At 57.1% G+C, this 56861-nt stretch carries 46 protein-coding genes and 6 pseudogenes (1 of these 52 running past the window's edge); 25 read left to right on the top strand and 27 right to left on the bottom strand.

The features are described 5' to 3' along the window. Nucleotides 1–180: 180 nt before the first annotated feature. Nucleotides 181–417: pseudogene (locus ACN0SD_RS14985) on the bottom strand (IS6 family transposase); the annotation flags it as partial. Here ACN0SD_RS14985 and ACN0SD_RS14990 point away from each other — a divergent pair. The 3 genes and pseudogenes from ACN0SD_RS14990 to ACN0SD_RS15000 all read left to right on the top strand — a co-directional run bounded on the left by ACN0SD_RS14990 (nt 367) and on the right by ACN0SD_RS15000 (nt 2057). After that, on the top strand, nt 367–702 hold the full coding sequence (locus ACN0SD_RS14990; RefSeq protein ID WP_417809040.1) for a DDE-type integrase/transposase/recombinase: 336 nt from the start codon (nt 367–369) through the stop codon (nt 700–702). The pseudogene ACN0SD_RS14985 and the gene ACN0SD_RS14990 overlap by 51 nt on opposite strands. Before the next feature lie 55 nt (nt 703–757). After that, nucleotides 758–1078: pseudogene (locus ACN0SD_RS14995) on the top strand (TrbI/VirB10 family protein); the annotation flags it as partial. Beyond that, nucleotides 1078–2057, top strand: a pseudogene (locus tag ACN0SD_RS15000) (ATPase, T2SS/T4P/T4SS family). The pseudogenes ACN0SD_RS14995 and ACN0SD_RS15000, both read left to right, overlap by 1 nt. 163 nt (nt 2058–2220) lie before the next feature. Here the strand turns inward: ACN0SD_RS15000 and ACN0SD_RS15005 are convergent. From ACN0SD_RS15005 to ACN0SD_RS15025, 5 genes are all read right to left on the bottom strand, one after another. Further along, nucleotides 2221–2742: a hypothetical protein gene (locus ACN0SD_RS15005; protein ID WP_417809041.1), complete on the bottom strand. Its 522-nt coding sequence runs from the start codon at nt 2740–2742 to the stop codon at nt 2221–2223. A gap of 179 nt (nt 2743–2921) precedes the next feature. Next, nucleotides 2922–3863: a toll/interleukin-1 receptor domain-containing protein gene (locus ACN0SD_RS15010; RefSeq protein WP_417809042.1), complete on the bottom strand. Its 942-nt coding sequence runs from the start codon at nt 3861–3863 to the stop codon at nt 2922–2924. Between the two features lie 129 nt (nt 3864–3992). Further along, the gene (locus ACN0SD_RS15015) at nt 3993–4241 is read right to left on the bottom strand and encodes a hypothetical protein (protein ID WP_417809043.1); all 249 of its coding nucleotides are present in this window, start codon (nt 4239–4241) and stop codon (nt 3993–3995) included. A 394-nt stretch (nt 4242–4635) separates the two neighbouring features. Next, on the bottom strand, nt 4636–7716 hold the full coding sequence (locus ACN0SD_RS15020) for an AAA family ATPase (protein ID WP_417809044.1): 3081 nt from the start codon (nt 7714–7716) through the stop codon (nt 4636–4638). Beyond that, nucleotides 7713–8804, bottom strand: a complete 1092-nt coding sequence (locus tag ACN0SD_RS15025) for an exonuclease SbcCD subunit D (RefSeq protein ID WP_417809045.1) — start codon at nt 8802–8804, stop codon at nt 7713–7715. The genes ACN0SD_RS15020 and ACN0SD_RS15025 overlap by 4 nt, the downstream gene beginning before the upstream one ends. Here ACN0SD_RS15025 and ACN0SD_RS15030 point away from each other — a divergent pair. Then, nucleotides 8778–9695 carry a WYL domain-containing protein gene (locus tag ACN0SD_RS15030; protein WP_417809046.1) on the top strand — a complete coding sequence of 306 codons (918 nt, stop codon included), beginning with the start codon at nt 8778–8780 and terminating at the stop codon, nt 9693–9695. The genes ACN0SD_RS15025 and ACN0SD_RS15030 overlap by 27 nt on opposite strands. Nucleotides 9696–9986: 291 nt before the next feature. Next, nucleotides 9987–10988 (top strand): hypothetical protein, encoded by a 1002-nt coding sequence (locus ACN0SD_RS15035; protein ID WP_417809047.1) that lies wholly within the window; start codon nt 9987–9989, stop codon nt 10986–10988. Nucleotides 10989–11031: 43 nt separating this feature from the next. Here ACN0SD_RS15035 and ACN0SD_RS15040 read toward each other — a convergent pair. The 6 genes and pseudogenes from ACN0SD_RS15040 to ACN0SD_RS15065 form a co-directional block, all read right to left on the bottom strand. Beyond that, a pseudogene (locus ACN0SD_RS15040) lies at nt 11032–11508 on the bottom strand (helix-turn-helix domain-containing protein); the annotation flags it as partial. A 98-nt stretch (nt 11509–11606) separates the two neighbouring features. Then, nucleotides 11607–11867 carry a hypothetical protein gene (locus ACN0SD_RS15045; RefSeq protein WP_417809048.1) on the bottom strand — a complete coding sequence of 87 codons (261 nt, stop codon included), beginning with the start codon at nt 11865–11867 and terminating at the stop codon, nt 11607–11609. A gap of 84 nt (nt 11868–11951) precedes the next feature. Continuing rightward, on the bottom strand, nt 11952–13250 hold the full coding sequence (locus tag ACN0SD_RS15050) for a DUF5623 domain-containing protein (RefSeq protein ID WP_417809049.1): 1299 nt from the start codon (nt 13248–13250) through the stop codon (nt 11952–11954). A 262-nt stretch (nt 13251–13512) separates the two neighbouring features. Further along, on the bottom strand, nt 13513–14802 hold the full coding sequence (locus ACN0SD_RS15055) for an ATP-binding protein (protein ID WP_417809050.1): 1290 nt from the start codon (nt 14800–14802) through the stop codon (nt 13513–13515). Nucleotides 14803–14900: 98 nt separating this feature from the next. Beyond that, the gene (gene scpB / locus ACN0SD_RS15060) at nt 14901–15488 is read right to left on the bottom strand and encodes an SMC-Scp complex subunit ScpB (protein ID WP_417809051.1); all 588 of its coding nucleotides are present in this window, start codon (nt 15486–15488) and stop codon (nt 14901–14903) included. Nucleotides 15489–15490: 2 nt separating this feature from the next. After that, complete coding sequence (locus tag ACN0SD_RS15065; protein ID WP_417809052.1) at nt 15491–16375, bottom strand: DUF1403 family protein; 885 nt, start codon at nt 16373–16375, stop codon at nt 15491–15493. Nucleotides 16376–16529: 154 nt separating this feature from the next. Between ACN0SD_RS15065 and ACN0SD_RS15070 the strand changes: the two genes are divergently transcribed. Both ACN0SD_RS15070 and ACN0SD_RS15075 read left to right on the top strand, forming a co-directional pair. Beyond that, nucleotides 16530–16889, top strand: coding sequence for a hypothetical protein (locus ACN0SD_RS15070; RefSeq protein ID WP_417809053.1), 360 nt, complete (start codon nt 16530–16532; stop codon nt 16887–16889). Continuing rightward, the gene (locus tag ACN0SD_RS15075) at nt 16886–17266 is read left to right on the top strand and encodes a hypothetical protein (RefSeq protein ID WP_417809054.1); all 381 of its coding nucleotides are present in this window, start codon (nt 16886–16888) and stop codon (nt 17264–17266) included. Before ACN0SD_RS15070 ends, ACN0SD_RS15075 begins: the two co-directional genes overlap by 4 nt. Nucleotides 17267–17485: 219 nt before the next feature. Here ACN0SD_RS15075 and ACN0SD_RS15080 read toward each other — a convergent pair whose 3' ends face one another. From ACN0SD_RS15080 to repA, 3 genes are all read right to left on the bottom strand, one after another. After that, complete coding sequence (locus tag ACN0SD_RS15080) at nt 17486–18661, bottom strand: helix-turn-helix domain-containing protein (protein WP_417809055.1); 1176 nt, start codon at nt 18659–18661, stop codon at nt 17486–17488. Between the two features lie 239 nt (nt 18662–18900). Then, nucleotides 18901–19854 (bottom strand): plasmid partitioning protein RepB, encoded by a 954-nt coding sequence (gene repB / locus ACN0SD_RS15085; protein ID WP_417809056.1) that lies wholly within the window; start codon nt 19852–19854, stop codon nt 18901–18903. Then, a complete protein-coding gene (gene repA, locus ACN0SD_RS15090; protein ID WP_417809057.1) occupies nt 19844–21049 on the bottom strand; it encodes a plasmid partitioning protein RepA in 1206 nt (401 codons plus the stop codon). Before repA ends, repB begins: the two co-directional genes overlap by 11 nt. 1189 nt (nt 21050–22238) lie before the next feature. Here repA and ACN0SD_RS15095 point away from each other — a divergent pair. Then, complete coding sequence (locus tag ACN0SD_RS15095; protein WP_417809058.1) at nt 22239–22655, top strand: hypothetical protein; 417 nt, start codon at nt 22239–22241, stop codon at nt 22653–22655. Between the two features lie 307 nt (nt 22656–22962). On the opposite strand, the gene ACN0SD_RS15100 is transcribed toward ACN0SD_RS15095, so the two are convergent. Beyond that, complete coding sequence (locus tag ACN0SD_RS15100) at nt 22963–23988, bottom strand: tyrosine-type recombinase/integrase (protein WP_417809059.1); 1026 nt, start codon at nt 23986–23988, stop codon at nt 22963–22965. A gap of 378 nt (nt 23989–24366) precedes the next feature. Between ACN0SD_RS15100 and ACN0SD_RS15105 the strand changes: the two genes are divergently transcribed. The 9 genes from ACN0SD_RS15105 (at nt 24367) to ACN0SD_RS15145 (ending at nt 40556) form a co-directional block, all read left to right on the top strand. Beyond that, entirely contained in the window at nt 24367–25251 is an 885-nt protein-coding gene (locus tag ACN0SD_RS15105; RefSeq protein WP_417809060.1) for a DUF1403 family protein, read from the top strand. A 2-nt stretch (nt 25252–25253) separates the two neighbouring features. Further along, nucleotides 25254–25862, top strand: coding sequence for an SMC-Scp complex subunit ScpB (gene scpB / locus ACN0SD_RS15110; protein WP_417809061.1), 609 nt, complete (start codon nt 25254–25256; stop codon nt 25860–25862). Between the two features lie 327 nt (nt 25863–26189). Next, nucleotides 26190–27476, top strand: a complete 1287-nt coding sequence (locus ACN0SD_RS15115; protein ID WP_417809062.1) for a Fic family protein — start codon at nt 26190–26192, stop codon at nt 27474–27476. A gap of 116 nt (nt 27477–27592) precedes the next feature. Next, on the top strand, nt 27593–30097 hold the full coding sequence (locus ACN0SD_RS15120) for a TerB N-terminal domain-containing protein (protein ID WP_417809063.1): 2505 nt from the start codon (nt 27593–27595) through the stop codon (nt 30095–30097). A 15-nt stretch (nt 30098–30112) separates the two neighbouring features. Then, a complete protein-coding gene (locus tag ACN0SD_RS15125) occupies nt 30113–31420 on the top strand; it encodes an ATP-binding protein (protein WP_417809064.1) in 1308 nt (435 codons plus the stop codon). Nucleotides 31421–31425: 5 nt separating this feature from the next. Further along, nucleotides 31426–33594, top strand: coding sequence for a DEAD/DEAH box helicase (locus ACN0SD_RS15130; protein ID WP_417809065.1), 2169 nt, complete (start codon nt 31426–31428; stop codon nt 33592–33594). A gap of 114 nt (nt 33595–33708) precedes the next feature. Beyond that, entirely contained in the window at nt 33709–35886 is a 2178-nt protein-coding gene (locus tag ACN0SD_RS15135; protein WP_417809067.1) for a hypothetical protein, read from the top strand. An 84-nt stretch (nt 35887–35970) separates the two neighbouring features. Further along, a complete protein-coding gene (locus tag ACN0SD_RS15140; RefSeq protein ID WP_417809068.1) occupies nt 35971–37152 on the top strand; it encodes a metallophosphoesterase family protein in 1182 nt (393 codons plus the stop codon). After that, entirely contained in the window at nt 37149–40556 is a 3408-nt protein-coding gene (locus tag ACN0SD_RS15145; RefSeq protein WP_417809069.1) for an AAA family ATPase, read from the top strand. Before ACN0SD_RS15140 ends, ACN0SD_RS15145 begins: the two co-directional genes overlap by 4 nt. A gap of 602 nt (nt 40557–41158) precedes the next feature. Here the strand turns inward: ACN0SD_RS15145 and ACN0SD_RS15150 are convergent. Beyond that, nucleotides 41159–41386 carry a hypothetical protein gene (locus ACN0SD_RS15150; RefSeq protein ID WP_417809070.1) on the bottom strand — a complete coding sequence of 76 codons (228 nt, stop codon included), beginning with the start codon at nt 41384–41386 and terminating at the stop codon, nt 41159–41161. A gap of 514 nt (nt 41387–41900) precedes the next feature. On the opposite strand from ACN0SD_RS15150, the gene ACN0SD_RS15155 reads away from it, so the two are divergent. The 3 genes from ACN0SD_RS15155 to ACN0SD_RS15165 all read left to right on the top strand — a co-directional run bounded on the left by ACN0SD_RS15155 (nt 41901) and on the right by ACN0SD_RS15165 (nt 43871). Further along, nucleotides 41901–42098 carry a hypothetical protein gene (locus tag ACN0SD_RS15155; protein ID WP_417809071.1) on the top strand — a complete coding sequence of 66 codons (198 nt, stop codon included), beginning with the start codon at nt 41901–41903 and terminating at the stop codon, nt 42096–42098. Nucleotides 42099–42355: 257 nt separating this feature from the next. Then, on the top strand, nt 42356–42658 hold the full coding sequence (locus ACN0SD_RS15160; protein ID WP_171186123.1) for a helix-turn-helix transcriptional regulator: 303 nt from the start codon (nt 42356–42358) through the stop codon (nt 42656–42658). Then, nucleotides 42651–43871: a type II toxin-antitoxin system HipA family toxin gene (locus tag ACN0SD_RS15165; RefSeq protein ID WP_417809072.1), complete on the top strand. Its 1221-nt coding sequence runs from the start codon at nt 42651–42653 to the stop codon at nt 43869–43871. Before ACN0SD_RS15160 ends, ACN0SD_RS15165 begins: the two co-directional genes overlap by 8 nt. 105 nt (nt 43872–43976) lie before the next feature. Here the strand turns inward: ACN0SD_RS15165 and ACN0SD_RS15170 are convergent, their stop codons facing one another. The 4 genes from ACN0SD_RS15170 to ACN0SD_RS15185 all read right to left on the bottom strand — a co-directional run bounded on the left by ACN0SD_RS15170 (nt 43977) and on the right by ACN0SD_RS15185 (nt 48434). Beyond that, entirely contained in the window at nt 43977–45485 is a 1509-nt protein-coding gene (locus ACN0SD_RS15170; RefSeq protein WP_417809073.1) for a Fic family protein, read from the bottom strand. A gap of 194 nt (nt 45486–45679) precedes the next feature. Continuing rightward, nucleotides 45680–45778 (bottom strand): MobA/MobL family protein, encoded by a 99-nt coding sequence (locus ACN0SD_RS15175; RefSeq protein ID WP_417809089.1) that lies wholly within the window; start codon nt 45776–45778, stop codon nt 45680–45682. Between the two features lie 95 nt (nt 45779–45873). Continuing rightward, nucleotides 45874–47025 (bottom strand): AAA family ATPase, encoded by a 1152-nt coding sequence (locus ACN0SD_RS15180; RefSeq protein WP_417809074.1) that lies wholly within the window; start codon nt 47023–47025, stop codon nt 45874–45876. 392 nt (nt 47026–47417) lie between these two features. Continuing rightward, nucleotides 47418–48434: a GSU2403 family nucleotidyltransferase fold protein gene (locus ACN0SD_RS15185; protein WP_417809075.1), complete on the bottom strand. Its 1017-nt coding sequence runs from the start codon at nt 48432–48434 to the stop codon at nt 47418–47420. Nucleotides 48435–48612: 178 nt separating this feature from the next. On the opposite strand from ACN0SD_RS15185, the pseudogene ACN0SD_RS15190 reads away from it, so the two are divergent. Further along, a pseudogene (locus ACN0SD_RS15190) lies at nt 48613–49132 on the top strand (integrase core domain-containing protein); the annotation flags it as partial. On the opposite strand, the pseudogene ACN0SD_RS15195 reads toward ACN0SD_RS15190, so the two are convergent. The 3 genes and pseudogenes from ACN0SD_RS15195 to ACN0SD_RS15205 form a co-directional block, all read right to left on the bottom strand. Further along, a pseudogene (locus ACN0SD_RS15195) lies at nt 49133–49850 on the bottom strand (IS6 family transposase). An 88-nt stretch (nt 49851–49938) separates the two neighbouring features. Continuing rightward, nucleotides 49939–50331: a type II toxin-antitoxin system death-on-curing family toxin gene (locus ACN0SD_RS15200; RefSeq protein ID WP_417809076.1), complete on the bottom strand. Its 393-nt coding sequence runs from the start codon at nt 50329–50331 to the stop codon at nt 49939–49941. Further along, nucleotides 50328–50576 carry a type II toxin-antitoxin system prevent-host-death family antitoxin gene (locus ACN0SD_RS15205; RefSeq protein ID WP_417809077.1) on the bottom strand — a complete coding sequence of 83 codons (249 nt, stop codon included), beginning with the start codon at nt 50574–50576 and terminating at the stop codon, nt 50328–50330. Before ACN0SD_RS15205 ends, ACN0SD_RS15200 begins: the two co-directional genes overlap by 4 nt. A gap of 381 nt (nt 50577–50957) precedes the next feature. Here ACN0SD_RS15205 and ACN0SD_RS15210 point away from each other — a divergent pair, with 381 nt between their 5' ends. Beyond that, nucleotides 50958–51605: a hypothetical protein gene (locus tag ACN0SD_RS15210; RefSeq protein WP_417809078.1), complete on the top strand. Its 648-nt coding sequence runs from the start codon at nt 50958–50960 to the stop codon at nt 51603–51605. 113 nt (nt 51606–51718) lie between these two features. Further along, nucleotides 51719–52168, top strand: a complete 450-nt coding sequence (locus ACN0SD_RS15215; protein ID WP_417809079.1) for a hypothetical protein — start codon at nt 51719–51721, stop codon at nt 52166–52168. 474 nt (nt 52169–52642) lie between these two features. Here the strand turns inward: ACN0SD_RS15215 and ACN0SD_RS15220 are convergent, their stop codons facing one another. The 3 genes from ACN0SD_RS15220 to ACN0SD_RS15230 all read right to left on the bottom strand — a co-directional run bounded on the left by ACN0SD_RS15220 (nt 52643) and on the right by ACN0SD_RS15230 (nt 54613). Further along, on the bottom strand, nt 52643–53479 hold the full coding sequence (locus ACN0SD_RS15220; RefSeq protein WP_417809080.1) for a DUF4147 domain-containing protein: 837 nt from the start codon (nt 53477–53479) through the stop codon (nt 52643–52645). Between the two features lie 138 nt (nt 53480–53617). Then, entirely contained in the window at nt 53618–54457 is an 840-nt protein-coding gene (locus tag ACN0SD_RS15225; RefSeq protein ID WP_417809081.1) for an EamA family transporter, read from the bottom strand. A 3-nt stretch (nt 54458–54460) separates the two neighbouring features. Continuing rightward, entirely contained in the window at nt 54461–54613 is a 153-nt protein-coding gene (locus tag ACN0SD_RS15230; protein WP_417809082.1) for a DUF1127 domain-containing protein, read from the bottom strand. A gap of 107 nt (nt 54614–54720) precedes the next feature. Here ACN0SD_RS15230 and ACN0SD_RS15235 point away from each other — a divergent pair, with 107 nt between their 5' ends. Both ACN0SD_RS15235 and ACN0SD_RS15240 read left to right on the top strand, forming a co-directional pair. Continuing rightward, nucleotides 54721–55611, top strand: a complete 891-nt coding sequence (locus tag ACN0SD_RS15235) for a LysR substrate-binding domain-containing protein (protein ID WP_417809083.1) — start codon at nt 54721–54723, stop codon at nt 55609–55611. A gap of 108 nt (nt 55612–55719) precedes the next feature. Then, nucleotides 55720–56861 carry the 5' portion of a LeuA family protein gene (locus ACN0SD_RS15240; RefSeq protein WP_417809084.1) on the top strand. It continues 4 nt past the right edge of the window, so only the first 1142 of its 1146 coding nucleotides appear in the window; the start codon lies at nt 55720–55722; its stop codon lies off the right edge, out of view.

The raw sequence follows: 56861 nt of genomic DNA on the forward strand, positions 1-56861 counted from the left end.
CATCGGGATCTGTAACTGCCCGAGCAGTGGACAACACGTCACCCGATAGATTTCGAACACAAATCGACGTTTCGTCTTTTGAGACGTCCAAACCCACGCAGCACTTTTCCATTTTGCTCTCCTGTCATTGCATCGGTGCCATTATGCACCGACCTAGAGAGCAGTCGCTCAATTACTCTGAGTCTCGTCTACACGCCAAGTTCCGACCAACTTGCGCTTTTGGCGCTGCGCATTGGTGGCGATCTCGGGGGAGTATTTTACAACCCAGCGGTTGAGGGTCGTATGATCAACGGCAACACCGCGCTCAGCCAAAATTTCTTCGAGATCACGATAAGACACCGCGTAGCGGACGTAAAAGAAAACGGCATGCAAGATCACGGATTTCGGATAGTGCGCGCCTTTGAAATTTACCGTCACCGAAACATCCTGCTGCTTGTTTGTCGTAACCGTCTGTCGCAAATTAGAGCCCAAAGCGAAAGCCCGCAAAAATTTGCAACAGTACCGGTCAAATACCTGAACAACATCGTCGAGCAGGATCATCGCTTCATCAAGCGGATCACAAGACCGATGATGGGCTTCAAGGCTTTTCATTCGGCCCAAGCCACCATCGCTGGTATCGAGGTCGCGCACATGATCCAGAAGGGGCAGATCCCGGCGAATGGTGCCGGTGCCTTTCAGACCTTCGCGGACTTGGCAGCATAATTATGTCCAGCGACCAGCCTCTCAAATCCTACCGAGAAGTTTGCGACAGAACCCGCCGGACGGCACCTCGATGGAAATCGCCGCAGTGGGCGGGGACCAGCTCGGCCGCTCGGGCCTCACCGGTCTTGTCGACACCAAGTTTGCCGAACGCTTCGGCGTCGCGGCACTGATTTCCGTGATTGGGGCGGCACCGGCCGTGGCGACGGAAAGCGCCAACAATGAGACGACCAGCATCGTTCTGGGCGATGTCGGCAGCGATCTTCAGGATGCGGTCGGTTCGGTCATCGCCGATCAGGTGTCGATCGCGCCGACGATCTATGTCGATCAGGGGGCCTCGGTGACCGTGCTCGTGGACCGGGATGTGGTGATTTACTGATGGATCAGGCATCACCAGCCTCATACCTCGAGCGATATCTCGATCCGTTTCGCGACCTCGTGCGGCGTGACGACGTGGTCGAGATCGCGATCAACCCGGACGGCAAGGTCTGGCTCGAGGCCGCGGGCGACGCCAGCATGCGCCAAGAAGGCCAGACCGTGGATCGCACCACAGCCCTCAACATGGCCCAGACCATCGTCGGCGACGCCAAGGCCCGCGTCTCTGAAAAGAACCCTCTCGTCTCTGGTAATGTGGAATATGCGGGCCGCCCGCTCCGGGTCCAGGTCGCCGTGCCGCCCGCCATCGATCGCGGCGCCTCCATCACCATCCGGCTCTTCGCCTCGGGCAGTGTTAGGGACTATGCCCCGACCTATCTCTTCGGCAAGGCCGTCTCGCTCGATGCGCTCCGCGCCGAGAAGATGAAAAACATTGCCAGTCTCGCCGAAGAGAACCTCGAGGTCGCGCTGCAAACCCTGGTCGAGGCGCGGCTCAACGTCCTGATCAGCGGCGGCACCTCGACCGGCAAGACCACTTTCGCCGCCATCTTCTGACGCATGCGAGCGAGCACGAACGGCTCATCACCATCGAAGACGCTTTCGAGCTCTTCCCCGGCCAGCCGAACACTGTCGCCCTCCTGGCCGACCGACGTGCCGGGTCGCAACGCAGCGCCAACGCCCTCCTTCAGGCCTCCCTCCGCATGCGACCCGACCGGATCATCGTCGGCGAGCTGCGCGGCGCCGAGGCCCTGACCTATCTCGAGGCGATCAATACCGGCCACGGCGGGTCGGTCTCCACGATCCATGCCGAGACTGCCGAACTGGCAATCGACCGGCTGGCGATCATGGTACTGCAGGCAGGCACACCGCTGACCTTCGCCGAGGTGCGCGAATACATCCGGAAGTCGATCGATGTGATTGTGCAGCTTGGGCGCGCGGACGGGAAGCGGGGGATTACGGAGTTCTATCTGCCGGGTGAATGACGCCGTTACGCGGTAACGGATTGAAAGCGAATTGCCGACGTCTCGAGTGCAGCGATACCGGTGAAACGGTCATTCACGGTTGGTGCGGCGATCCCCCTGTGACACAGCAAGTATAAGCTCCTAGCTTCACAGGTACACTGGCTGTTGAATAGCCCCGCGTTTCCTAGACGCCGTGCTGAAAGATCGGGGGGCGCCCATTATTCCAATCCTCTCGGTTCAAGAAGATTCGGTACCCGTTGAGGTGGAAGGCGGCATTTCCGAGATCCTTCACCGGATCCAAGGTGTCAACATGGATGAAGTGGCGATAGGTGGCTCGAAATCCTTCACCAGGTGCCGCGCGGAAATGAATGCCTTGTGGTCCGATCGTCAAACATGCCTCTTGCTGCGGATCGTTCATCTCAGACAGCGAAGATGCCGCGAAATCAGGCTGTATTATCCAGTCCGTCCCGAAAGAAACACACCACTCGTCCGCTTCCCACTGGAATATCCGATTCCAATCGACTTCGCCTTCACGCCCGAAATCAGGGTTCAAAAACAGAATTGTCGGCTTGTCGTTAGGCTGATCCAATGGTTCGGAAAGTTTGATGCCAAAGATCGGCTGATGACCGTATCTCTTTAGGAGAAACAGCGTACCTTTCGGCTCCTCGGCGAGAACCGCTGATTTGGCGTTCAAAGTGCTTCGCATACGTGGTCTCCCTTACAAGCAGTTAATCCCAGCCCCGCCGGATATCGGTTCGGTGGCATTCGGGACAATGCACCGCGGTGGTCGGACGTTTTTCACGGCGAGCCTCGCGACGCTCGTACTCATCAAGCACTTCGACTTCGAAGCGGTGCCCACAATTGTTGCAACGGAAATGAACACGCTCAGTCATAGCTGATACCTGCGTTGCCTATGAACTGGTTCCAGAGTACCTCTGCCGCTTGGTCTGGCGACAGCCGCTCGTCAGCTTTGCCGAAGATGTTCATGGTTTGGATCAGGAACTGCTCGTAATCATCGGCTGAAATGTTGAAGCCGCCGTTTGCCGTATTGTCGCCAGCATTTTCGCTAAACGAGTAGTAAATGTCGCCCAGAGCGACTTGCGAGCTACGACAGTGTACCGAGATGTGGGCCGTACCATTTCGGTGTCCGCCGTTGACAATTATTGCCCCAAAGGAGGTCGCGCTTCTTTCAACGAAACGACCGCGCAATCCTTCGATTGAATCGATTTCGATGATCGCTCGTTGGAAGTAGTCCTTTATGGTGGCAAAGGCAGCATCGCGGAAGTCATCCCTGTCGATGTGGTCGAACTGTCGTTTTGCGCGGTAGCGTGCCATTGCGGGGCGTAAGGCAGACGGCTCATGAGCGGCCTTCACCGCAGCCGCAGGTACACCTTCAGCTTCGATGATGCGTCGAAGCTCCTGCACTACGTTTAGGTAGGCGGTGTTCGGGTTGGCCCATGCGCTGATCGCCTTGCCGTCCGTCGGCACGGCCTTGAGTTGCCGCAACTCACTCATCGCTTTCCAATCGCATTCCTCCACGATGATCGGCACCACACGGGCGGTCCCGGCGGCGTGGCGTTCAAGCGCTCGCCTCATTTCACGCTCGACACAGTAGTCGGATGCGATGAAGTCGGGGCTCACTAGGAGCAGGAACAGGTCGGACGCCTCCAGTTCCCGTTCAATCTCGGCGTCCAGTTCACTGCCGGCCAAGATATTACGATCATACCAGGTCTCAATACGCCCTTCCCTCGTAAGGTTCTTAAGGTGGACGTGCAGCCGGTCAAGTGCAGCCTTGTCGTTGTGAGAATAAGAAATGAATGCCCGCATCTGCTCAACTCAAAATGATTTATGTTTGTTCATGATATGCCCTAAGCGCTATTTTCCAGAGACACGGCTTAGCTTGGAGAAACTGGACAGTGGCGCTTGAGCTCGAAACCGTTGCTTTACCGTTTGCAATCAGCGCTTCTTGTTTGACTGGGACAACACCGAACCGGCAAGTGCCTTTGTCCTTTCAGAGTAGCGATCGCTGCGAAGTACCTTTGAAGCGAGGTCTTCCATTTTCGCACCTGTTTGTCGATTGGTATTGGACTGAGACAACGCCGAACCAGCAAGCTTGCGGGCGATCTGTGAAGAGCCATGTTTGAAGAGGGTGTCTGCTGCAAGCGAGGCAACCTTGGTTGAAGTTCCTTTACGATTCACCGCCATAATAACCTCCATGTGGTGTTTGGTTTGCTTAGAGAGTCTAGATGTGGGTTTGGAGCCAACTGTCCGCAAGCTACAAAAGAGAATATTCGGTATTACAGCCTCGCCTCAAAAAGGTCCGGTGTGTCCTCGTCGCGCCGCCTGCTCATACCTTCGCCAAGGTGCAGACACGGGTGTTTAATGCGTGTCAGGCCTTTGCCGCACTCAAAGTGGACCCACCCCCCTCTGGGCATGCCCACGCTTACGATCAGCGCACCGCAAACGGGACAATTCCGCCTGAAGCATGCGCCCTTCCTACCTCCGCGATCGCCCCGAAGTGCCCAAACGCCGCAGACCGAGACTGTTCGCCCCCTCGACAGTCGGCGGATGTGCTCCCTGCGGTAATACCAGCGGTCCGTCATCCCAGTCCCTTTCTTTCCTCGACCCGACTGCCGCTTGGGGTCGAACGCACGTAGAAGCCTTGTGGTATAGCCTCCTGCACCAGTCCGACGTGCGAGATCAGGCCCACAGCCCGGCTGCCCTCTGTCAGCGCAGCAAGAACCTGAATCACTTGATCCAGCGTGCCCGCCCCGTTCTCGGTGTCGAGACTGCCGAAGCCCTCGTCGATGAAGATCGTATCCATCCGTATTTTACCCGACAGGCTCTCGACCACATCGGCTAGCCCAAGCGCGAGGGCCAGTGCCGCGATGAAGGTCTCGCCGCCGGACAGGGTGGCCGTTGGACGCGCCTTGCCGGTGTTGATGTCAAAGACCTCGATTTCGAGCCCGCGCTTGCCGCGCCCACCCGATACCTCAAGCCCGCGCGTCAGCCGGTAACGCCCGCGAGTCATGGGATCGAGCCGCATGTTCGCCGCCTCTAGAACCTGATCGAACATGGCGCCGATCGCGAAGGTCTCGAGCGTCATCTTGAAATCGTTCTTGCCATTGGCCAGATCGGCTAGTCCCCGGAGCGCTCCAGTTTCGGTCTCAAGCCGCTCGGTTTTAGCCAAGGCCTCGGCCAGCGATTCCTTGAACTTGGTAAGGGACGAAACATCCGTTCTGGCTGCGGAGAGCGCATCGTTGGCGGTTCTCAATTTCTGGGTAGCGTTTATGAGTGCCAGCTGAAGCGGGGCGAGGTCCGGGCGCTCGCGATCCGCACAGGTGGCCCTAGCGTTCTGCCATGTCGTACGGGCCCCGATTAGGCCCTCACGATGATCGGATACCATCTTACGGTCGGCGTCGAGAGTCGGGAAATGCGACTTGCAAGCCTCATACCCTGCTTTGTCCAGCCCAACCTCGGCCAGCCGAACGTCAAAATCACCTTGCGCCTTTTCCTCGCGCAACGTCTGCGCATCACGCGCGCGTTTCGCTGCTTCGAGTTGCTCTTGTGCACGTGTCAGCGCCTCGGTGGCCACTCGGTCATTCTCAATTGCCAGTTCCAGCGCCTTGGAGAGTTGGCCCTGCTCGCCTTGCAAAGCCTCCTGCCGTGCGACAACAGCCTCAGGCGTGCGCAGCCCTTCCGGCAAAGCCTCATATACTGTATCGTGTTTGGCGCGCGCCTCGGCCTGATTGGTCTCGGCCTGTCCTGCCGCAGTGCGCGCCTTTGACTCGGCGGTCTCGGCCTCAGTTACTTTCCGCTTCAAATCCGCTAGTTGCTCCGCCATCGCGTCAAGATCGACGGCTTCTCCAAGCGCGGCGAGGGTGCCGTCTAGCCGAGCGATTTCAGCTTCGAGCTCTGCCAACGTGCGCTCAGGTCGTTCCTGTTCGTCCAGAGCTCGTTTCTTTTCGTCGAGCCGCGTTCGGCAATTGCCGAGTTCGCTTTCCGCCCGAACCCTGGCTTCGGCTGCGGTCCTCGCCTGAACCTGCGCGGTGCGAAACGCTTCGGTCAAACCAGATTGTTCGGACGTGCCATGGGCCGGCGCGGGATGATCGTGGGAGCCACAGACGGGGCAGGGCGCGCCCTCCGTCAACTTTTCGGCTAGAATGATCGCCTGGGTGCGCGAAAGCCGCGCCTCGGCCTCGGTCAGGGCCGCCTCGGCAGATTCCGCCGCTCTGGTCTTCGTAGTAAGCTCCTTCTCCGCCGCTTCGACCTTTTCTTTGGCCTCCGAAACCGCCCCATGCGCCTTGGCGTGCTCCCCGGCTTTGACCAGTTCCCGGTTCACTGCGGCCGTTTCACCGTTTAGCTTGACTCGCCCTGCCTCGGCCTTGCGCGCCTGTTCGAGCGCCAGATCGGTTGCGTCGCGCCGGGACTGGAGTCTCGTGCGCGCCTCTTCAGATTCTGCGTGCGCCTTTTTCGCTGTGGCTTCGTCCCTCGCAGCGCCGTCGAAAGCAGCCTGCAATTCCGCAGCCAGCCCGACTTGTTTCTCGATCTCCTCCAACCGCGTCAGATCGGCCTGAATCGCCTGCAGCCGCCTCTCGCTGACCTTTGCCTCTGTCAGTTTTCTCGTCGCTTCCTGCCGCGCCCCGTTCGCGGTGTTGAGATCCACTTCAGTGTCGGTCACGGCTTTCGCCGCGTCCCGGCTGCCGCGCTCGGCATCGCGCCAAGCCGTCTCGAGATCACGCGCCTGGAAGGCATTCACCACTGCATCGACCCGCTTCGCAAGAGCATCGACCTCGCCCGTTTTCGCTTCGAGATTGTCAAGCGCCTGCCGTGCCGTATCGACGGCAGAAAAGGCCTTTTCGATCTGCTCGCCTTCAGCCAGAGCCTTGCGCGCGGCTTCGTTCGCCGCCTCCGCGACCTGCTGAATACCTCTCTTGCCCTCGACTTTGGCTTCGGCCGCAGCAATCCCCAATTCCAACGACTCGGCACTCTCGAAGTCACGTTCTTCGAGCCGGGCCACGTAGAGCGCGCGCTGGTCGCGCAACGCTCGTTCTGCCTCTGAGGCTTCTTCCTTCAGCCGAGCTGCGAGATCGCGATAGATCTTCACGTCGAATAGATCTCGTAATATCTCGACCCGCGCGTCTGTCTTTGCGGCCAGGAACGTTTCGAACTTGCCTTGCGGCAAGAGCACGATCTGTCGAAACTGATCTGCCCCGTAGCCCAGCAGCGCCTCGACCTGTTGCCCCACGACCGAGACCTTCTTTTCAGCAATGACGCGGCCAGACCGACTCGGACCAAGCGTGTCCACCGGGATCCCGGTAGCGTCGAAAAGCGAGGCTTCCGATGCGTCCTCTGTCGTCCCTTCGCCGCGCGCCTTCGGACGCTCCTGCACCGGACGACGACGGATCAGGTAGGTCTTGGCACCCAGTTCGAAGACAAATTCGACTTCAGTGGGTAGATCCGGTGCCGCGTGATCTGAACGCAGCGAACGTGGTTCCTGATCGGTCTTGGTTGGCAATCCGAAAAGCGCGAACGACATCGCCGAGAACAGCGTCGACTTTCCCGCCCCCGTCTGACCGTAGATTCCGAACAACCCCGTTTCGAGCGCGGAGCGGAAATCCACCACCTCGGTTGTCGCAAACGGCCCGAAAGCTTGAAGCGATAGGCGAATGGGTCTCATGTCTGCTCCTCCCCGGAGGCTGCTGCGTGGAGCTTGTCCGCTACGATCACGACTTCGGCGGCATTCGGCTCCCGGCCACGCACAACCTTCATGAAGTCGCCGACCATCTCGATCGGCGTGATTGCGGCGCGCCCGCTACCAAGCATCTTGGTCTCCGGCGCCTGCGCCTGCCGGGCGTAGGCCAAATGGCAGGCATTAGAGTAGGTCGCGCGCAAACGCTTCATCGGATCGATCAGAGAGTTCTCATCCGTCAGGATGGCCTGGATAAAGTCTTCAGACGGAGTTCCGGCCAGAAGATCCGAAAATGCCCCAGTGAGCGAGCGCACTTGCCGGATCGGGCGGAACGGCACTGTACGGATATCGACTCCTTCAGCCGTTAGATCGACGACAGTCATGGATTTTTCGTTTCCTGCCTCGTCGAAACCGAAAGCGAGCGGTGCGCCGGAATATCGAATATGGCGCGCACTCACTTCCTGCGGTTTGTGCAAATGCCCCAGTGCAACATAATCCGCCCCGTCGAAGACACCAGAGGGAACGGTTTCGATGCCGCCGACCCGCGTCAGGGCGCGCTCCGTCTCGCCGACCGCACCGCCCGAAACGAAGGCATGGGCGACGACAACCCAGCGCGCGCCTTTAGGCACCTGCGCCCTCGCCGCGGAGATCTGGGCCGCGATGACATCTTCTGGCTTGCTGATGCCCTCATCCCCGAACACCTCCCGCGCGACGTATTCGTAGGAAAAGGGCAGCGCGGAAAAGGCGACCTCGCCATCGGCGTCACGCAGCAAAAGCGGAGTTTCAACCGCGTCGGCGATTCCTCGTACCAGCACCCGCGACGCAGTGGAGAAGACTGACATTGCCTCGATCCGGTCGCCGGAATCGTGGTTTCCCGAGATCATCACCACGGCGGCTTCAGTCTCTTCTGCCACGCGCCTGAGAAAGCGGTTGAACTGCCGGATTGCCGAATTGGGCGGCGAGGCACGGTCAAAAACGTCTCCTGCTATCACAAGAACGTCGGCCCGCTCAACCACGAGCGTCTCAAGTATCTGGCCCAGGATGACCTCGTGATCCTCCTCGAGGCCCAACCCCATGAACTGCCGCCCCAGATGCAGATCTGCCGTATGAAGTATTCGCATGAGATCAATCCACTTTCTATACGTATAGTAAATGTATGGACTTTGGGGGCCGAGTCAAGTATTGCTCTACGCATGAGCTTGGAAGCCCTCAAACACGCGCAACGTGAGCGAATTTTGTTCCTCGACCAATGCCTGACCTGGAGAGGTCAGGCGAACCGCCGTGACTTGATGGAACGGTTCGACATCTCGATGGCACAGGCTGCCTTAGACTTTCGAACCTATCTATCGCTGACGGATACGCCGCCTGTCTACGACGCCGTAGAGAAGGCCTATTTCTCGAGCGACGACCACAGTCCTTTGACTGATCCTGGTCCGGAACAGGTTTTCGAATTGCTCGATAGCAAGACGACATCGCTTGGCGCGAGCATCCCGCTTCCCACTCGCGTGATGGATTCCACCGTCGTCGCACAGCTCTACCGCGCCATGAAGGGCGAACGAGACATCCAGATTACCTACACCTCGATGACAAGCGGCCTGTCCGACCCGCAGTGGATCAGTCCGGTGCGGTTTCATTTCGACGGAGAGGCAATTTATCTCCGCGCATGGAGCTATAAGCACAAGGCGTACCGCGATTATCTCCCTATACGAATAACGAAACAAACCGAGATGGAAACGCGGGTGAGGCCTGCTCCCCTACTTTTTGACACGGACTGGAACAGCTTGGTGTGCTTGTGGATACGTCCGCGTTCAGATCTATCCGATGCACAAGCGCGAGCTGTCCGGCTGGAGTACGGCTTTGACGACAAGTTGCATATACTGATCGAAACGCGCAAGGCGCTCGTGTTTTATGTCGTTAGACGATGGCGACTGAATCAAGAAAATTCACGGCTCGAGTTGGATATCTGAACCCGTTTTTCAAAACCAGTTTAGAAAGCTCCACAGGAACCGCCCGTAAGCTGTTCACGCAGAGCCAGGTTTTGTAGACCTTTCTTGCCCGCGATGTCCTCGCAGCGGTGGGGCAGTGCGATACTTGATCGGGACCCGTATTGCATATGCGCGGGAGCGGTGTCGCGCGTCGAAGGCCGGACAATCGCGACGTTCGACTTGCCGCGCCCTCAAAGCACATTATAGGCTGCCTTCGGAAAACCAGCTGCGTGGTTCACGCAGGCCGGGCCTTGAAGGGACGCGCCGAGACGCATGAGTATCGAGATGGACGACCAGATCGAAGATAGCGACATCGAGGTCTCCTACCTCGCCTGCATCGATGGCCATGGCCAGGAAGCGGAAATACTCCGGACCTTGCAGGCGGTCACCGCGGAGCTCGACAGACTTGTTGACGGCGACCTGGTCCTTCTAACGAGACTCTTCGGCGCCATGACAGCTGGTCTCTACTCGCAGGCGCAAAAGGCCGGCATCGAGCCGGAAGAAGCGCCTGAAATCAGCGCCGCAATGCTCGTTGACGCGATGACCTCGTTCTCGGATTCTTCCGACCCTGAGCCGGACGCTGAGGCAGACGTCCCCGAGGCAGCTCCCACGCCCTGGAACTTGTCGAATGCGATCAGGTACAGCAAGGAAGGTCGCCACCTGCACTTACTGCAGTATGGTGACGATGTCGATGGGTCCGGGGCAATCACCTGTGAGCGTCTGCCCGCAGATCTGGAAAAGACGTCCAAGACCCTGCATTGGATCGAGGCGGGCTATCTCCAGGCGGCGCGCGAGGCTTGCCTCGAGATCCGGTCCCTATCGCCTGCTCGAGAGGTCGGGCAGGAGACGAACAACATGGACGAAAACGTCTTCTACGCCGACCGGCATCTCTACGACGGCTATCTCTGGCGTGGACATGTGCGCGGCTTTCTGGGCGATTGCATCCGCCGTTTCGACCTCTCGTCGATCGAGCGCCTGGAGGAGGTCCGCCAAAGACTACCAATCCACCTCGCCAACCTCTTTGCCGATGAAATGTGGGGCGTGGCCGAGGATGTCCAGTCATTGGTCACAGCCACGTACAACGCAGTCGCCGAGGGCATGCCGGTCCAGGACTTCCGCGATATGGTCGCGGAACGGGATTTCTCCCGATTTCCCTTGGTCAAGGTGAACCCTTGGCTCGGCGATCTCTGTCGCGACGGCCATCTCGCGAAGGGGAAGAAAGGCAGCCGCGTAGCCTATTGGCCGGGTCCGGCCGGCTGGCCCTTCCCGTCCTGAGCTCCGCAGCCACTACTTAATGCGGGATTTCTCCGTCAGCTTAGGCCCGGATGTAACAGGCATCGCTGTGCGGCAGGTCGAAGGCGAAGAAATGCGCCTTCTGCTCGACGCCATCAATGATGACCATCGCCTCGCCGAAGTCGGCCTGGGCATGCCCCGGCGCATGGGCCGACGGCACGAACATCTCGCGACCACGCCGGTCATGCTCGCGAATGTAATCCTTCACGATCGTGTAGCCGCCGGTGAAGCCGTGTTCCTCCCGCAGCCGTTCGAACACACGCTTGGCGGTGTGCCGCTGCTTGCGTGGGACACCGCGATCCTCTTCGAGCCAAGCGTAGATGATCTCGGTAAAACCATCCAGCTTCGGGCGCTTGATCGGCGCCTTGCGGCGGTAGCCTGGCGGAACTGAATACGCCAACATCTTCTGCACGCTGTCGCGTGAAATCCCGAAGTGACGCGCCGCCTCTCGCTGGCTCATCCCCTCGGCGCAGGCAAGTCGAACCTTGCGATACAAGTCCACGGTGAAAATCCTCGCACCCTCCCTGTCGCCAGAAAGGGCAAAAGTGGACGACTTTTACGCCGCCCGCAGCAGGAGCATCCCGCCGCTACCGTGGCCGACTATTGCTCCGCCGTTCTCAGAGCAGAATAGCGTGAAAACACTCCCTGCTCTGCCGAAGCAATTGCCGAAAGCCGAGACTGCCCATCGGCGATCGAGTTCGGGTCATCAGGGTTCAGCTGGCGAAAGATCGCAAGGACTGGCATGGCGACCTCAACGGTCGTAGCAAGTGTCCCGCTTTCACTGAACTCGTTGTTGAAAGCTCCGTTTCCGATATCGTCGACCAAAGCAAAGGCTTCTCTACAAATTGCCGGATAGTTCATGATCAGACGATTCCTTTGTTTTGATTTTGACCGCCCAGAACAGCGCTGTTGCGAACCAAATTGAGCTTCGGTGCGCAACGCAAACTACCGAGCTTTTTCTATTATTGATGCAGACATTTCAATGCGTCGAAGCTGTTGACGAAGTGAGGCGCAATCCGGATAGGCGGTCTTCAACGTCCCTGCTAGCCCACGAAGGGCTTCAACAATTTCTCCTGACGAAGTCAATGTCCGCTGAAGCGCCTGATCCTCTTCAGTTCTGGTGTAGTAGACTTCGAAGAACTCAGCGCCTTCGAGTTGCCCCCGACCAATCTCAAGGCTCAGCCAATCCTCGAGATCTGATCGAAGCGAGCTCAAACGTGTATAAACCCCGTCAGTCGCATACTGCGATGAGATCAGGGCCTTGATCACTCGTCCAACCTGCACATGACCGTCGATTCCCAGTTCGCCAACTGGGCGGCGGCGAGAACACCCAGGGTTGTAGTTATAGGGCACGGTTGCCTTGCTTGGAGAGGGATAGATCATCCCTTTACACCTTGCGCGCCGTTCGTCCTGTTTCGTCTTTGCCATTGGGCTGAGAAACGTTTCCCACGAAGGTGCAGACTCGCCTGTCCAGTTTTCGCTGACGACTGGCTCTGGCATGGAATTGATCTTCGCCATGAGAGCATCAAGGTCGTATCCCGAGCGTATATCGATACCGACATAGAGATCACAATCGTAGGGGCGATACATCCCAGGCCAAGACGCCTTTTCGAGCCGCCAGCCATTGCGATCCGCCCAAGCGGCGCGTCTTGAATCGTCAGGTACATTGCCGTAGGGCTCGTCCATCAGGACGAATTGACCGCTGGCCGGATCTACCCAGTCTGTTGAATGGTCGATGTTGGGTAGTTTGTCTTTGTCGAGAACTCCGGGGTATTTCCTGCGGTCTCGATTTGGACGCAGTCCGGTGTGCTCCATGAACCGAAGAGAACGCTCGGCGGTGCAAAGCCTATCTCGCGCATATTCTTGCGTATGCGCGATGTCATCACAAACGAAATGGTCTTCGGCAACCATTCGAAGGTTTCCGAAGCCGCGGACATATTTGAGCGCACTTTTTGGGCAAAGCTCGAGGATTGGCATAGAAAGCTCAATCCGCAGTGTTTTCCGCCCGCAACGGTAGCCCTGCTTCTCGTCGCTCCAGTAAATCGTCAAAAGCACATAGGGCTTAGAGCGCGCGAAACCATTGGTGGGCAAAGTGCGCTGCGCGTGACGGAAATTGGCACAATCGGCAGACTTGGCAGCGAGATCAAGTGCATCAGAATGCTTGATCCCATTTGTCTTCTTGAGCTGCCTGGCAAGGCGTTTCACCCCAACGAGGGTGGTAGGTCGAGGACCATCGATCAACATAGCTATCTCCGGGCTTGACACCGAACGTCACTCGCCTACCGCCCTACAAGCCTGAGTGCTAGCTGATGGGGATCGTTAGAAATCTTCGGGCAGTGCTGCCTGCAGCTTCGGAACGGCGAGTGCCATGCTCATGCCAAGAGCACGCACAGAATAGGATGGATCGCGGCCTTTTGCAACGCGCGTCTGGCAATGCCGCAATACGTTGAAACAAGAACCCGCTTCTTGGCGAAATCTGTGGGCTTTTTTGCAAGCATGGGCCGGTTTAGTGCACGTCCATCGCCGCCCAAAGCGTACTGAGTGGTAGAGCGAAATTTCCCTCCCCCATGGTCAGCTTCTCTTGTCCGAGGTAGAATACTATTCCTACCGTGATGCGTCCTTGTCCCGGCCCATCCTTGGCGAACCATTTCAGGTGCTTGAAATCGTCGGCCGCAACTGTGGTCGCTGATTTGACCTCAATTGCGACCAGCCGGTGCCCGCCATCGATCAGAATATCGATTTCTCGGCGGTCGGCGCTGCGCCAATGATAGAGTCGATAGTCTTCGTCCTGCATCGGCAGAGCACGCTGCAGCTCGCCGACAACGAAGCTCTCCATAAGACCACCCAGTGCTTCGGGACTATTACCGATGTCAAACGATCTGTCGTTCAGTCGGCGAAGCGCACTCGCAATTCCGGTATCCACGAAGTGGAACTTTGGTTGCTTGATGTCGCGTTTGCTCTCCCCGGGCATCCACGCGCTCAGCTTTGTCACCATCGAAAGCCGCATGAGAATATCGAGATATTGATCAACCGTCTCGCGCTTGAGCTTTGCCAGTTTTGCCAATTCGGATGTGTTGATCTCTTGCGCGGTCCGAGCTGCCATTTGGTCAATCAAAAATCGAAGGGCATCGGGCTTGCGAATCGGCATGACGTCAGCCACGTCTCGATCTACCACCGCATCGATGTAGTCGCGATACTGCCGCTGCCGTGACCTCAATGGAAGCGTGCGGAGTTCGGGGTATCCACCCATGAGAATGAGGTCGATATAGTCTTTGCGCCCCAGAGGCGCAGGATGCGAGATCTGTGGCAGCGATGGGGCGGCCTGCATCGCCCAATCGATCAACCGGTTTACTGGCGACCGATTGACTTCGGAGGTGGTCAAAGGCCAAAGCTTGAGCGTCTGCATCCTGCCAGCCAGCGAGTCTGCGACCTCTGCAGTCGTGAAGACGTTGGATGACCCCGTCAGGACAAACTGTCCTTTTCGGCGGTTGCGATCGACGATTTGCTTGATGGCGAGCGCGAGCTTTGGAGACCTTTGGGCCTCGTCGATAATGACCGGTGCATCCCGCAGTTCTTCCGCAAGGCTTGTCAGCTGACCTTCGGGGTCCGCCTCCATTGCTGCCAGGATTGCCGCATCGTCTAACGTGATGAAACGACCTTGTTCAAACAGATCACGGACAAGGGTCGTTTTGCCGACCTGCCTTGGTCCGACAAGATTGACGACTCGTGCCGTCGCCAAAGCATCCTGCAGTTCAGGTGTCAGGTGTCGCGGAAGGTATTCATCAATTTCACTCATCACACGAAATGCCTATCAGGACTCTCACGAAATGTCCATTATAATTTTCACAATTTGACCGATACAGACTTCCCCAAACAACCATCACACTCATTATTCTACGTGACACCAACCCCCGCATCCTCCAGCTGCTCGCGATCCGGCAGGTCGCGCAGGGTTTCCATCCCGAACGCCCCCAAAAACTGCTCGGTCGTTACGAAGGTATAGGGTGCGCCGCGCCGGGGCGACCTCGGCCCAGTCCCGATGAGGTCGCGCGCATGCAGCCGACCGACCAGGTCGCGGCTGATCTCCTTGCCGAAGATGTCCTTCAGCCCGTCACGGGTGATCGGCTGGTGATAGGCGATGGCGGCCAGCACGGCGATGTCGAATTCGGACAGCGTCAGCAGTTGATTGCCAACATCCGCCGCCGCGCGGATCGCATCTGCATAGGCGGGCCGTGTGCGCAGCATCCAGCCATCGCCGGTTTTCGCCACCTCGAACGACCGGCCTTCCAGATCCGCCATCAAATCCGCGATCAGCAGATCGACCGAGGCCCCCTGCCCCACCACGCGGGCCAGATCCTCGCGTGCAACCGGCGCGGCAGAAGCAAACAGCACCGCCTCGATCCGGCGCATCCATTCCCGCCAGCGCAATTCGGGCGGCAGGTCGGCCAAGTCGCGATCGAACTCGGGTGTATCCTTGGCCATGCTCACACCCCGTAAAGCCGGAAGGTGTCGCGCCCGCTGAGTTCGCGCACCGCGCCAAGATCAACCAGCCGCTCGCACAGCCGCCGCGCGGCCCGATCCGGCAAGGGCAGCGCGGCGGGCGCCACCGCGTCGCGCGTCAAAAAGATCGCCACCGCCTCCCCTGCCCCTTTCGCGCGCAGCTTTGGTGCAACGGATTTGAGATGTGCAGCGCGGCGCGCCAGATCGGCGGCAAGCCGCGTGGCTTCAAGCCCCGAGGCAGTCACGGCGCGATGGCAGGCCAGCCGCAAATCGTCACCCCGCTTGCGCAGATCCGCGCGTTTCAGCCCGCCCGCCAACACGGGCAGCAAATGGTCCCAGCCAAGCGCCTGCGCCAAGGCGGCATCCGCGAGGATCAAACCCGATACCTCCGCACGCGGCGCCTGCGTCAGAACCGCCTCCAACGCCATCGCGGCGCGGGCCACCGGCGCGCCCTGCCCCGCATCCAGCGCCATCGCGATTTGCTCTGGCGCGGTTTCAGGCAAGGCCCGGTGCAGCGCCTTGATCGACACCGGCCGCTCTGCCGCGCGCCGCCAAGACAGATAGACCTCGCCCGCCGGTCCCGGCAGATCGTCCGGGCGCAACAGATGCCACGCATCGCGCAACTCCCCTGCACGTTCGGGCCGACCCGAGAAGGTCACGCACGCCTCTGCTGCACGCAACGCGAGACGATCTCGCAACAAGGCGTGGGGGACATCATTGCGACTGAGCACAATATGCAGCTGGGCAAGCGCGGCCCCTGACAAAAACGCCACATCTTCAAGGGTTTCGGCACGGCGCGAGGTGACCCAGCCCGGGAGTCGGGGTAGCCTATCAGGATCGCCAATAAGAGTATCGCGAGCAAATGTCATGGCACGACACTATCTGATCGCGGCGCTTTCATCCAGTAAATTGCGCAAAAACCGCCCCAACTTGCCACTTTCAATTATGTCCAATAAGTTTGCCTTATCCGAGGTTTCTTCCTAAGCTTGCTGCCGAACCAACGAGATCCCAGGAAGTTCTGAAATGCCCGACGATCCCGCCCGCGAAGATGCATTTGCCAAAAATACGCGCGCGACCTATGCGGAGGACTGGGTTCATTTCACGCGCTGGTGCCGGTTGAAGGGGACCGACCCTTTGGCACCGTCCTCCGAACTGATCGGCCGCTGCCTCACAGAGCTGGCATCGTCGGAAACCTCCCGTGGATTGTCGAGCAATACGATTGAACGGCGCCTCTCGGGGCTTGCATGGAATTATGCGCAGCGCGGTGTTTCCTTTGATCGCAAGAACCGCGATTTGGTAGAGCTGCTCTCGGGGATCAAACGCAGGAATACGCCCTGCCCGTGCGGAAAGAAGCGCTTCGGACCGCGGACATTATCGCGATGATCGCCACCCTGCCCTTCGATTTGCGTGAGCTGCGCGACCGGGCGATATTGCTTCTTGGATATGCGGGCGGATTGCGGTGCTCGGAAATCTTGGGCTTGGACAGGCACGAGTGCGATACTCCTGACGGGCGTGGCTGGGTCGAGATCACGGAGCCAGGCGTGCGACAGGTTCTCAACTTCAAGACGGGTCTCCACGAGGTCGAGATTGGGCGCAGAGGGTCTGAAGGCACCTGCCCCGCGCATATGCTGGAACAATGGCTGATTTTTTCCAAGATACGGTTTGGGCCAATCTTTGTTGCAACCTCGCGCGACGAGAAGACGGCGCTCGCGACGCGGCTGATCAAGCGCACGATTCTGGACGCAGAGATTCTGCCCTGAACTGACTGATAGCGAATGTGCAGCTTTGTTTTCAGGTGATTCCTTGCGCGCAGGTTTGGCAGAGACATCGCCTCTGGATGCGGGGTCGTAGTCATCGACGCGCATATGTCTCTGGCGAGGATACGTCTTATGATCGTCTTCGCATAAACCTGACAAAAGCTGCCGGTTTGTAGGTTTTGGGAACGATGGGCTGGACTGGTTCATGATGAAAATCTACGACTACTCAGGCTGAAGTTGGCCATGGCCAACACGGCGTTGGGATTGGCATTGAATGGCTTTGAGAAAATAGCTGTCAGGGTCTCGTACAGCGTCGGCTTTTAGCGCGAGCTGTTCCTGTACAAAGAGTGTTACTCGATATCCTAATACCGAAATCGCTTTGGAAATTGTGCATTGTGATATTCTTAGCATTGTTCCGAATTCATAGGTAATCCGAGTGAGATCCTGCTGAGTGGTTGGAGGGTCTGGATAGAATGCGCTGAGGGTCTTCATATCCTCCCACTGATCCGCTCGCGATTTTTTTATAGTTTTTTTTGTATATGAATTTGGAGGTTCTTTGTGCCGGACGTTTTGTCCGTCTGTGCCGGTCTTTTCGTATGGTTCAGAGGGCTGGTGGGAGACCTCAGGTTGGGCGACGACAACAGTATTGGTCGCGGTCTCGACATGTTTTTTTTGCGCTTCGCTGGTATCGGGCGTGCCGGTCAAAAGGGACTTTAGCCGCTGCAGGATGGCGCGAGCTTGCGTGAGGGTCGTGCCTGCGCGCCGCAGGACGTTACGGGTCGCTTCGACAAATTCCATCGCTTCGTCGCTGAGTGCTTGGTTGAGGCATTCCGCACGCAGGCGCTGGATGCACGATTTGAGACCACGCAGTTCGTCTGCCTCTTCGCGCCGTTTCTGCGCGAGGCTCATCAGCTCGTCGGCCCGCAAGAGCAAGGGGGTAAGATCAATGCCGAAGGCCGCCACGACTTTTCCACCGCGATAGATCGGAAAGCGTTTCCCGTTTGCGCTGTCGCGGCGTTGGACCAGACCAACCTCTTCGAGCCGGGCGAGGTGGCGCCTCAACTGACGATCGGTGATGCCCTTTGCGCGGAAACACAAAGTTTCATTCGCGGCGAAGACGGTCAGCAGGGTGAGGGGTGTGATCGGGGCGTCTTTCCCGGAAGTGCTGTCTTTGCATGGCAGGCAGCTTAGTAGAGCGTCAATCACGACGACGCTGGCGGGCCGTAACCCGAGATCGCGGGAGACAGTGTTGACTGCGGCCATAAGCTCACGGCGCGCGACACCCCGGAAATAGGGCTGCTGCGCGACACTTCCCATACCCTGAAAGGCTGAGGGGATCGTTTGGGCACAGTCATCCTGTGCCCCGGCCGAGAGGGCCTTGACTTGTTGCTGTTTCATCAAATTTCAGACGACAAAAAGGGTTCGTCACCGAAATCGGTGTTGCAGTGTTTTGATTTTGGGGGTACCAATAAAGTGCTAGTAAATCGGGACCCTCTGGAGTGCTTCACCGCCTTCGGGGGGTTTCTTTTTTGTCCTTGGTCCGCCTCCTTGCTGCTCGGTTATCTGTTTTCCCATCAGTTGGCCATGGCCAACATAAATGAAATCAATGGCTTACGAAGTTCTCGAGGGATGGATCTCTACACATTCTTCTCTTTCCACTCCGCATATAGTGCACTTAGGTTTTCCTCGACGAAGCCGATGAAGCCTTCCTCAGTCTTGTCCGACACCTCGATCATCAGGCGCTTGCCCTTGGCCCGGAACGACACCGGCGTCTCACGGAGCCGTGCCAGTGGGGCAGGGGGTTTAGCTGGCGCATTGGGGCTCGGCGCAGGCTGGCTCTCAAGGGCGGCGAGGGCCTCGACGAGGTTCGAGAGCTTCTGGGCCGGCGTGCCGTCTTGCGGGACCAGCGAGATGATCACGTCCTCTGCGGGGGCGGTCTCGTTCTTTACAAGCCGACGCAGCTCAATCCACGGGCGGCGTCCGGCATCATGCGCCGCGCCGATCGCGTAGATCACGGCGTCGGGCACATCGCGCGCAACACCGATCAGCTTGCTCAGCGTTCCCTTGTCGACGGCCAGAACCTCACCGATCTCGGCGCGGCTGAACCCCTGCTCTTCGAGCTTCGTGGCAAAGATGGCCTGCTCGATGAAGCTGCGCTCAAGACGAGCGGAGTTTTCCAGCGCCTGCGAGACAAGTGCCTCGCGCTGATCCATCTCTTTGATATAGGCTTTGACCTTGATCCCGAGCACGCGACAGGCCGCGATCCGCCGCCGCCCGTAGACGACCTCATAGCGCGGTCCCGCACCACGGCGATATCTTAGAAGGGCAGGGAGCTGCTGACCCGAGCTGCGGATCGACTCGATCAGATCGCTCAGACCATCGCCTACGTCAAAGCGGTCGGCGATCTCGGAATCCGCGATCTCAGAGACATCGATCTCTTGCGCTGATTGCGAAGAGACCTGCGACAAGACGTCGGACATGCTTTTGAGCGACCGGGGCTTGCCGTCATCCGTCTTAGGAGCGGTCTGGGGCTCGTCGGGCTGTTTGGAGCCCATCTGTGCAAGGCTTTTGGCCAGAAGATCACGTTTCATCGACACCTCCTCTGCCCCAGGCGCTCTGGATCATAACTTCGATATCGTTCGAGAAGTTGATCACGGATTCCAAAGCGCGGTCATAGGTCTTGCGGTTTTTCGTGCTCGCAAGATCGACCTCGAAAATGGTCTTTTGCGACAGGCCTGCCTCACTCACCGCAGAGGATTTTACAAACGGTGTCTTGATCACACTGTTGCCCAGCAACTGCCGGATCCACTCCGCCAGATCCTGCTGTGTGCTGATTGCGGTGTCGAATCGGGTCAGCAGATAGGCGAAGTTGTCATAAGAGCCAATCCCACCATTGGAATAGAGCACCTCCAGCACGCCCGATGCCATCGTGAGAAACTGGCTCGCCGAGGCAAGGTCGACGCGCTCGGGAATGATTGTCATTAACAGCGAGGTCGAGGCACAGACCGCCGACATCGTCAGATAGCCAAGCTGCGGCGGGCAGTCGATCAGAACGATATCGTAATCGTCCTCGACCTGACGCAGCGAATCGCGAATCCGGTTGAAAAACACGGGCTGCTCGCCGCGGCTGAGCGCCGTGGGCGTTTCGGTCTCGAATTCCGACAGCATGATGCCGCCCGGTACGAGGTCTAGATTGGGGAAATAGGTCTTGCGCAGCACATCCGTGATCGGAGCGCGCGAGACCTCTCCGTCATTATAGCGGATAGCATCGTAAAGCGTGCCACCGTCGCGGAAATCGATCTCGGGCTGATAGCCAAAGAAGGTTGTCAGCGAGGCTTGCGGGTCGGCATCGACAAGGCACACGCGGTAGCCGCGCAGGGCCAGGCGCATGCCCAATGTTACTGTCGTGGTCGTTTTGCTCGAACCACCTTTGAAATTGACCGTCGACCAGATTTGCAACTTGTCGCCCGCGCGCCGCCCGGGAAGAAACTGAAAGGGATCTTTGGCGTTCTGCGCGAGAATTTGGCGGATCTCGAGGATGTTCTCTGCGGTGTAGAGACGCTTGTTGCCAGGCCCTTGCTCGACCTCGGGGATACGTCCGTCGAAATGGGCCTTGCGCAGGTAGCTGTCGCTCACCCGAAGGAATTCCCCGACTTCCGCCGTTGTGAATCTCCGAAGACTTTTCTCTTCCTTCGGCGCCAGAAACAATTTCGACATGTGGTCGAGGGCTTCGGAAAGCCGCTCTGCATCAGCTTTTAGCTTGGTATGCAACACAGGATGCATCATCGTCCGCCCGTCTCGATCCGTCCTTTTCGCGTTACTAGGCTAGCCCTAAGCTGTCGGAGCCAGTAGAAACGCGGTGGACGTAATATTTATAGTTTTCACGTTACAGCTATGCCGCTTGAGGGGTGTGAACTCAAGAGAAAATTTTACCCCAGCTCTAGTGGGTTTTGGCTTCACATCCACTATATAACACGCATTGTTGACGTTTTCGCAACTGTAGTTATATATAAGGCATTGAATGTAAGAGATTTTTTATCCACAGGTTATCCATAGGCTGCGGTGTCAGGGAAATCTGCATATCTGCCAATATCGCCGGTACAAATCGGTTGTAACGCCCAAGCCTATGTCTGCGCGGCTCGGCATGCGTAACCCACAGCTTTGCGATTCTCTTGTCCGAGGCGGGTTTCGGATGGCTTGAGAGGGGATTGCGCCTCACCCCCGTTACATGCGTCGCCGGGACACGTTGCAGAAAACGGGCCACGCTTTTATACGGCCCAACAGATAGAATTGTTTTATACGCTATAGGGTATAACGAGAATTTATACGCCATGGTGTATATTGCGCGTATGAGTGATCTTGCACGCACACCAAGACAGATCAGATCCCTCATCCAGTGCGCCCGCAAGACGCGCGACTGGACACAGACCCAGCTTGCTGAGTGGGCAGGGCTGCGATAGGTGACGATCTCGATTGTCGAGAGCGGGGAAAACCGGCCAAACTCGATTCTATTCTGGCGGTTCTTGCCGCGCTTGATCTGGAATTCAGGATCGGCGCGCGCTCGAATGGTCATGAACGCGATATCGAGGAGCTGTTCTGATGGGGCGGCGCCCGGCCCACCTCTCCCCTGCGCGTCTATCTCAACAGCCGCCGCGTCGGCACGTTAAGCCGTGAGGCCAGCGGCGCTATCGGCTTTTCGTATCATGAGGGCTGGCTAGGCTGGGGCTCTGCGCTGCTGGTCTCTTTGTCCCTACACAGCACGTATTTACGCGACGTCGGCGGTGCCACCCTAGCCGACATCTTGGGGCTTGCGCAGTTCGACGCGCTACACTCATATGCCAAAACTGGCGCTGAACTTCTGAACTCTTGGGCCCGAGGAGAGGGGCAGGGGGACTTGGGGCCGGTCGAGATGTTGCTCTTTCTGACGACATGGCACCGCCGGGCGTCGCCACCGAATGTTTCAGAGCACCCACAGATGTCCCTGGGGGCACGGCGCGACTACCACGCATTTCTGACCACGCCGATCATCCGGCAGGCGCTGACGGTCGTTATGCAGGAATACGATCAGATGGCACCAGTTCTGGCCAGGCCCGTGCGTTCCGGCCTCCACGCTCTGGCGCAGGGCTCGTTGTTGCAGGTCTTCGCGCTGACAGTTGGCATCGGGCGGATCGCCGAGAACCCCGTGGATCGGGTGATCGCGGTATTGCTTGCAAGCGATGCAGACGGGCAGGGACGAATGCAGGACGTACTCAGATCATGGCCTCTCTCGCTGCGACGACGCATACTCTGGCCGGTTCTGGCGGGCTCAGCGCGACGAGAGAGAGCGCGAGATCACCGAGAAGGCCACGCGGCGATGCCAGTCTCACAAACACCGGTCCGTCCAGTCTCATAAATACCGGCACAGAATCTCATGAACCCCGGTCGGTTTTTCAGGGAAGTGCTTGAATCTAATAAATTCCGGTCATCCGACAGATTCAGTCCTCAGCACTTGAATTGGCGGAGGCACCGTTTCAAGGGACGCTCCGCCCTGATATTCTGGACGAATTGCGCTACGTCCGGCACAACAAGGCCGTGTTTTGGTTCATAGCAAACGAAGATCGAAAGGCGGTGCAGGTGTTGGCTGTTTTCTTCGGCGGGCAGGATCACATTCGCCATATGTTGGCGCGTTTGCTCGCTGGCGGCCCCGAGTAGGGCAGGGGTTACAACCCCGCCGCCTTGGTGAGGTTCACCCGGAACCGGTCGCGTCTGCGCTGATACCGGCGGGTCATTTCCGCCGAGGCATGGCCGAGCTGCTTTTGAACGTAGCGCTCATCGACCTCGGCGGAACTGGCAAGGCCGGCGCGCAGGGAATGGCCCGAGAACAGCGCAAGACGGTCTTTCTCGGACAAGTCCGCGCGAATGCCTGCGTCCAGAACACTCTGCTTGATCAGCCGTGCGACGTGCTTGTCGCTCAGGCGCGCTTCAAGCGCCGTCTTGCCATCGCGGGATGTCCGCACAAACAGCGGGCCGAAGTCGATCTTGGCGAAGTGCAGCCAGTGCTCCAGCGCATGCACCGGGCAGGTCTGGTCGCTGCTGCCGCGCCCGACCTCGACCTCACGCCAGCCGGTCTTGGCGTTGAGCGTGAGCAGGGCGCCCGCATCCATAATCTCGATCCAGCCGCCAGAGTCGGGCGTGTCGTCCTTATGTAGATCCAGACTGACAATCTCGGAGCGCCGCAACCCGCCCGCATAGCCCAACAGCAAGATCGCGCGATCGCGCAGCCCTCGCAGGTTGTAGGGCAGGGTGGCCACCATCGCCAGAATGTCGTCGCGCAAGATCGCTTCTTTCTGCACTGGCGGGCGCGCATGCTTGCGCTTGATCCCGGCCAATACGGTGGCGATGTGGCGGTTCTTGCGATCAAGGGCAAAGCCGCGCTGCGCGTAGTTCCAGCCAAGGCCGGACAGGCGGCGCTCGATGGTCGAGACCGACAGGGCAGGGGCCTTGCCCGCCGGAGACGCCAGATCGGCAAGATACAGGCCGATCAGTTCCGGCGATGGGGGCAGGGGCTCCGCGCCCTTCATCCGACACCAGCGCGCGAAATGCGCCCAGTCCTTGCCATAAGCTTTCAGCGTATTCTCGGACGCGGCGGCGCGGGCATAATCACGAGCCGTGTCCACCAACCGATCCAATGCGCCGGACCCCGCAACATGCGCGGGCAGTGCGATCGGGCTCTCATCGTCGTTCATAGCTGGGCCTCTCTCGTGAAGTTGGCACCCTCTTGACCTGCGTGGGCATGATCGGATCGACGAGAACGCGGGCCGGAGGAGCGACGCTGTCGACTATTGCTTCAAGTCTCATGAATGCAGACTCGCCCAGTCTCATAAATACCGTTCGGAAATCTCATGAACTCCTGTCTCTTTCGCGGCGCAAGTGCCTGAATATCCAAGATTCCAGTCATGAAGCGTGAATCCAGTGTTGAATTGTGAACTTTAGCCGCGTTATTGGCACCCTATTTTGTATTGTCCGATAAGGCAAACTTATTGGACATGACTGAAAGTGGCAAGCTGGGGCGGTTTTTGCGCAATTTACTGGATGAAAGCGCCGTGATGAAATAGTGTCGTGCCATGACATTTGCCCGCGACACTCTTATTGGCGATCCCGATAGGCTACCCCGAATGCCCGTCTGGGTCACCTCCGCGCGTGCCGAAACCCTTGAAGATGTGGCGTTTTTGTCAGGGGCTGCACTCAATCATCTGCATCTTGTGTTGAGCCGAGTTGACCTCCCCCACGCCTTGTTGCGGGACCGGCTCGCGCTGCGTGCCGCGGAGGCTTGTGTCGCGTTTTCCGGTCGTCCGGAGCGGGCGGCGGAGCTGCGCGATACCGTGCACCTTCTGCGCCCCGGCGATCTACCTGGACCGGCCGGCGAAATATATCTGTCCTGGCGGCGCGCGGCGGAGCGATCAGTGTCGATCAAGGCGCTGCATCGGGCCTTGCCCCAATATCCTCCCGAAACGCTCGCGATCTGGCTGGATGCGGGGCAGGGGGCGCCGGTGGCGTGCGCCGCGATGGCGTTGGAGGCGGTTCTGACGCAGGCACCGCGTGCCGACGTGCCGGCGCTGATCCTCGCGGATGCCGCTTTGGCGCAGGCGCTTGGCTGGGACTATCTGCTGCCCGTGTTGGCGGGCGGGCTGAAACGCGCGGATCTGCGCAAGCGGGGTGACGATTTGCGACTGGCGTGTCATCGCGCCGTGACTGCCTCGGCGCTTGAGGCCACGCGACTTGCCGCCAATCTGGCGCGCCGCGCTGCGCATCTGAAAACCGTTGCGCCGAAGCTGCGCGCGAAAGGGGCAGGGGAGGCGGTGGCGATCTTTTTGACGCGCGACGCGGTCGCCCCCTCGGCACTGCCCTTGCCGGACCGCGCCGCGCGGCGGCTCTGCGACCGGCTGGTTGATCTTGGGGCGGTGCGCGAACTCACCGGGCGCGACACCTTCCGGCTTTACGGGGTGTGAGCATGGCCAAGGAGAGACTCGATCTGGACCGCGACTTGCCCGACCTGCCGCCCGAGCTGCGCTGGCGCGAATGGATGCGCCGGATCGAGGCGGTGCTGTTTGCATCTGCGTCCCCGGTGCCGCGCGCGGATCTGGCGCGCGTGGTGGGGCAGGGGGCGTCGGTCGATCTGCTGATCGCGGACTTGATGGCGGATCTGGAGGGCCGGTCGTTCGAGGTCGCGAAAACCGGGGATGGCTGGATGTTGCGCACGCGTCCCGCCTATGCAGATGCGATCCGCGCGGCTGCGGATGTCGGCGATCAACGGCTTGAACTGTCCGAGTTCGACATCGCCGTGCTCGCCGCCATCGCCTATCACCAGCCGATCACCCGCGACGGGCTGAGGGACATTTTCGGCAAAGACATCAGCCGCGACCTGATCGGGCGGCTGCATGCGCGCGCCCTGATCGGAACTGGGCCGCGGTCGCCTCGACGCGGGGCGCCCTATACCTTCGTGACGACCGAGCAGTTCCTTGTCGCGTTCGGTTTGGAAAGCCTGCGCGATCTTCCCGATCGGGAGCAGCTGGAAGATGCGGGGGTTGCGGGCGAAGCACCACAGGTCGATTTCGGGTAACGAGTTGCCGATGTTGTTGGACGCTAAGGATTTGTGAGAGCACTGTTTTTCCTCCCCATGGTTTCGAATCTTGCCGGTCTCCGTTGCCGATACATGATGTAAACTCTGCTGTTCTGTTTATCGTTTCATCTGCACTGCAACGATTCATGAGGTGCCCCAGAAATATTCACAATCTCAATGTGATAATCGTTTCGTCCTTTTGACGAAGTCGGCTTTTGCTTCCTGACGCCTGAATTGTTGCAAAACCCGTGAAACGAAAGCTTGCGCCGAGGAAAAGTTTAGGTGTATCAATGGCCTAATCGTTTCACACTTGCGGGAAATCGTTTCATGGCCTTGTCGGATCAAGACATTCTCGACTTTGTCGGCGAGAATCCGGGCGCCGGACGCGATGCCATCCGGAAGGGCGTTGCAAGGGATGTGAGCGAAACCACCGTATGGCGTCTCTTAAAGCGCATGGTGGATGAGGGTCGCCTCGAAGTATCCGGCAAGGGCAGGGCGACGGGATACAAGATCGCCGGGGGTGCGGTCATCCGGGCACATTTGTCGACGCCGTACAACAGGCGGGCGCCGGTGTCTTATCATCCGGAGTTTCTCGACGCATACATCCCGGGAAAGACCTGGTATCTGTCTGCCCCAGACCGCGAAATACTGTTGGAGGCAGGCCGTCCGCAGGGCGGCGCAATTCCAGCCGGAACATACGCGCGCCGGATCCTTGAACAGCTTCTGGTCGATCTGAGTTGGGCATCGTCTAGGATGGAGGGGAATACCTACGATATTCTGCAGACCGAGCGACTGATCAGGTTTGGCGAAGAAGCTGCGGGAAAGGATCGAAAAGAAGCCCTGATGATCCTCAACCATAAGGAAGCCATCCAGTATGTCGTAGACAATCTTGATGAGATTGGGCTTCGGCGTCCGGATCTGTTCGCGATCCATGCGCTGCTCTCAGACGGTCTTTTGGCGGACCCGGCGATGTCGGGCCGGTTGCGTGCGATGCCGGTCGGAATCTCGCACTCGAGCTATCGACCGCTCGACGATGCGGTCACGATCGCAGAGGAGTTCGACATCCTGCTGCACAAGGCTGCGCAGATCGCCGATCCGTTCGAGCAGTCCTTTTTCCTCCTGGTGCACATCCCGTACCTCCAGGCCTTTGCCGACGTCAACAAGCGGACGTCGCGCGTGGCCTCGAACATCCCACTTCTGAAGTCGGACCTTGCGCCGATGTCGTTCACGACGATGGACGACAGCGACTATATCGACGGGCTCATCGGGGTGTATGAGCTGAACAACGTCGCGTTGCTGCGCGAGGTCTACATGGACGCGTATTTGGCTTCCGCCGAAAAGTACCGAATTCTCCGCGCTGAGGTTGAAAGCCCGGAAAAAGCAGCCCTTGCCTATCGAGAGTTTGTTCGCGCCGCGGTCCGGCGTTGTGTTCTCGAGTTCAAGGAGTTCCGAACCGATGCGGTTGATGAGATGGCTTTGGCTGCTGGCGTACCCGATGCTGATCGAGCAGACGTTGTCGCTTACGTCCGTGAGCAGATCGCGGGGCTCCACGAAGGCAACGTAATCCGCTATCGGTTGAAACCAGATGATCTGGAAGGAGTGAACCTGCGCTAGATCGCCGATCGGATCGGACCGAAGAACGTCGACGCATCAAAAGCGCATTCAATTATTGCGATAGTCGTTGCAATGATGGGCATCCAAAATAGTGTGGTTCGGAGAGGGTTCCGATAATGTCTTCAATACTCAAGTTTTTCCGAATTACATTCTTTCTCGCCCTGTATTTCTTCTTGTGCATGGTCGTGGTGACCACAATGCTTCAGGGTTGGCCAGTTGGCGGCCAGATGCTGTTTGCATTCGGTGTTCCTGTCATTCTGGTCTGGTGGCAGGAAAAACGGAGATCGCGGAAAGTCGCTGCAAAAGCGCAAGCCGAGGGAAGTTCCGAAACCCGAACCTCCCGATCTGAGCCTGTAGCCCGACCAAGTGCCTACGACAAACGTATCGAGCGTGAACGCGAACGAACACGCGAAGCCAATGCGCCCAAAGCACCGGCTGCCGTTCAAGCCTACTCCCCACCAAAGCAGGACTACGCCGAAATCGTTCTGGCTGGAAAGTCTGCGGCGCCGGCACTTGCAGCGGCCGCTGAACGAAACCAGCCCACGCGAGTGGCATCGAGTGCATCGGCCCGATCATCGAAAAGCGGGTGGGTCCCGTCTAGCGAAACAGCTAGCGTGGCCGGCCGCAACATCGGCGGGATGGTCTATGTCGGCACGCCTCCCTTGCTGAACACCTACGGGTATCGTGACAAGTGCCGAGCCTATATCGATCCGTCCCTGTCGGTCGCGCGCTCTGGAGCCGACAAAGCTGGTGAAGGTATGCCCTACTGGCCAGGGTACTCGGATATCTCACCTCAGTGCCGGGCGACCTACCTGCATTGGTTGGCCAGCGGGCGAAACGATGCCTCCTACAAGCCCGGCTACATGTTCCTGTATTTTTATGGGTTGGAGCGTCGATTCTTCGTCGATCAGTCGAACGAAGATGCCAAGGATATCGTCCAGGAAGTTCGGCGGCTGCAGTCACTTTACCCTGACAACCACTCGGTCAGACGCTATTTGGGTGAGTTCCTTGACATTGCGATGCTTGCCGAAACCGACCTCGACGCTATCGAGCCGATTTTTGATAAGCAGGGCTGGGAACTTCCGTTCTCACTCAAATACGCAATCGGAGCTCGGATCGACAAAGGCGAGAACCTGACGGCTGACTGGTTGCTGAGTTGGTTCATGTGCCATCCGGAAACAAATTTGAGAACTCCCGCGACTCGGTGCCGTGACGAGTTCATCGCTCTTTTCCGCATGCGGTTTGATCGGCGTTTTCCTGATGGGCTCAAGGTGTCCAAACCCCGGAAGTCACTCACGGCATCCTATCGGGCCGCTTCCAGCGAGTTTCAGGGGTCCGCCAACCCAACCGTGGACGGCAAGCCGGTCCCGGATATTTCCGGCCTGCGCAAGCCGGTCGAGATTGCCCAGGAGTTGGCTGACGAGGTGATGAACGATCTCGACAAGCTCAGTCGCTTCTTGGGCCGAAATCCTGACGGTCGCGGAAGCGTGGAAGCGCATGCCTTGTTGCCCTCTGATCTATGGGATGCCTTCCCATCAGAGGAAATGGACCGCTTGAAATCTTGGGCAAGCACTATCGTCGATCGGGGGGGATTGGTGCCGCTTGAGGAGGTGATCGGACGTCTGGAGGGAGAAACGAACGAGAAGATCGGTAAACGGCAGATGACAGGAGCGGCCGACGCGCTCGCCCGCCTCGGTTTCGGTCTGGCGCCCGACCCTCGGTTTGCGCTCCGGTCGCCCAAGGCGGAGGAGCCTGTTGTGCTGTTTAGCCTGGGCGAACCCATCGAAAGACTGGAGGAAGTTTCCGACAGCTATCGAAGCGCCTTGATTGAATTGGCATTTGGGTCGTTCGTTGCCCATGCGGATGGTCGCATCGCGGAGCCTGAACGCAGGGCGCTGGAAAATCAAGTTTCTGCCGCGGCCCTCAGCGATCAGGAACGCCGCAGGCTGCGTGCAAACCTTGAATGGTTCCTGGCAGTGCCACCGGACATGACGCTTCTGCGGCGCAAACTGAAGGAGGTCGGGCAAGATAGCCAGACTGCCATCCGCGCAGCACTGGTTAGTGCAGCACATGCCGACGGGATTATTCACTCCGACGAAGTCGCGAGCATCGAGAAAGTCTACAAAGCTTTAGGCCTTGACCCTGCGCTTGCCTACTCAGACCTGCATGCTGGCGAAGTCGTTGATGGTCCCCGCACTGTTCGTGCATTGCAACCGGGTCGCCCGGGCGAAGCGATACCCGATCTTGAAAAAGCCAGCGGACCCAAACTCGACGCTTCGCGGATCGCAGCAATCCGTTCAGACACCGAGCGCGTGTCTTCCGTCCTCGGTCAGATTTTCGATGTCGAAGAGGAAGAAAGCGGTGTCTCCGCGCCTGCCAGCCAAAGCCAGCTTGCAGGGCTTGACCCGAAACACGGTGCCCTCGTTCTCGAACTGGTCAATCGGGAGCATTGGTCTGAAACCGAGTTCGAGAAGGTCTGCGCCTCGCATGGTTTGATGGTGTCCGGGGCTTTGGAAGTCGTGAATGAATGGGCCTTTGAGACCTACGATGAAGCGCTTCTCGACGAGTATGATGGATATGACGTGTCTCCGGACATTGTAGAGGCATTAAAAGAAAAATGAATGGGGAGGGCAGGGATGTCGAAGTTGAAACCACGTGAACGCGATGCAATCGTGCAGGCGCTTCGAGCAGGGGTCGTACCCAAGCTCGGCTTGCGTCATATCCAGGTCGGCCGCGTCCGGGAAATTGAAGAGCTCGTCAAAGACATGGACCGGATATCCGATGGCGGTTCGGCCATCCGGTTCATCATTGGCGAATACGGATCGGGCAAGACGTTTTTCATGAACCTGATCCGCCTCGTCGCCCTCGAGAAGGGTCTGGTTGTGATGTTTGCGGATCTGGCACCAGACCGGCGTATTCACGCGACCGGCGGGCAAGCCCGAGGGCTCTATGCCGAGATGGCTCGAAACCTGTCGACGCGGACAAAGCCCGATGGCGGGGCATTGGCCAGCGTGGTGGAGCGGTTTGTCAGCCAGGCTCACCGAGACGCTGAAGAACGGGATTTGCCCACGGGATCTGTCATTCGTGAACGCCTTGGCCACTTTGAAGAACTTACCGGGGGGTTTGAGTTCGCTGAAGTCATCCGTCGATATTGGGAAGGCCATGAGACCGGCGACGACGAGTTGAAATCCGCGGCTCTGAGGTGGTTGCGCGGTGAATTCGCCACACGCACCGACGCGCGCAAGGCGCTTGGAGTGCGCACCATTGTCGACGATGCCAGTGTCTATGACCACCTGAAGCTGATGTCTGCATTCGTGTGCGAGGCGGGTTACAAAGGACTGCTGGTTGGCCTCGACGAGATGGTGAATCTTTACAAGCTCACCTCGTCTCAGGCCCGCAATGCGAACTACGAGCAGATCCTCCGGATCCTTAATGACGTGCTGCAAGGCAGTGCCGAGAACCTCGGCTTCCTCATGGGCGGAACACCGGAGTTCTTGATGAACACCCGTCGAGGGCTCTACAGCTACGAGGCCCTCCAGTCGCGTTTGGCCGAGAACACCTTCGCGCGAGACGGATTAGTCGACCTTTCGGGACCGGTTGTCCGGCTGGCCAGCCTGACCCCTGAAGACCTCTTCGTTCTTTTGGCCAATGTCCGGCGGATCATGCAGGACGACGCCGGTGCTTTGCCGGACAACGCGCTCGAGGCCTTCATGGCGCATTGTTCAGATCGGATCGGCGAAGCCTACTTTCGGACGCCGCGCAATACGGTGACGGCATTCGTGAACTTGCTTTCCGTGCTCGAGCAAAACCCCGGTGTCGAATGGAGCGATCTGATCGATAAGATCGAGGTCTCCGAAGACCTCGGCGAAGACATGACCGAGGTAGACGAGTCGACTGGTGCCCAAGGCCCCGGTGACGATGATCTGATCAGCTTCAAGCTCTGACGCCGATGAGCAATGCGTTCGACAAATTGGCGAGACCTGTCCAGAAATGGATACGTCAGCAAGGATGGCACGAGCTTCGCGACATCCAGGCGCGATCCATCCGGACGATCTGCGAGACCAATGCCGACTTGATCGTTGCGGCAACGACAGCGGGCGGAAAGACCGAAGCGGCGTTTCTGCCGCTGATTTCACAGGCGCTTGACGAACCGTTTGAAGGATCCGGCTTCGACCTGCTCTACATCGGCCCGCTGAAAGCGTTGATCACGGATCAGGCCATGCGGCTGGAGGGCATCTGCCAGGAAACACAGCTTCCGGTTGTTCCCTGGCATGGGGATGTTTCACAGTCGATCAAGACGCGCGCGTTGAAATCTCCAAAAGGGATCCTGCTGATAACCCCAGAGTCCCTAGAGGCGCTGTTCATTCGTCGCGGTTTGGAAATAGCCCGCCTGTTTGGGGCCACTCGGGCGGTCGTGATCGACGAATTGCACACGGTTTTTGATAGTGAACGCGGTGTCCAGCTTCGTTCACTGCTCACAAGGCTTGAACTCGCGATCAAGCGCCCAATCCGACGCATAGGTCTGTCGGCTACGCTGGGCGACATGGACCTCGCCAAGGCCTATCTTCGCGCTGATGCAGCTAGCTCTGTCCAGCTCATCGAAGCAGAAGGCGGCGAGGCCGAATTGAGGCTCCAGCTTCGCGGCTACGTATCGGGCGATGAGGATGAAAGCAGCCCATCCGCAACGGACGCCATCGCAGCCCATCTGTTTAAGCATCTTCGAGGCAGCGACAACCTGGTCTTCGCCGGAGCGCGCCAACGGGTCGAGATTTACGCAGATCGTTTGCGTGAGCTTTGCGAACGGGAACACCTGCCACAGGAATTCTATCCCCACCACGCGAGCCTCTCCCGCGAACATCGTGACTTCGTGGAACGCCGCCTCAAGGACGCAGCAAAACCGACAACGGCGGTTTGCACGTCAACGCTCGAGCTTGGAATCGACATCGGTGACGTGACCTGCGTAGCTCAAATCGGGGCACCATTCAGCGTCGCGGCGTTGCGACAACGGCTCGGCCGCTCAGGCAGGCGCGAGGGACAGCCGGCCATACTCAGGCAGTACGCTGTCGAAGCCAAGTTGACGCCGGAGAGCAGTTTCGTGGATCGCCTTCGCCTCGGCCTGATCAGATCTATCGCGATGATAGACCTGCTGCTGGAAGGCTGGTGCGAACCGCCAAAACCGCAGGCGCTTCATCTCTCGACGCTCGTCCACCAGATACTGTCAGTCATAGCGCAGCGCGGCGGTTCGTCTGCAAGCTCGGTCTACAACGTCCTGTGCCGCGAAGGCCCCTTTCGGAAGGTCACAAACGAAGTCTTCGCAGATGTGTTGCGTGCGATCGGCCATCCAGAAACCGGCTTGATCGAACAGGCCGGAAGCGGGCTGTTACTTTTGGGACCGAGAGGCGAAAAGCTGGTTGAGCATTACAGCTTCTATGCGGTGTTCCAGACACCTGAGGAATTCCGTTTGGTTGCAGAGGGGCGGGATCTTGGAACCCTGCCAATCGACAATGTGCTTGCTCCGGGGATGCTGCTGATTTTTTCCGGGCGGCGTTGGGTAGTTCAGGAAATCCATGATCGTGAAAAGGTCATCGTCGTCAAACCTGCTAAGGCTGGTGTGCCTCCCGTCTTCGGCGGCGATGCAGGGGACATTCATGACAAGGTAATTGACCGAATGTTCGAAGTGCTCGAGGGGAATGCCAGTCCGGCCTATATGGACAATGTTTCCTTGACGATGCTGGAGGAAGCGCGTGCTCAGTATGAACAGCTGGGGTTTAGGGCCAATAACATCCACAGCATCGGCGAGCATACATCAATCATTGCGACGCGGGTCGGGACGGTGAAGACATCAACCCTCGCGCTTGCACTCAGAAGCGAGGGGCTTTCAGTCGAACAGCATGACGGGTTTCTGCTGGTGGAGGACGGGGATGAAACACCTGACCTGCAAACAGTGATTGAGAGAATAGCTGCAGGCGAGCCCGTCGACATCTTCGCCGGTACAGGAAACTTGGTTTCGGAAAAATTTCACCCATACCTGTCGCCTGATTTGCTGGCTCTAGATGCAGCCTCGTCTAGACTCGCTCCCAACTTACTATCAGACTTGGCTTCTGAACTGTTTAAGTAGTTAGAAAGGCCGAGTTGCGGCAGCAAAACTTAAGTCATGTCGTCGTTAACACTTGCGGAATGGAATGGGTCGCGTCGGCCAGATTTAGTCTTTAGGATGAAGGGTGTCAAAAGAATGACAGTAAAGGTATCAGTCAATTTTACTAATTGCTATGGTATTGATGCGTTAGCTCACACGTTTGATTTCTCAAATAAAAACATGCCCGTCCTCGTGTATGCGCCAAATGGCGTAATGAAGACTTCGCTTGCCAAGACTCTGAAGCAATACGCAAATAATAAGGAGCCGGAAGATATATTTTTTCCTGAACGAGAAAGCTCTTTCAGGATTTTCGATGAAACAGGTGCTGCGCTTGATCGCCAATCTATATTCGTAATCGACCCCATTGATGAAAAATATCAATCGGCTAGAATTTCAACATTGCTTGCAAGCGAAGACCTAAAATCTCGATATGATCAAATTTTTGGATCAATAGCAGAAAAGAAAGACGGTCTTTTAAAGAACCTTCGGAAGTCGTCTGGACTTACGAAAGATATTGACGTCTCAATTGCCGATGCGTTCAAAGTAAAGAAAGAAGATGTGTTGGTCGCGCTTGCGAGACTCGAGCGGGAAGTTCGAGAAGGCGCACATTCTGCATTCTCAGTCCTCAAATACAAGGTGCTGTTCAGTGACAAGGTGACCGACCTGCTCCAAAATGCAGATGTCAAGGCGTTAATCGATGATTACACCAAAATTTATGAGCAAATACTAGATCAATCCTCGTATTTTAAGAAAGGCGTCTTCAATCACAGTAATGCCGAAACGATTGCAAAAAATCTGAAGGCAAATGGATGGTTTGACGGTGGCCACTCAGTAAATCTTAATCATGATGGTAAGCGAAGCGAGATAAAGACTGACGGGGACCTGATCTCGGCAATAGAGGGTGAAAAGGATAGAATACTTAAAGATCCGAAACTGGCGGAAATGTTCCAAAAGGTGGACGGCACACTTACGACGGTCGAGTTGAGAAGCTTCCGTGACTATCTGATCGAAAACCCGTTCGTTGTCGCAGAGCTTTCGGATATTGATGCATTCAAGCAAAAGGTCTGGATTTCGTACCTGATTGAGAATGGCTATGAGTATTTCGAATTGATCCAAGAGTATGACTCAAGCAAAGAGAAGATTAGGGAAATCATTGCAGAAGCTGAGAAGGAACAGACACAATGGGAAGCCGTGATCGCGTTGTTCAATGATCGTTTCTCCGTGCCATTCAAGGTTCATGTGGAAAATAAAGGTGATGCAGTGCTCAATGTTTCCGCGCCACAGATTGCATTTTATGTCGATGATCGCGGAGGAGGCGCTGCACGTAAAACGGATAGGGCCATTCTGGATAGAGGTCTAAGCAATGGCGAAAAGCGTGCGCTATACATTCTGAACATTATATTTGAAGTTGAAGCCCGCAGAAAAGCGGGGATCGAGACACTCGTGGTTCTAGATGATATAGCAGACTCGTTCGACTACAAAAACAAATACGCTATTGTCGAATATCTCAGTGACATGCGCGCAGACGAAGCCTTCCACCTTATTATCTTGACTCACAATTACGATTTCTACCGCACGGTTCGTGGTCGTCTTGGCGTCTATGGTGAGAACAAACTTTTGAGTAATCGTCTGAATGGCGCACTTCAACTTGTTCCGGATAACCTAAGCGATAACCCATTTTCGGGGTGGAAGAAAAATCTGGCCGACCCCGTCGTTTTGGTGGCATCAATACCATTCGTCCGAAATCTTGCCGAATACGTGGGCAACGAAGTGGTGTTCGGACAACTCACAGCCTTACTGCACGTCAAAGATCGAACAAAGACTGTGTCGGTTGGTGAGCTGTTCGGCATGTACCAATCTGTGCTTGCGGAAGGAAGTTTCGCCAACTTCAACAATCTGAAAGGAGCGGTGTTTGATCTTTTGATGATCGCTTGTATTGAAATTTGCGAGGTCGAAGATGACAATCTTTCACTAGAGCAGAAGATCGCTCTTTCAATTGGAATCCGGCTGTTGGCCGAAGAGGTGTTGATCAGTAAGATAAATGACCCTGCGTATGTGGCGAACATCGGAAATAACCAAACTGGGAAACTGATTCGGAAGTATGAAAAACTGGGGGAGTGTGACGCGGGGGTGTTGCGCACAATTAAGCGCGTAGCTCTAATGACGCCCGAGAATATTCATCTAAATTCGTTCATGTTTGAACCAATTCTGGATATGTCGGGACATCATTTGAAATCGCTTTTTGCCGAAACAAAGGCCTGTGTTGATGCCTAGCCGTTTTGTCACCGGACTTCTGGATGGCAGTGGTTAAATAGACACATGCTCAAAGCTTTACTTTCTCGCGAAAATGGACGGAATATGATGCGCCTCCTCGTTTCAGCTGACATTCACCTTGGATCACCTATCCGATCCGTGGCGCTACGGAACCCTGATCTTGGCGACCGGCTGAAACAGGCCAGCCGCGACACCTTTGCCGAGATCATCGACCTAGCGATCTCGGAGCAGGTCGATGTGTTGGTGCTGGCGGGCGACATCTTTGACAATGGTTACCCGGATCTGAAAGCCCGGGCCTTCCTGATTTCCCAATTGGCGCGCGCCTCGGAAGCTGGTGTGCCCACGGTGCTGATCAGGGGTAATCACGATGCGCTGTTAGATCACAAGGCGCATGGAGATTTGGGGCCGAACATCCATCTGCTGCACAAGGGCGCACCAACGGTTGAGATCGGCGGCACGGCTTTCCATGGCCTCTCCTTTGATGCAGCCCATGTAGCGAAGAGCTTTTTGCCCGACTATCCGCGGCCGGTGCCGGGCAGGTGCAACGTGGGGCTGATGCATACCTCGCTGGACGGTGCACAGGGTCATGATCCCTATGCACCCTGCGCCGAACGGGATCTAATGGCGTATGGGTACGATCTCTGGTGCCTCGGGCATATACACGCACCCTTTGAGCGTGCCGACGGACCAGTGCTGGCGGTTATGCCCGGTATCCCGCAGCCGCGTCACTTTGGTGAGCGCAACGGTGGCACCGTGACCATTGTTTCGGTGGGCGAGGGCACGTCGGAATTCGAACGCCGCGCCATTGGCCAACTTGGCTTTTCCGAATGCGCGTTGGATTTGAGCGCCTGTGCGGACCAACAGGAGGTCTTGCGCAGCTTGCGCGACACATTGATGTCCGCGCAAGTGCCGGGACGCGATATGGCGGTGCGCCTGCACGTAACCTCGGATCGCCACGGGACAGAACTGGTGACGGAACTGGCGACCGAAGTGCTGGATAGCATCGACGGCGTATTCCTCGACAAGGTCAAATCTGCCCCGCCGCCCCGCAAACCGGGAGCCGAGACTGACGATCTCGTCCGCCTCATGCAGGACGAACTGGCGGAGGAAGGCTTTCGACACGCCGCCCTGCAACAGCTTGAAGAACTCCGTCTCGCCCTGCCATCCGAAATCATGGACGAGCTGGATGAGGGTAGGCTGGATGCGCTTCTGGAAGAAGCTATTCCTGAAGTCTCTCTGACATTGCACGCGGGGGATTTGCGATGAGGCTGAACCGGTTAGACCTGATCCGCTATGGCCGTTTCAAAGACGCCGAGATTGCCTTTCCAAAGCGTGACGAAGGCGTGCCCGACGTGACGGTGATCTTTGGTCCGAACGAGGCGGGCAAGTCCACGGCCTATCACGCCTTTCTGGAATTGCTCTTCGGGTTTAAAGGCGGGGCACATCCTTATGCCTTCAAGTTTGAGCGAAGTGATCTTTTGGTGGGGGCAGAACTTGACCTGCCAGGGCGCGGGGCCATGGCTTTGCGCCGCAACAGCAAGAGGATGCAATCGCTGATGGACTCGCAGGACCGCCCAATAAACGAAGCGATCCTGTCGGGCGCTTTGCACGGCCTAACGCGAGAGACTTATGAGGAACGGTTTTCTCTCAACGAGAAGGGCTTGCGCGAGGGTGGAGAACGGATCGCCGGGGCGCAGGGAGACCTTGGGCAACTTCTGCATGCGGGTCTTTCTGGCCTGACGGGCATGGCGCAAACACTAGACGCCCTGGCGGAGCGAGCCGAAAAATTTCACAAGAAACGAGGCCGGGGCAACATTCTGAAAACCGGTAGTGATCGCCTGAAAGAGATTGGCCGCGAACTGCGGGCTGATCGCCTGACGACAGAGCGAGAGCGCACCCTGCGTCATGATCGTGATCGGGCAGCAGCCGAGTTTGAGGGGGTCGATGCAGAGCTGCGGCAAACCCATCAAAGACAGGCCGCGTCAAAAGCTGCGGAGGTCTGGTATGATCGAACTGAGGAAATAGGGCAGCTTACAGAGGCCTTGGTCGATTTCCCCGACGGCCCCGACCTCCATCCCGGCGCGGCAGAGCGCGTGGCGGGCCTTGTCGAAAAAATCGCCGCGCAGACGATCCGGATCGCGGAGGCGGAAGAAGAGATCGCCAAACAAGATCAGATCGTCGCAGATAACCCAGTCGACAAGCTGACCCAGACGTTGACGGCAGAGTTGGAACGTCTCGATCAACTGACCATCGATGGAGCTTCGCTTTTGGGACGGGCCAATACGGCGCGGGCCGATCTTGCCCGGCGTCGCGAAGATCAGGAAAAACTCAGTCGCCAAATAGACGTCCTTTTGCGGCTCCTCCAGGTGCCAGATGCGCCGGCATCGACTGTTGCCCTGGAGGCAGGCGTTCTTGAGGATCTTGCAGCTGCAGTCCAGGAGTGCTTGACCGCCAGTTTTTCAAACGACGCCGCACGGGAGGCCGCCGAAGTAGCCCGCGCCCAACAGGGCGAAGCGCCCGCTGAACCGCAAGACTTGTCTGCGCTGCGAGCCGCCTTCGATCTTTGGAAGACTGTGGCGGATCTTACCGCGTTCGAGACTGACCAAACCCAAGCTTTGGCGCGTCTGACCAAGGTCACTGCTGGTCTGCCGGGGTCCTGGAAAGAATTGATCGCCGAAGGCCTGCCGGCGCGCGAAACGCTCGACGAAGTCGGTCGGAACTGGGCGGCCCTTACCTCCGACCTTGCGTCAGCGCGCAATGACCTCGACGCCCGCGCAGCAGAATTGGCCGAGGCGCGGGCCGATCTTTGTGAGCAAGAGGCCGCGCCTGACGCCGTTGACATCGTCATGACCGAAGAAACCCGGCGTCGGCGTGACTTGGTATGGCAGCAGCATCGGGATGATCTGACCCCTGAGACCGCCGATCAATTCGAGGCTGCAATGTATGCAGATGATGGCACCCGAGCGCATTACCTGACCGGCGCCGAGGCCCGGCAGCGGCTGCTCGCGGCGCAAGGTCAGGTGCGGACCGCCGACGCAAGGCATGGAACCGCAAAGACGCGCCACGACGACCTGATTGCGCAGCGTGACCTCCTGTCGAAGCACTGTTCCAGATTGGCGCTTGCACTGGGGTTGGAAGAAGACGCGACCCCCTCAGCCTTCAGCGCGCGCCAGCAGGCACTGACCGCAGCGGCCGAAGCGGCTGCCGACCTTTCCAATGCGAAAGAGGCGTTGAAAGCCCGTCTAGCCCATCAGGAGGTCGCCCGCGCCGCGCTGATTGATGCTGCGCGGCCCCTTGGGCTTGACCCAGCGAAAGGTGATCTGCCCACTCAGGTACAACGCGCATTGACGTTGGAGGATAGTGATCGCAAGGCTTGGGCCAAATGGCAGGACGGCGAGAAGACCATAGCCAAGCTGGACAGCAAGTCGGAGGAATGCCGAACCGACTGCGAAACGGCGCAGGGACAGCTTGACCCGTTGACTGCGGCGCTGCCACTGCCGGATCGCTCGCTCAAGGCTCTTCGTGCGGCCTTGCCACACCTGCGCAGCCTGCAGCAGCTCTATGGCGAGCATCAAAAGCTATCTGATCGGATCGAGGCCTTGGAGCAGGCGATAGCCGCGCTGGCAGAGGGCGCGCGGCGTCTGGCTCTAATCATGGATGATCATGAGGGTGACACTGATATCGACCCCATCCAAGTCATCGACCGGGCGCGTTCGCGCGTAATGCTGGCCACGCGGGCGGTTGAAAAACGCGCCGAGGCCAGCTTGCGAAGGGCTGAATCTGAAACGTTGAAACGCCGGGCAGAAACCGAACGTCAGGCCGCAAACGACGATCTGAACGGTTGCTTCGAAGGGCAGGGTGGGCGTGACCTTGCTCCGCGCGACCGTGTAGCAAAGCTGGTTGAACGTGATCGTCTGCGCACCGAAATGGCAACGGCGGACCGTGATCGGCAGAAGGCCCGTGATGGAGTAGATGCCGATCTCTTTGCTGAAGAACTGGAACGGATGCCAGACGCCACACGCGCCGCAGAACTGGAACGGGCTCTGAAAGACGCACAGGACTCCCGCGACACCGCCCGCGATGCGCAGCGCGATGCTGCCCGCCTGTACCGCGAAGCCTTTGAGGCGGCCGACCGCAGCGATCTCGCCACCGAACAGGCGACACTACTGGAAGAGCTTCGGAGCGGCGCGCGTCAGGCGGCTGTATCTCGGCTCGGGGTGCTGGCCGCGCGCGGGGCGCTGCGTCGACTTGCAGCAGAGCGGCGCAGTGGCATGTTGCGCGACGTCGAAGCGGCCTTTGTCTCCATGACCACCCCCGCCTGGACCGGCGTTGACGTCTGGAGCCAGGCCGAAGGCGAAAAGCTCGTCGGGGTCCAACCTGACGGCAGCACCGTTCCTGTGGAACAGATGTCAACAGGCACGATGGGTCAGTTGTACTTTGCCCTGCGCCTCGCTGGATATTGCAGCTTTGCGCGCGATCCGGGCCCATTGCCGATGATCTTGGACGATATCATGGAAACCTTCGACGATACGCGCGCTCGGGCCGCCCTGCAGCTTTGCGCCGAGATTGGCACAAACGGGCAGGCAATCCTCTTCACGCATCATGCCCATCTAGTCGAGTTGGCACGCGACTCCATCAAAGGGGTGACTGTCGTGAACATGCCAGATTGACTGTTTTGAGTCGGCGCCGGATTTGCGTTTGCATATGGACGCGCTGATGGCGGGAATGTTTTCCCCAGGCATTCAAGTTCCCGGAAATTTTCTTTGGGGGAATGCCCGCGAGGAATACGGCGGTTTCAGGCCTGCATACTGCTTTACCGTGGCTGGACGATGATCAACTGCGTCTCGAACACATGCGCGGCGATGTCTGCCACTTGCCGGAGTACGGCTGCTTCGCTTCCGAGAGGCGTGGGCTCACGCGACATCGGAGGTTCTGGTTCCGGCGTGCTTGTGGCGTCAGATTCTCCGTCCACGATGGACCTTCGCGTCAAGGTTTCAACCACCGGAATGTCCCCCCGGTAAGAAACAGAAGCATCTTGTGGCATGCCGTAACCACTCCATTGGCACCGCCTGCCTGAGCGTGGCGCGATAATCTAGACCCATCGGAATATCCCCCCAGTCGAGGCCGAAGAGGATTTTTATACACCGCGCGTCGTGTTCGATATGGTCGCGTGAAATGAAGCTGCAGGCCTCCGGCAAACTCTGGGCGTTTCATTGAACACAAAAAGGGCGGCTCCGAAGAGCCGCCGAATATGATGAGAAAGCTTCAGCCTTTATTCGGCCATTTGGGCAAGCTCTTGTGTGATCAGACCACGCACAGCGTCAAAATGCTGTGCGATATAGCACGATGCATCTTCCCCGGTTGCTTTCCATACGGCGCTTTCAATATGGATGGGGATAATGGAAGAGATTTCGGCCTCTACATTAATTATGCCGGTGTCCGTTATGATTCCTGCGTAAACGAATTGGCCGTCTATCAGAGAAATATTTTTGACCTTCATTTTTTACTCCTGTTGAAGCACCATGATGGGTGCGGTTTGGGTGACGAGCAGTTTGGTGCTCAAAAAACATATAGGAACTTTTAAAAACACGGCAAAACAGTTTGTGGGAAATTTGATGTCTGACGCGCGATTTTTTTGAACTTGAGAAATTTCTCCAAGGAGAGAGGAACGTTGTTTCGTCAATGTTTGTCATCAGTTTCTGGGCTTGGGCAGTTGATCTTCTGGCTACAAATGGCGGCATACACGCCTCGCTGGTGCAAAACGAAATTCGCAGAATCTCTTTTTGTACAAGGGGCCACTGAGGGGGCAGGTTTCCGCACCTTTGATATTGAGCCACGCGAACGGCTCAATGCTGACATTTAGCTTTGGTATGCTTTTGATGAAGAGTCCCGACTGATCCTCGACATTCGTGGATCGTTTGAATCTGAGCCAATCAGAATCTGCGATCCGATCCACGTGGTCAGTTGGCCCCGCCGCCTCAATGGATCAGGCTGGTCAATTGAGGCCGAATTTCTTGATCGGGAAGAACGACTTCATCAGGCATCATTTTCCCACCAAGATATCATCACCGGAAAGGGCCGTGCGAGCCTTGCCGAGTGGCCAGGAGCGCCATCCCCTGTGCCGCCACATCACAAACCGGCAGATTGAGGATTTGATCGCGTCAAAGCTGGTGACGCCTGAGCAGGTGCGCGCGGCGCGGCTGCAGGCGTGATTTTCGAAAGAAGGCATCGCAGTCGTTCCGCGCGAACAGACGCGTTGGATGAGTCTGGTGAAGTGAGCCTGCAAATGCAATGGAGTAACTGGGCAGCGTTTCGTAATGGTAACATTAATTTGCGTAATGTTTTTCTAAGATAACATAAGGTGTGAAATGAGCAGGGGCGTTGGGTTGTCGTTCCGCGAGGCGAAAATTGACATTAATGTTTTCTCAGTGTAACATTTTTGATCTTAGTGTTTCTTGGAGGCATCATTATGGCTGTTCCGATCAAAATGCCTAGGGCGGCGCGTAAGGAGCTGGTGACGCTTGGGGAAAACATTCGTGTTGCGCGACTGCGTCGCAAACTGACCGCTGAGATTGTGGCGCAGCGCGCTGGCACAACGCGACAGACCATCGCCAAGATCGAAAGCGGGAACCCTGCAGTCAAGATCGGTACATACGTGGCCGTGCTGCAGGCGCTCGGCCTTCTGAAAGGTTGGGGGGATATCGACGATCCGGTTGGTGAGCAGATGGCCCTGGATGACCTCCCGCAGCGTGCGAGACTGAAAAATGGTTGAGGTCTGGATCGACTGGAGGGGGCTGAAACGGGTTGGCACGCTCCACCGCACAGCGGGGCGCGGCCGAGAGCGGGTGTCCTTCACCTATCATGACGACTGGCTTGGCGACGAAAACGCCTTTGGGCTTTCGCCGGACATGCCTCTCGTTGCAGGGCAATTCGTACCTGAGTCAGGGCAGGACATGCTTGCCCCGCTTGGGGATTCTGCCCCTGATACCTGGGGGCGGACGGTGATGCGGCGCTTTGAGGGGCGCATGGCAGCGGCCGAGGGGCGACGTCCGAGAACACTGCAAGAAGCTGACTACCTGCTTGGAGTGAATGATGAGACCCGTTTGGGCGCACTGCGCTTCAAAGCTGATGGCGACTTTCAAGCCCGCGAGGGCATCGGCGTGCCTGCGCTCGTAAGCCTCGGGGATTTGCTTCATGCGTCTCAGCGCGTTCTGCGCGGGGAAGAGACCGCTGAGGATCTTCAAATGCTGTTTGCCCCGGGCAGTTCCCTAGGGGGTGCGCGGCCGAAGGCCAGTATCCTCGACCAACACGGCCGCCTGTCTGTCGCCAAGTTCCCGAAAGACACTGATACCTATTGCGTGGAACGCTGGGAGGCCATCGCGCTGGAGCTGGCAAGGCGCGCTGGAATTACGGTCTCGGACCACACGCTTGAGATGGCTGGCGATAAGCCAGTTTTCTTGTCCCATCGGTTTGACCGGAACGATGACGGCAGGATCCCGTTCATCTCAGCCATGGCGATGCTGGGCGGCAGAGATGGCGAAAGCTACAGCTATTTGGACCTAGCAGATATTATCACCTCAGAAAGCGTCACGCCCGATCAAGACCGAGAGGAGCTCTACAGACGCGTCGCCTTTTCCATTCTCGTGACGAACCTCGATGACCACATGCGCAATCACGGATTTCTGCGTGGGCGGGGCGGCTGGCACCTCTCACCGGCCTACGACATCAACCCCGTGCCGAACCAACCGCGTGTGCTCAAGAGCTACGTTGATGACGACAATCCGGATGCCAGTATCGCCCTGCACCGCGCGCAACATGAATCCTATCTTCTCGAACTTAGCGAGGCAGATCGCATCATTGCAGAGGTGGCTGAGGCAACCAAGTCTTGGCGTGAAGTCGCCCGTGACTTAGGGGCTCCGGAGAGGGAGATCAGGGAGATGGCGACAGCCTTCGAGCACGAGGAAGCGGATTTGGCGCGACCATAGAATTACCCGCTTATCCACCAGAAAAAGCAGATGATCTTGGACAGAGTTCCGAGTTCGTAGCCCGTCTGTGCAGGCTTTAATCGTCTGCTCTTGAGCTGGAGGAATTCAAACGGGAGACCAGGCTACCTCATAGGCCTCTTCGATCAGGGCGACTTCCTTCTGGGTCAGTGCCGAGAATTCCCTGCGCAACGCACGGTTGGATAGTTTGCCATTGCCCTGTTCCAGAAACCCTCGCAGCAGATCCACCTTGCGCGCCGACATTTCCAGTATCTCGTCCACGCTGGATTTGAACCGGTCATAGCGTTCGATGTAGTCGATTTCCTTGGGGAGATCCTGTTCTACCGTTTCCCTGACGCAGTCGGCAACGAATTCGGCATGCATGGTGCTGTCGAAGAAGCGGTAAAACACCGCAGTGTCCGACAGGACTTCCACATTACCCTGAGCTGTCGGTTGCCAGTCGATGAACTCCATCATCGGCCCCGACACGGACTTCAGAACCTTGCTGTATTCCTCGATGCGCCGGTGGACCACGGCGCTGATCGGGAAGACCAGACCAGCTGGATTGAATCCACCACGCGCCAGCACATGGTGCAGGAGATACCGATGGAGACGACCGTTCCCATCCTCGAAGGGGTGGATGTAGACAAAGCCGAACGACAGCGCGGCCGCTACTACCATCGGATCAACGCCGCCCTCGAGAGCCCGCGCCTCATAGAGCGCAATTCCCTTCAGAAGGTCTGCCAGATCCTCATGCCGGGCGCTGATATGCACCGGCTCCGGGGTCTTTCCGTCGCGGATATGGCCTCCGATAAATCCGCCCTCCTTGCGGACACCCATCTTCACGAAGCGCGCATCTTGCAAGACAACTTGTTGCAAGCGTTCAAGCTCGCTTTGCGATAGCTGGTGGCTTCCCGCCTCGCCGATCGCACGTGCCCAGCGGGCGGCACGCTGGGGTCCGGGCCTCTCCTGCTCGATCGCAAAGGAGGCTTTGGAATCGTCCAGCAGCAGGAAGGCCGCGGCGCGCGACACGATGTGCTGCGGTGCTTTTTCGGTTACCTCCCTTGCCCGAGCCGGCAATTGCCGCGCGATCAGCTGATCGAGCCTCGAGGATCTCTGCACAAGCGGACAAAAAGCCGGGGTTCCGGGCAGGTTGTCGATGATTTTGTGGCGCGCCGATCGATTTCCGGGCTCGATGGCGAAATAGTTGCCCGGGTCGAGCGCGGGCTCATACTTCACCTTCCCCAGATCGGGCAGGTCCAGTCTCTCGTTCGTCAGCCATTCCCAGAAGAACCAAAGGCGACGCGCAAAGAGACCGGTCGCTCCCGCCAAAGCCTGGGAGATTTCAGACGGGTCCGCAACTTTGGTGACCTCATGCAAGACCCGCAGATCGATGCCTTCGTTCTTGATGGCAAACATCAGGTGATCGAACACAGCCTCGCCCGGCCATTGCTCTGATCGGAATACCTCCCATTCCGGATCGGATCGACGTTCGTGGTGATCGGATACAAGAGACAGGCGGCGCGGCATGGGCACGCGCAGCACAAGCTCACTGACCAGCCAGCCATATCCTGCAATCCGACCCGGACCAGGAAGCTTAAGTCCGTAGAAATTCATCACCGCGCCTCGAAAATCTTCACCATTGGGGCTATTACTTAGGTTTTTCTCACTCGACTAGCAAGATCATCCGCGTCGAAAACCTTCACCGTCTGTCGATTTTACTCACTATTGGCATCCTTCGGTCTATCCCCGTGTTTATGATTGCTGAACATAAGCGGGCATCCGTGTAAGACGCGGTGCAAGCCCCCGCTTCAACGAGAAAGTTCCCCTGCGCCAGCCCTCGCTGCCGGGCCTTCGTGAATTTCGGGAATGCGGTCGATACCGCGTTCTTTGAATGAGCGATGATCAATGAGGCTTTCATCGCCAAAGCCTCATGACTTCATCAAGCGGTTGTGGGTATTCCCCCAGATGAAGGGCGAGCCACAGCCCGCCCTCACCCATACCGTTAGTGAAGAGTCACGTAGTCATCGTCTCGGGTTTCCGGACCGATACCGTCTGACGCGAGGCGATATCCCTGCGCACTAACCTTTTCGACACGTCCTGCCTTGACCAAGCCGTTCAATGTCTCGCGAACAGCCTTTTGTAAGCTGTCAGGTTTCATGCCCGCGCGATCAAAGGGGGAGCCTACTTGGGCGGCGATGTCCTTGGTTCCGAATATACTCGATGCGCCATCGGCACGAGCGTTCGCCTTCAAAAGCGCGAGCGTTCGCAAAACCTCTTTCGATTTTTCGAAGTTCGATTTTTTTCCACTTCTTGATGGCTCCGGCTCTGACCATTCACTCGTATCCTCGACCCAAGAAGCGGACGCATTCGTAACCGGGTCGCCATCGTCATCCACGCCGTAATCCACGGAGACGATTTCCCATCCGATGTCATCCCCCTTAGGCATCGACCTTTGCTTCGCGGTCTCCATCAGGACACGACTTTTGCCAACAGGTTTCAATATCAAAACAGTATCGGGGTTTCCTACCAGCGCAGTAGAACCCCGTGCCTTCTTGGGGTCGGCTGCCGACGTATGGTGAACGAACATCACGTGTGCTCCGGTGGAGAGAGCCAGCTCGCGAGCATTAGACATAACTTCTGTCATATCACCTGCGCTGTTTTCGTCAGCACCTCCGATCGAGAGGGTCAGTGTGTCAAAGACGATGATAAGCCGCTTGGCCGTGATCTTCTTTTTGTACCGCTTCACATCCTTGATGAAACGCATGGCATCAGCCCGCCGGGACATGTCGATTGCTCGGTCCAAAATTAGAAATTCACTGCTCGCCTTGTCTTCGTCCGAAGCGAAATGTCCATCCGCCCGTGAAGCGATGCCATCGGGGTCTTCTGCTCCGACATAAAGCACCGCAGACTTTCTGACTCTGCGTCCAGCAAACGAATGCCCTTGAGACAATTTGGCCAAGAGCGCTCCCACTATGCATGACTTGCCAGTGTTGGGTGGTGCGGCCAGCACGCTGATTTGCTTCGGAAGCAACAGCCCTTTGACCAAATACGGGCGGTTTACTGAAAGAGGCACATCTGAAATATGACGTGCCTTATGACCTCCGAATGTGAGGTCGCGGATTTGCCCTACGGCGTTTGTAAATAGATTACGCATTGGAAATACTCCGTTGAAACGCGCCGGACCATCCGACGCGGAAACGAAGTGGTTTCGACATGAGTAAGAAAAAAACATTTTTTAAATGACGGTTCGCGAAAAGCGGACGGACGGACGAAAACCAAAGGTTTTCGTCCGTCCGTCCGCCTGTTTCTCTCCTTTTACAGCTCAGCTCCTACGATTTTCGCCAACTGTCCGCCAAGGTCTTTTGGCCATCTCCAAAGTCGAGATACAAGTCGTTCCAGCCGTTCCGACTTGTTCTCGTAATAGTCGGTTCTGTCGCAAATATTTTGTCCATGCGGTTGGCTCGACAGGATGTAGCGCTGTAACCGACCGCACGCGCCATGAGACATGACGAAAGGGCCGCGCCAAGCGCGACCCCGTTGCCGCGATTACGCTCCCAAGCTCTCGAGGGTCCTTTTCGTCTCCGGCATCCGGGTCAATGAGTTCCCGATATGCTCTCGCCAGCGCGAGCCAACCTCCTGAGCAGCGGCATAGGCGCGGGCCAGATCATCAGGGCGGTCCTCGCCCATCGCTTCGATCAGAAAGGCCGCCTGTTCCCGGTCCTTGGCCGACTTGAGGCTGCCTGCCCCGTCACGCCGCCGATCAGCAACGATCAGTTTGTGGATCGCATAGCGCTCTGGACGCGGGACCTGCACGAGAATGCCAGATCGATAGATCGCCGCCGCATGGATCGGCTCGGCGATCAGGAAGTTGAGATAGTTCAATCCTTGGGCGTTCACGCCCAAGGCGGGCAAATCACGGATGGTCTCATCTCCGAACGCCGGCGTGAGAAACTCGACCAGCTGGCCACTGCCGCCTTGCGCCCATCGCCAAGTCCGACCTTGGTCAAGAGCCGGCAAAGGGTTAAATTTGAGCGCCGAGAAGGTCTCGGCCAGACCCGGGTCAACCTGATCCTGCAGCGCCACGCTGAGCTTTTCGAACTGGGCGATGTCGATGTCGCCGGTGTTGGCCATACCGCCAATGGGCAGGCGGATACCAAGCTCGCCTTCATAGAGGCGAAATGCATTGGTTCCAACGATGGTGCCGCCCAACCGGAAGGTCCCGGCTGCGGCCAAGGCCGACAGGATGGAACCGGTCGCCCGGTCGGTGGGCGTCATGCCTTCGGCGCGCAAGAGCCGGACCAGCCTTGATCGCTCTGCCTGTCGGTCCTTGGCGGTCGCGCGCAGCTCCTCGATCCGGTCGATGCGCGCGCGCGTCTCATCGCTGTCTTCGCCGATATAGATGAAGCGCATCTCGGTTCCGACACGGCGGGCTGCGTACCAGTAGGCCTTGTCGCCGCGCTCTTTGAGCGTTGGTTTGCCCTCCACACCGGATAGGGCGTCATCCTTCAGGAGCCGCACCAGATCGGTGTAGGCGCTCATCGCGATACTGCTAAGAGAGGTCATGCCTATCATTTCCAAATTTTGCTTGGCACACATATACCTATCAAAACAGGAAATTGCTAGGCAAGGCGGAAAAATAGAGTTCAACGACGTGCGGCCGACCGCTTCAAGACCACCCCGAAACCGGGCACTAGGAAACGCAAAGGCCAGGCCGGGATTGCCAACTTGTTTTCACCTCTTTGAGGATGTGACCGACACGATCGAGCTGGCCCTGACAGCATCGGGCTGCGATCAGGCGGTTGTGCGCCACAAGCCGCGTCTGCTCAGCCCCTCTCGTGCATGTAAACATGCACTGCCGGGCAATGGATAATGGCTCCTGTTACATCTCCGGTGATTTGGCCCAATGGTTGGAAGGGCAAAACATGAAGTATGTCCGTGGCGCGCCGTTCCACCCACAAACCCAAGGTAAAATTCCCTCTCGCGGTTTGACGGTAAACCGCTGCCTGGCAGCGGAACGTTGGCACCAGACAATGAAAAACCGTGTGCTGCTGGAAAACTATTACCTGCCCGGCGACCTTGAACGCCAGATCGGGGCCTTCGTCGATTACTATAACAACCAGCGCTACCACCAGAGCCTGAACAACGTCACACCGGCCGACGCCTACTTCGGGCGCGACAAAGCCATTCTCAGGGAAAGGGAGAAGATCAAGAAACTGACAATCCGCCAACGCCGCTTGCAACATCAAAAACAAGCAGCATAATCAATCACACAGGCTGCATGCATCAGCCCGGGCGTGGCGACAGGATGTAGCGGTGAGGCGATAACGGCGGGGTTTGAAGATCGTGTTGATCCACTGCCCTGCAGTTGCTGCTTGCAGCAATGAGAGGATGGCCACGGGCTGCAAGGAAACGCTGTGCCTGTCTTGGCGACTTGAACCGGCCCATGATTTTATCTCGTCGCCGCCTCGGCCAGTGACTTCCTTCGATCCGGTTGTTAAGGCCCTTGTGGGCTCGGTGATTGACACCTTGAGTTTGCTGAGCGATCGGCCTGATGTCGCTGCGCAGGGTGTCGGGAATGATGCCCTTTGGCTGGCCGAATTGAGCGATCAGCCATATCAGAAATCGCTTGGCGGCTTTGCCATTGCGGCGTGTTTAAGAATGCCGAGTGTATCACCCTTGCCATCGACGGCCCGCCAGAGCCAGTGCTTCACTCCGTTGATCGGGAGCACGACCCCGTCCAGGTGCCAGTTGTCGTTTGGACGCAGCCGGTTCCGCCGGATGCAGGCGGCGCAATGCGCACCAAACCGGTTGAGCCAAAGACGAATGGCTTCGCGGCTGACGATGACACCGCGCTCCACCAACAGGCCCTCGACATCCGCCGTGCTGAGCGCAAAGCGATGGTAGGCCCAGACCGCATGGGCGACGATCGCGGGGAAAACGAAAGCCCTTCAGGCGCGGCAGTGACGGCGGCTTTTTCATGTCTCAACTGTTACCCAAGTCAAAAGCGGCAAACACCTTGGCGACGCCTTCAAGACCGTTCCTAAAACCCTCGTTTTTGAAACAGCCTCTATTTGACTATCTGCGAGCTTTTACGCAGATGGTTTGCTGCTTGCTCACGGGTCAGTTTGCCTTGCCCGAGCAACTCCATCATCTCCGCATGTTCGACACCCTCGCTCGCTTGCAATAGATGGCCGTTTTGTTCAAGGAAGTCAGCGGCCACATAGAAGGCCGTGCGTTTGTTCCCATCTACAAAAGCGTGGTTGCGGGAAATGCCTTCGGCATAACTCGCCGCAAGTAGAGATGTGTCGATTTCACCATACGCGTGCTGGTTTTGCGGTCGGGCAAGGGCGGACTCAAGTAAGGCAACGTCTCGCAAACCATGCGCACCGCCACCCATATCAATCACTGCCTCGTGGATAAACTCGACCTGTTGGCGGTTGATCCACTTGGGTTTGGTCATCTGTTCGCCAACTCCATGATGGTGTTGCGATGGCGCTCGAGACCGCTGGTGATGCGAGCTTTATCGTCGTCTGTGATGCCCTCTGATATGCCTGTCAAACGGCGGTACTCATCCGCAGACAGAAGCACGAGGCGATCCCGCTGATGGCTGGTAATAATCACAGGCTCGCTCATAGCGGCATCGCTGAAAGCGCCGATGTTGTTCTTGAACTCTGTTGCTGTAACTCGGGTCATGATGCACTCCATTTCTACGGACGATATATGGCTAAAATATCCATTTTGTCCATAGGCTTTCAGTAAACCAACCCGTTCAACAAAGGTTGTGCCGCAAAGTTTCGGGTGGGTCGCTACGGCTGGATCTTCGGCGTGAACGCAGCCGACACGTTCCAAACCGGGGGCAGCACCGACGCTGAAGTCGCGGGCTTCGATCTGACCGGCTGGCTCGACTCTGAGAGCGAACGGGAACGCATGGCGGTCTTGGCCTAGGGCATTGCCCTGGTCTGGTGGGGTTTGGGGCCGGCGGAGCACCGCCCCATATAGCTCTGTCGCAAATACTGCGTCAGATGAAATGATGGCGCAGATCATCGCTCTCTCACGTGCTGCCTCTTTGACGCACGCGAGAGAGCGATGATCCTGCACAACCGATGTGCGGAACAGGTTCAGAAGCTGGCGTCTCAACACTTAAAATTGGAGAAATCAATGTTCCACCAAACTCATCCCATCAAACTCGAACAAAGCCCCATTCCGGCAACCGAATTGCGCTGTGGCGATATCGTTCTGTTTCGCTTTCCGGTTAAAGAAGACGGCGATTTGCGCGCGAAACGACGGCCCTGTCTCGTGCTCGAAAAGCACGAGATCTTCGGAGAAACCTTCATCGAACTTGCCTACGGCACAAGCGCGATGACGCGAGCCAATCGGGGCTATGAGATTCACGTTCGTAAGCCGGAAGATATTGTGGCGAGCGGATTGAAAGGGCCGACACGCTTTGTTGGATCGCGACGGCTCTCTGTGTCGCTATGTAACCCTGGCCTGTCGTCGGGCGCTACCGTCCCACGTCTGGTCGGGCATCTCGCCCCGGCGTTGAACGTGCGATTCGATGCAGTCCGGGCGCGAATCCAAGCAGATGCCGACATCGCCGAAGATTACCGCAATGAGCAGATCACTCATTCGCGTGTTCTCAACAAACGGCGGCGCACACCCGTCAATCCGACCGTGTTTGAACGCATCCAGGCTCCGCGGATTCTCGATCCGCTCAGAATTCACGCTCCGCGTTGAGCCGCTATCGCTTCGGGCGCTCACGCAAGGATGCCGTGGCCGAATCTCTTCTGTTCCAGAAAAGCCTCCAGCCCATTTTGGGCACATTTAATACGCATAAAAGGATCACAAAGATGAATAAAGATACTCAAAGCCTAATCGCCAAGAAAGACACAACAACGTCGCTCTTCGCAGATGTCATCACGCGCGCCCGCGAAATCGCGGATCTGGTGCCCACACATTTGTCAGAGACCAAAATCCAACGCGGCGACGAAGTTGCGAGCTTGCTCGAACATCTCCAACAACGCGACGTGTTCAACACCGACGTCAACACCGGGTTGACGCAGTTGTTTGATCTTCTCGAAGAGCGTCTCGCGCCCGAAATCATCGGCCCCGATTTTGACTACGTTGAAACGCGTTACGGGCCTGGCGGCTCTGAGGGCGAATATCGAGAAGTAACGCGCTACACCGAAAAGGGGGAGCAGATTGCCCGCCTGCGCGATCGCGTTCGCACTTTCGAACTTCAGCGCAACCTCGCACTCGATCGTCTTGTGGCTCTGCGATTACTGCAATCCGTTTCGTGAACTCAGAAGCCTTCGCAGCCCGGTTTCACGCCGGGCTGCAAACACAGTGTGTGTTTTTCAGGTGTCAAGTGGCACGCTATCTTGCCCCTCTGCCCCGCCTATTTGCAGGCGAAATTATGAGTGCCTAAAAATATACCCTGTTGCGCACGAACAGCAAATCATCTGCGCAAGCTGCCATTCCATGTAGCCTCAGGGTGGTCTGTTGGTCCCCTCTCGGCAGCATCGCCATGCGATGCGCCTGTCAGGCAAGTATCGAACGTCAGACGAATTTGACCTTCGCGTCAAAAGTTAACCTTTTCAGCAAGAACCGGGCATTCGTGCAATATGCAACGAATGCCCGGTTCGAGCTCAAGGTGACAGGGCAGGTTGTGTATGTTCAAACCGGCAAAAAATACCCGGCAAGAATGCCGGGCAAAATTTGTGACGGGGATCGTCACTCAGGAATGGTTGATCTCAATGAACACTGTAGAAGGCCTAGAATTGAACGACCGTGAGTTCTGCTACGGTTCGTTGTTCTTTTTTAGTCGGTCTTGGCCATGTTGGAGGCGCTAAGGAAACCAACCTGGCTCTGGGTGCCAGAGGCAATTCTAACGGGACGCTAGAGTTTTCGAAGTATTCACGGACGGCGCGTGGCAAGCGAATGAACAAACCCTTTTCGATTAGGAGTCTTCGAGCACACGCAACCGTCCCGAGCGTACCAACACTGGGACCGCTACCGATGACGGCAGGATCATAAATTCGTTGCCGTGTTATTGAAAACGAGTGAACGACCGCTGGGTAAGCAAGCCGAAGAAAACCCCCTCCCTTTAGTGTCGAAAGTGACTGTCGAACTAAATTTATTTCATGGATTTCTAGTTTTGAATTCAACAGAAGATCATTGACCTCGATCTTGTCACCAAGAGTTAGCCCGGCAACCGGTGATGGAAGCAGTGCTGACGCACCATCGCTCACGAGGGCAATTACCCTTGTGCCTATCCCGCAATCTACAAGTTTATTAGACACGCGCTTCGCAGCATTGAGGCCTTCAGTGTTAGGTATTGGATGCGATGCCGCGAAAACTTGGCAACCATCAACCTCACGGAAGTGTCTATGGCTTGTTACAGCGATGGCATCTTCCGCAAATACGCCCTCGAATACACTAAGAGCCGTTTCAATCATTACGCAGGCATCGTGGCCTGCCGCGATGACTATCGTTCGCTGAGCGGCACTAGACTCGGATTTCCTTTGCTTAAGTTGATCTGCCAGAGGCAAAGGAACCTGGTTGACAGATTCTGCCGGGTACAATGGCGAAGATAATTTCTTTAGCGGCATGCCATCGGCCTCCTGACCAAGTCGCGATATTTCGTAATGAAGCAGCAATGGTGGACAAGAAGCAATCGACAATTTTGAATTCCGTCAGTGAGAAAATCGCACTGATCTGGAAAGTTGTATGAGAGGGTGAGCCCTTGGTTATGCCTTGATCGACACCACGCCCGCAAAAATAGCAATACCTGCGGCCCATCTCCAACGACTTACGTTCTCGCCTAAGACAAAGGCTGAAATCAGGATGGCAAATAAGATGCTTGTTTCGCGAAGCGAGGCCACAAGTGCAATAGGTGCTTGAGTAAAGGCCCAAACAGCAATCCAGTAAGAGCCAAGGGACATTAGGCCAGCTGCCGGTCCCGTTTTCCATGACGGCTTGAGCCGACGAAATGCTACAGAACCGGTGGTCATCAGAGTATAAAAAATCATCCCGATGGCATCGCCGATCACCATCCACAATATAAAGCCTGAAGATGTGCCAGCGATACGAGCACCTATTCCATCAACCAATGTGTAACTCGCAGTGAACCCAGCGGTGCCAACCACAAAGAACAAAGCCATCCCTTGTATGCGATCTATATGTCCACCTTTTACCGCCATCAGGAACACGCCAGTTGATATCAGGCCAATCCCAAGCAAGCTGGCGCTATCAAATGTTTCACCGAGTACAAAGACAGAAAAGAGGGTGACGAGAAGGGGCGCTGAACCTCTTGCCAGTGGATAGGCCTGGCTCAGGTCCACTCTGGCGTAAGCTTCAACAAGGAAAATCTTATATCCGGTATGCAGAAGGGCGGCTGTTGCGATCCACCCCCATGCCGCGCTTGTGGGTTGTTGCACGAACGGCAGAATTGGTAGGGCGACAATCGCCTGGACGATCGCAAGCAAAAGCACTGAAATCCGGCGGTCGAGGTCAAGTTTAACGATGGAGTTCCAACCGGCGTGAAGAAGTGCCGCAGCCAAGATCGCAATGAACACATGTGTCTGCATCAGTTAATCCCAAAACCACTTGGTGAGTTCTTGCCTTTGAGCACTTCTTGATACTCCGATATCTTCCAATTGGTTGTGATTGAGTTTTGACAGAGCGCGCCGTGTTCGGCGATTTCTCGCCCAAAGGTTGAGCAAATTGAGTAGGGCTCTTGCCATATCTAGCCTACGTCGGTGATTGTTGGTTCGTGAATTAATGTCTTTTTGCACTGATCAGTTTTCAGTAAAAGCGAGAAGTTCTCAATTTATAAGTGAGGTATATGCACATGAAGAGAGGTGTGCTTCCACTAAATGCTCTAAGAGCGTTTGAATCTACCGCTCGGTTGGGCAGAATGCGTGATGCTGCTGATGAGCTGGGTGTCACATATGGAGCTGTCAGCAGACAGATACGTGGACTGGAAAAAACTCTCGGCATCGTCCTTTTTGGTGGACCAAAGAACAAGCTTGCGCCGACCGAAGCAGCTCTGCGATTGCTTCCCGCGTTGACCTATGGATTTGATCGCATCGAACAGGCTGTCAACAAAGCTATGCAAGAGGAAGATCGGATCATAGATGTTTCATGTTTGGGGACACTAAGCATGCGATGGTTGATTCCTCGGCTGTACGACTTTCATGCCAGTTTTCCGAAGATCGACATTCGATTGACCACTGATGATGGCCCGGTGAACTTTGCCAAGCAGCATTTTGATGTCGCAATCCGCGTTGGTAATCCCAGTCGTGCGGAGTTCGAATTCGAGTTGTTGTTCGATGACGCTGTGGGCCCTGTCCTTAGCCCTCAAATCACCCCAGATGGCGGCATTTCTCAGCCCGATGACTTGGGAGCGATTCCGTTGTTGCACACCAAGACAAGGAAGGATGCCTGGTCGAACTGGTGTGATTTAGTAGAAACAAATTTGCCTATGGATGGGCGAGAGTATGAACACTTTTACTTCATGCTAGAGGCTGTGATGGCTGGCCTTGGAGCGGCGATGGCACCTTGGGTGCTTGTCAGAGATGACATCGATGCGGGTCGTTTGATTGCACCGTTTGGTTTCACAAAAACCGGCGACAGTTACTACGCCGCATATCGCCCTCGTTCTGGTCCACAAATTGAAGCCTTCGTTTCGTGGCTTCGCGAGCAGGCACATGAAACTAAAAGACAAGGTGAATTTCAGTAAAGTGCAGTTTCTTCACTTACGATGTCAGATACTATCGATTGTTTTGGTTGGGTGTTGTGCGCTCTAAAGTTGTCAGTTTTATGACACTTTTGTAAAGGAGAGCCCACTATGCATCCCAATATCATTTTGGAAGACACCACCCTTCGTGACGGTGAGCAGGCTCCCGGTGTGGCCCTATCTGCGCAGAAAAAACTCAAAGTCTTCGATGCGCTGATTGGGGCTGGTGTGAAGTGGCTGGAAGCTGGCATCGCTGCAATGGGCGGCGAAGAGGTGAAAGCACTTCATCAGATGCTTGAGCGTAAAGATGAGGCAACAATTGTTGGCTGGAACCGGGGCGTTCGCAGCGACCTAGAAACGACCTTGGGGCTAGGATTTCGCGCCATTCATATAGGTTTGCCCACCTCAAATGTGCATTTGAAACACAGTGTGGGAAAAGACCGCGCTTGGTTACTCCAAGCTGCGTCTGATATCATCAAACTAGCCAAGGACAATGACGTATTTGTTTCCATAAGTGCAGAGGACGTTGGTCGAACCGAAATAGATTTCCTCCAGGAATATGCGGCACATGTTGCAGAGGCCGGTGCGGACAGGATCAGGTTGTCAGACACAATCGGAATACTTGATCCCAAAGGTTATGCATCTCGCGTAAAAGCAGTGAAAGACGCGTCCGATATCGACGTACAGTGTCATTGCCACAATGATTATGGGCTTGCCGTTGCGAATACACTTGCTGGCTTGGAAGCCGGTGCCCGGTATTTTCACGTTTGCGTTAATGCCATGGGTGAGCGGGCAGGTATGCCGGATCTCGCCCAGATGGTGTTGGCACTTCGTGATTTCCACAGTGTGGATGTCGGTATTGACACCACCAAGCTCTGGAATCTTGCCCGCACCCTGTCTGAAGTGACAGGACAAAGCTTCCCACCATGGCAGCCGATTGTTGGCGACAATGTTTTTGCGCATGAGTCTGGCATTCATGTAAATGGCGTCATCAAATCTGGAACGACCTTTGAACCAATTGATCCGAGTGATGTAGGCGGGCGACGCCGGTTGGTTCTGGGTAAGCATTCAGGCCGAGCCACGCTCAAATACCATCTTGAGCAAGCCGGAGTTACTGTAAATGACAATATCCTGCAGGGCTGCCTCGACCAAGTGCGCTCGGTTTCTATTGCGACAGGAGCCGAAGTATCGGTGGCAAAGCTGCAGGAAATCTATCGCGCCGCCGCGCAGCATTCACAACCGGAAGGAGTGAA

The sequence above is a fragment of the Thioclava sp. genome (genome assembly GCF_048263065.1).
Lineage (GTDB): Bacteria > Pseudomonadota > Alphaproteobacteria > Rhodobacterales > Rhodobacteraceae > Thioclava.

What these genes read in the sequence shown, in the direction of transcription:
- ACN0SD_RS14990 (WP_417809040.1), top strand. Translation starts at nt 367, where the DNA reads ATGCAAGATCACGGATTTCGGATAGTGCGCGCCTTTGAAATTTACCGT.
- ACN0SD_RS15005 (WP_417809041.1), bottom strand. Translation starts at nt 2,742, where the DNA reads ATGCGAAGCACTTTGAACGCCAAATCAGCGGTTCTCGCCGAGGAGCCG.
- ACN0SD_RS15010 (WP_417809042.1), bottom strand. Translation starts at nt 3,863, where the DNA reads ATGCGGGCATTCATTTCTTATTCTCACAACGACAAGGCTGCACTTGAC.
- ACN0SD_RS15015 (WP_417809043.1), bottom strand. Translation starts at nt 4,241, where the DNA reads ATGGCGGTGAATCGTAAAGGAACTTCAACCAAGGTTGCCTCGCTTGCA.
- ACN0SD_RS15020 (WP_417809044.1), bottom strand. Translation starts at nt 7,716, where the DNA reads ATGAGACCCATTCGCCTATCGCTTCAAGCTTTCGGGCCGTTTGCGACA.
- ACN0SD_RS15025 (WP_417809045.1), bottom strand. Translation starts at nt 8,804, where the DNA reads ATGGGGTTGGGCCTCGAGGAGGATCACGAGGTCATCCTGGGCCAGATA.
- ACN0SD_RS15035 (WP_417809047.1), top strand. Translation starts at nt 9,987, where the DNA reads ATGAGTATCGAGATGGACGACCAGATCGAAGATAGCGACATCGAGGTC.
- ACN0SD_RS15045 (WP_417809048.1), bottom strand. Translation starts at nt 11,867, where the DNA reads ATGAACTATCCGGCAATTTGTAGAGAAGCCTTTGCTTTGGTCGACGAT.
- ACN0SD_RS15050 (WP_417809049.1), bottom strand. Translation starts at nt 13,250, where the DNA reads ATGTTGATCGATGGTCCTCGACCTACCACCCTCGTTGGGGTGAAACGC.
- ACN0SD_RS15055 (WP_417809050.1), bottom strand. Translation starts at nt 14,802, where the DNA reads ATGAGTGAAATTGATGAATACCTTCCGCGACACCTGACACCTGAACTG.
- scpB (WP_417809051.1), bottom strand. Translation starts at nt 15,488, where the DNA reads ATGGCCAAGGATACACCCGAGTTCGATCGCGACTTGGCCGACCTGCCG.
- ACN0SD_RS15065 (WP_417809052.1), bottom strand. Translation starts at nt 16,375, where the DNA reads ATGACATTTGCTCGCGATACTCTTATTGGCGATCCTGATAGGCTACCC.
- ACN0SD_RS15070 (WP_417809053.1), top strand. Translation starts at nt 16,530, where the DNA reads ATGCCCGACGATCCCGCCCGCGAAGATGCATTTGCCAAAAATACGCGC.
- ACN0SD_RS15075 (WP_417809054.1), top strand. Translation starts at nt 16,886, where the DNA reads ATGATCGCCACCCTGCCCTTCGATTTGCGTGAGCTGCGCGACCGGGCG.
- ACN0SD_RS15080 (WP_417809055.1), bottom strand. Translation starts at nt 18,661, where the DNA reads ATGAAACAGCAACAAGTCAAGGCCCTCTCGGCCGGGGCACAGGATGAC.
- repB (WP_417809056.1), bottom strand. Translation starts at nt 19,854, where the DNA reads ATGAAACGTGATCTTCTGGCCAAAAGCCTTGCACAGATGGGCTCCAAA.
- repA (WP_417809057.1), bottom strand. Translation starts at nt 21,049, where the DNA reads ATGATGCATCCTGTGTTGCATACCAAGCTAAAAGCTGATGCAGAGCGG.
- ACN0SD_RS15095 (WP_417809058.1), top strand. Translation starts at nt 22,239, where the DNA reads ATGTCCCTGGGGGCACGGCGCGACTACCACGCATTTCTGACCACGCCG.
- ACN0SD_RS15100 (WP_417809059.1), bottom strand. Translation starts at nt 23,988, where the DNA reads ATGAACGACGATGAGAGCCCGATCGCACTGCCCGCGCATGTTGCGGGG.
- ACN0SD_RS15105 (WP_417809060.1), top strand. Translation starts at nt 24,367, where the DNA reads ATGACATTTGCCCGCGACACTCTTATTGGCGATCCCGATAGGCTACCC.
- scpB (WP_417809061.1), top strand. Translation starts at nt 25,254, where the DNA reads ATGGCCAAGGAGAGACTCGATCTGGACCGCGACTTGCCCGACCTGCCG.
- ACN0SD_RS15115 (WP_417809062.1), top strand. Translation starts at nt 26,190, where the DNA reads ATGGCCTTGTCGGATCAAGACATTCTCGACTTTGTCGGCGAGAATCCG.
- ACN0SD_RS15120 (WP_417809063.1), top strand. Translation starts at nt 27,593, where the DNA reads ATGTCTTCAATACTCAAGTTTTTCCGAATTACATTCTTTCTCGCCCTG.
- ACN0SD_RS15125 (WP_417809064.1), top strand. Translation starts at nt 30,113, where the DNA reads ATGTCGAAGTTGAAACCACGTGAACGCGATGCAATCGTGCAGGCGCTT.
- ACN0SD_RS15130 (WP_417809065.1), top strand. Translation starts at nt 31,426, where the DNA reads ATGAGCAATGCGTTCGACAAATTGGCGAGACCTGTCCAGAAATGGATA.
- ACN0SD_RS15135 (WP_417809067.1), top strand. Translation starts at nt 33,709, where the DNA reads ATGACAGTAAAGGTATCAGTCAATTTTACTAATTGCTATGGTATTGAT.
- ACN0SD_RS15140 (WP_417809068.1), top strand. Translation starts at nt 35,971, where the DNA reads ATGATGCGCCTCCTCGTTTCAGCTGACATTCACCTTGGATCACCTATC.
- ACN0SD_RS15145 (WP_417809069.1), top strand. Translation starts at nt 37,149, where the DNA reads ATGAGGCTGAACCGGTTAGACCTGATCCGCTATGGCCGTTTCAAAGAC.
- ACN0SD_RS15150 (WP_417809070.1), bottom strand. Translation starts at nt 41,386, where the DNA reads ATGAAGGTCAAAAATATTTCTCTGATAGACGGCCAATTCGTTTACGCA.
- ACN0SD_RS15160 (WP_171186123.1), top strand. Translation starts at nt 42,356, where the DNA reads ATGGCTGTTCCGATCAAAATGCCTAGGGCGGCGCGTAAGGAGCTGGTG.
- ACN0SD_RS15165 (WP_417809072.1), top strand. Translation starts at nt 42,651, where the DNA reads ATGGTTGAGGTCTGGATCGACTGGAGGGGGCTGAAACGGGTTGGCACG.
- ACN0SD_RS15170 (WP_417809073.1), bottom strand. Translation starts at nt 45,485, where the DNA reads ATGAATTTCTACGGACTTAAGCTTCCTGGTCCGGGTCGGATTGCAGGA.
- ACN0SD_RS15180 (WP_417809074.1), bottom strand. Translation starts at nt 47,025, where the DNA reads ATGCGTAATCTATTTACAAACGCCGTAGGGCAAATCCGCGACCTCACA.
- ACN0SD_RS15185 (WP_417809075.1), bottom strand. Translation starts at nt 48,434, where the DNA reads ATGACCTCTCTTAGCAGTATCGCGATGAGCGCCTACACCGATCTGGTG.
- ACN0SD_RS15200 (WP_417809076.1), bottom strand. Translation starts at nt 50,331, where the DNA reads ATGACCAAACCCAAGTGGATCAACCGCCAACAGGTCGAGTTTATCCAC.
- ACN0SD_RS15205 (WP_417809077.1), bottom strand. Translation starts at nt 50,576, where the DNA reads ATGGAGTGCATCATGACCCGAGTTACAGCAACAGAGTTCAAGAACAAC.
- ACN0SD_RS15210 (WP_417809078.1), top strand. Translation starts at nt 50,958, where the DNA reads ATGATCCTGCACAACCGATGTGCGGAACAGGTTCAGAAGCTGGCGTCT.
- ACN0SD_RS15215 (WP_417809079.1), top strand. Translation starts at nt 51,719, where the DNA reads ATGAATAAAGATACTCAAAGCCTAATCGCCAAGAAAGACACAACAACG.
- ACN0SD_RS15220 (WP_417809080.1), bottom strand. Translation starts at nt 53,479, where the DNA reads ATGCCGCTAAAGAAATTATCTTCGCCATTGTACCCGGCAGAATCTGTC.
- ACN0SD_RS15225 (WP_417809081.1), bottom strand. Translation starts at nt 54,457, where the DNA reads ATGCAGACACATGTGTTCATTGCGATCTTGGCTGCGGCACTTCTTCAC.
- ACN0SD_RS15230 (WP_417809082.1), bottom strand. Translation starts at nt 54,613, where the DNA reads ATGGCAAGAGCCCTACTCAATTTGCTCAACCTTTGGGCGAGAAATCGC.
- ACN0SD_RS15235 (WP_417809083.1), top strand. Translation starts at nt 54,721, where the DNA reads ATGAAGAGAGGTGTGCTTCCACTAAATGCTCTAAGAGCGTTTGAATCT.